The sequence below is a fragment of the Pseudomonas botevensis genome, from assembly GCF_019145475.1.
Lineage (GTDB): Bacteria > Pseudomonadota > Gammaproteobacteria > Pseudomonadales > Pseudomonadaceae > Aquipseudomonas > Aquipseudomonas botevensis.
The window spans coordinates 55,298-111,039 of the sequence record NZ_JAHTKI010000014.1; the positions used below are offsets into that span (position 1 = coordinate 55,298).

Annotated in this window: 57 protein-coding genes (2 of these 57 running past the window's edge); 3 read left to right on the forward strand and 54 right to left on the reverse strand. The window is 61.0% G+C overall.

What is annotated here, in order from left to right; genetic code table 11:
- The 31 genes from KVQ74_RS18335 to KVQ74_RS18485 all read right to left on the reverse strand — a co-directional run.
- Positions 1-456: the 5' portion of a phage tail protein gene (locus KVQ74_RS18335; protein WP_217832588.1), read on the reverse strand. Its footprint begins 60 nt before the window's first position; only the first 456 of its 516 coding nucleotides appear in the window; its start codon is at positions 454-456; its stop codon lies beyond the left edge, outside the window.
- Positions 453-1,610, reverse strand: a complete 1,158-nt coding sequence (locus tag KVQ74_RS18340) for a phage tail protein (RefSeq protein WP_217832589.1) — start codon at positions 1,608-1,610, stop codon at positions 453-455. Before KVQ74_RS18340 ends, KVQ74_RS18335 begins: the two co-directional genes overlap by 4 nt.
- 14 nt (positions 1,611-1,624) lie before the next feature.
- Positions 1,625-2,224 (reverse strand): YmfQ family protein, encoded by a 600-nt coding sequence (locus KVQ74_RS18345; RefSeq protein WP_217832590.1) that lies wholly within the window; start codon positions 2,222-2,224, stop codon positions 1,625-1,627.
- Positions 2,215-3,255: a baseplate J/gp47 family protein gene (locus tag KVQ74_RS18350; RefSeq protein WP_217832591.1), complete on the reverse strand. Its 1,041-nt coding sequence runs from the start codon at positions 3,253-3,255 to the stop codon at positions 2,215-2,217. Before KVQ74_RS18350 ends, KVQ74_RS18345 begins: the two co-directional genes overlap by 10 nt.
- Entirely contained in the window at positions 3,245-3,643 is a 399-nt protein-coding gene (locus KVQ74_RS18355) for a phage GP46 family protein (protein ID WP_150594499.1), read from the reverse strand. Before KVQ74_RS18355 ends, KVQ74_RS18350 begins: the two co-directional genes overlap by 11 nt.
- A complete protein-coding gene (locus tag KVQ74_RS18360; protein ID WP_217832592.1) occupies positions 3,643-4,152 on the reverse strand; it encodes a phage baseplate assembly protein V in 510 nt (169 codons plus the stop codon). The genes KVQ74_RS18355 and KVQ74_RS18360 overlap by 1 nt, the downstream gene beginning before the upstream one ends.
- 82 nt (positions 4,153-4,234) lie before the next feature.
- Complete coding sequence (locus KVQ74_RS18365) at positions 4,235-5,278, reverse strand: phage baseplate assembly protein (protein WP_217832593.1); 1,044 nt, start codon at positions 5,276-5,278, stop codon at positions 4,235-4,237.
- Positions 5,279-5,281: 3 nt separating this feature from the next.
- Complete coding sequence (locus KVQ74_RS18370; RefSeq protein ID WP_217832594.1) at positions 5,282-6,517, reverse strand: DNA circularization protein; 1,236 nt, start codon at positions 6,515-6,517, stop codon at positions 5,282-5,284.
- Complete coding sequence (locus KVQ74_RS18375; RefSeq protein ID WP_217832595.1) at positions 6,514-8,397, reverse strand: phage tail protein; 1,884 nt, start codon at positions 8,395-8,397, stop codon at positions 6,514-6,516. Before KVQ74_RS18375 ends, KVQ74_RS18370 begins: the two co-directional genes overlap by 4 nt.
- Positions 8,398-8,527: 130 nt before the next feature.
- Complete coding sequence (locus KVQ74_RS18380; protein WP_003222226.1) at positions 8,528-8,824, reverse strand: phage tail assembly protein; 297 nt, start codon at positions 8,822-8,824, stop codon at positions 8,528-8,530.
- Complete coding sequence (locus KVQ74_RS18385) at positions 8,821-9,168, reverse strand: phage tail tube protein (RefSeq protein WP_007908779.1); 348 nt, start codon at positions 9,166-9,168, stop codon at positions 8,821-8,823. Before KVQ74_RS18385 ends, KVQ74_RS18380 begins: the two co-directional genes overlap by 4 nt.
- Positions 9,169-9,235: 67 nt before the next feature.
- Positions 9,236-10,732, reverse strand: coding sequence for a phage tail sheath subtilisin-like domain-containing protein (locus KVQ74_RS18390; RefSeq protein WP_217832596.1), 1,497 nt, complete (start codon positions 10,730-10,732; stop codon positions 9,236-9,238).
- Positions 10,732-10,911, reverse strand: a complete 180-nt coding sequence (locus KVQ74_RS18395) for a DUF2635 domain-containing protein (RefSeq protein ID WP_217832597.1) — start codon at positions 10,909-10,911, stop codon at positions 10,732-10,734. The genes KVQ74_RS18390 and KVQ74_RS18395 overlap by 1 nt, the downstream gene beginning before the upstream one ends.
- Positions 10,908-11,492 (reverse strand): phage tail terminator protein, encoded by a 585-nt coding sequence (locus KVQ74_RS18400; protein ID WP_217832598.1) that lies wholly within the window; start codon positions 11,490-11,492, stop codon positions 10,908-10,910. The genes KVQ74_RS18395 and KVQ74_RS18400 overlap by 4 nt, the downstream gene beginning before the upstream one ends.
- A 138-nt stretch (positions 11,493-11,630) precedes the next feature.
- Positions 11,631-12,659: a phage late control D family protein gene (locus KVQ74_RS18405; RefSeq protein WP_217832599.1), complete on the reverse strand. Its 1,029-nt coding sequence runs from the start codon at positions 12,657-12,659 to the stop codon at positions 11,631-11,633.
- Positions 12,660-12,668: 9 nt separating this feature from the next.
- Positions 12,669-12,881, reverse strand: a complete 213-nt coding sequence (locus tag KVQ74_RS18410) for a tail protein X (protein ID WP_217832600.1) — start codon at positions 12,879-12,881, stop codon at positions 12,669-12,671.
- A complete protein-coding gene (locus tag KVQ74_RS18415) occupies positions 12,874-13,257 on the reverse strand; it encodes a phage tail protein (protein ID WP_217832601.1) in 384 nt (127 codons plus the stop codon). The genes KVQ74_RS18410 and KVQ74_RS18415 overlap by 8 nt, the downstream gene beginning before the upstream one ends.
- Positions 13,254-15,707: a phage tail tape measure protein gene (locus tag KVQ74_RS18420; RefSeq protein ID WP_217832602.1), complete on the reverse strand. Its 2,454-nt coding sequence runs from the start codon at positions 15,705-15,707 to the stop codon at positions 13,254-13,256. The genes KVQ74_RS18415 and KVQ74_RS18420 overlap by 4 nt, the downstream gene beginning before the upstream one ends.
- A 128-nt stretch (positions 15,708-15,835) precedes the next feature.
- Positions 15,836-16,417, reverse strand: a complete 582-nt coding sequence (locus tag KVQ74_RS18425; RefSeq protein ID WP_217832603.1) for a phage tail assembly protein — start codon at positions 16,415-16,417, stop codon at positions 15,836-15,838.
- A gap of 179 nt (positions 16,418-16,596) precedes the next feature.
- Entirely contained in the window at positions 16,597-17,103 is a 507-nt protein-coding gene (locus tag KVQ74_RS18430; protein WP_217832604.1) for a phage major tail tube protein, read from the reverse strand.
- Positions 17,103-18,269 carry a phage tail sheath protein gene (locus KVQ74_RS18435; RefSeq protein WP_217832605.1) on the reverse strand — a complete coding sequence of 389 codons (1,167 nt, stop codon included), beginning with the start codon at positions 18,267-18,269 and terminating at the stop codon, positions 17,103-17,105. Before KVQ74_RS18435 ends, KVQ74_RS18430 begins: the two co-directional genes overlap by 1 nt.
- A 2-nt stretch (positions 18,270-18,271) precedes the next feature.
- Positions 18,272-18,454 carry a hypothetical protein gene (locus tag KVQ74_RS18440; RefSeq protein WP_217832606.1) on the reverse strand — a complete coding sequence of 61 codons (183 nt, stop codon included), beginning with the start codon at positions 18,452-18,454 and terminating at the stop codon, positions 18,272-18,274.
- A gap of 103 nt (positions 18,455-18,557) precedes the next feature.
- Positions 18,558-19,106 carry a DUF4376 domain-containing protein gene (locus KVQ74_RS18445; RefSeq protein WP_217832607.1) on the reverse strand — a complete coding sequence of 183 codons (549 nt, stop codon included), beginning with the start codon at positions 19,104-19,106 and terminating at the stop codon, positions 18,558-18,560.
- 26 nt (positions 19,107-19,132) lie between these two features.
- A complete protein-coding gene (locus KVQ74_RS18450) occupies positions 19,133-21,034 on the reverse strand; it encodes a phage tail-collar fiber domain-containing protein (RefSeq protein ID WP_217832608.1) in 1,902 nt (633 codons plus the stop codon).
- Entirely contained in the window at positions 21,034-21,669 is a 636-nt protein-coding gene (locus KVQ74_RS18455; RefSeq protein ID WP_217832609.1) for a phage tail protein I, read from the reverse strand. Before KVQ74_RS18455 ends, KVQ74_RS18450 begins: the two co-directional genes overlap by 1 nt.
- Positions 21,666-22,661, reverse strand: coding sequence for a baseplate J/gp47 family protein (locus KVQ74_RS18460; protein WP_217832610.1), 996 nt, complete (start codon positions 22,659-22,661; stop codon positions 21,666-21,668). The genes KVQ74_RS18455 and KVQ74_RS18460 overlap by 4 nt, the downstream gene beginning before the upstream one ends.
- On the reverse strand, positions 22,658-22,990 hold the full coding sequence (locus KVQ74_RS18465) for a phage baseplate protein (protein WP_217832611.1): 333 nt from the start codon (positions 22,988-22,990) through the stop codon (positions 22,658-22,660). Before KVQ74_RS18465 ends, KVQ74_RS18460 begins: the two co-directional genes overlap by 4 nt.
- Before the next feature lie 15 nt (positions 22,991-23,005).
- Positions 23,006-23,614 carry a phage baseplate assembly protein V gene (locus tag KVQ74_RS18470; RefSeq protein ID WP_217832612.1) on the reverse strand — a complete coding sequence of 203 codons (609 nt, stop codon included), beginning with the start codon at positions 23,612-23,614 and terminating at the stop codon, positions 23,006-23,008.
- A 3-nt stretch (positions 23,615-23,617) separates the two neighbouring features.
- Entirely contained in the window at positions 23,618-24,139 is a 522-nt protein-coding gene (locus KVQ74_RS18475) for a hypothetical protein (RefSeq protein WP_217832613.1), read from the reverse strand.
- Between the two features lie 72 nt (positions 24,140-24,211).
- A complete protein-coding gene (locus KVQ74_RS18480) occupies positions 24,212-24,550 on the reverse strand; it encodes a phage holin family protein (protein WP_217832614.1) in 339 nt (112 codons plus the stop codon).
- Positions 24,551-25,075: 525 nt separating this feature from the next.
- Positions 25,076-25,810, reverse strand: a complete 735-nt coding sequence (locus KVQ74_RS18485) for a LexA family transcriptional regulator (RefSeq protein ID WP_217832657.1) — start codon at positions 25,808-25,810, stop codon at positions 25,076-25,078.
- A gap of 210 nt (positions 25,811-26,020) precedes the next feature.
- On the opposite strand from KVQ74_RS18485, the gene mutS reads away from it, so the two are divergent.
- Both mutS and fdxA read left to right on the forward strand, forming a co-directional pair.
- Positions 26,021-28,600, forward strand: a complete 2,580-nt coding sequence (mutS, locus tag KVQ74_RS18490) for a DNA mismatch repair protein MutS (RefSeq protein WP_217832615.1) — start codon at positions 26,021-26,023, stop codon at positions 28,598-28,600.
- A 141-nt stretch (positions 28,601-28,741) separates the two neighbouring features.
- Positions 28,742-29,065 (forward strand): ferredoxin FdxA, encoded by a 324-nt coding sequence (gene fdxA / locus KVQ74_RS18495; protein WP_007908827.1) that lies wholly within the window; start codon positions 28,742-28,744, stop codon positions 29,063-29,065.
- Positions 29,066-29,549: 484 nt separating this feature from the next.
- Here fdxA and rpoS read toward each other — a convergent pair whose 3' ends face one another.
- The 8 genes from rpoS to KVQ74_RS18535 form a co-directional block, all read right to left on the reverse strand.
- Positions 29,550-30,557, reverse strand: coding sequence for an RNA polymerase sigma factor RpoS (gene rpoS / locus KVQ74_RS18500; RefSeq protein ID WP_217832616.1), 1,008 nt, complete (start codon positions 30,555-30,557; stop codon positions 29,550-29,552).
- Between the two features lie 106 nt (positions 30,558-30,663).
- Positions 30,664-31,533: a peptidoglycan DD-metalloendopeptidase family protein gene (locus KVQ74_RS18505; RefSeq protein WP_217832617.1), complete on the reverse strand. Its 870-nt coding sequence runs from the start codon at positions 31,531-31,533 to the stop codon at positions 30,664-30,666.
- A 210-nt stretch (positions 31,534-31,743) separates the two neighbouring features.
- Complete coding sequence (locus KVQ74_RS18510) at positions 31,744-32,379, reverse strand: protein-L-isoaspartate(D-aspartate) O-methyltransferase (protein WP_177327338.1); 636 nt, start codon at positions 32,377-32,379, stop codon at positions 31,744-31,746.
- 41 nt (positions 32,380-32,420) lie between these two features.
- Complete coding sequence (gene surE, locus KVQ74_RS18515; RefSeq protein WP_217832618.1) at positions 32,421-33,170, reverse strand: 5'/3'-nucleotidase SurE; 750 nt, start codon at positions 33,168-33,170, stop codon at positions 32,421-32,423.
- Complete coding sequence (gene truD, locus KVQ74_RS18520) at positions 33,158-34,216, reverse strand: tRNA pseudouridine(13) synthase TruD (RefSeq protein ID WP_217832619.1); 1,059 nt, start codon at positions 34,214-34,216, stop codon at positions 33,158-33,160. Before truD ends, surE begins: the two co-directional genes overlap by 13 nt.
- The gene (gene ispF, locus KVQ74_RS18525) at positions 34,213-34,686 is read right to left on the reverse strand and encodes a 2-C-methyl-D-erythritol 2,4-cyclodiphosphate synthase (RefSeq protein WP_007954821.1); all 474 of its coding nucleotides are present in this window, start codon (positions 34,684-34,686) and stop codon (positions 34,213-34,215) included. The genes truD and ispF overlap by 4 nt, the downstream gene beginning before the upstream one ends.
- Positions 34,687-34,729: 43 nt before the next feature.
- A complete protein-coding gene (fghA, locus tag KVQ74_RS18530) occupies positions 34,730-35,575 on the reverse strand; it encodes an S-formylglutathione hydrolase (protein ID WP_217832620.1) in 846 nt (281 codons plus the stop codon).
- 65 nt (positions 35,576-35,640) lie between these two features.
- Positions 35,641-36,753: an S-(hydroxymethyl)glutathione dehydrogenase/class III alcohol dehydrogenase gene (locus KVQ74_RS18535; RefSeq protein ID WP_217832621.1), complete on the reverse strand. Its 1,113-nt coding sequence runs from the start codon at positions 36,751-36,753 to the stop codon at positions 35,641-35,643.
- Between the two features lie 116 nt (positions 36,754-36,869).
- Between KVQ74_RS18535 and KVQ74_RS18540 the strand changes: the two genes are divergently transcribed.
- The gene (locus KVQ74_RS18540) at positions 36,870-37,766 is read left to right on the forward strand and encodes a LysR substrate-binding domain-containing protein (protein WP_217832622.1); all 897 of its coding nucleotides are present in this window, start codon (positions 36,870-36,872) and stop codon (positions 37,764-37,766) included.
- Here the strand turns inward: KVQ74_RS18540 and ispD are convergent.
- The 15 genes from ispD to bamA all read right to left on the reverse strand — a co-directional run.
- Positions 37,763-38,470, reverse strand: a complete 708-nt coding sequence (gene ispD, locus KVQ74_RS18545; protein WP_217832623.1) for a 2-C-methyl-D-erythritol 4-phosphate cytidylyltransferase — start codon at positions 38,468-38,470, stop codon at positions 37,763-37,765. The genes KVQ74_RS18540 and ispD overlap by 4 nt on opposite strands.
- On the reverse strand, positions 38,467-38,745 hold the full coding sequence (gene ftsB, locus KVQ74_RS18550) for a cell division protein FtsB (RefSeq protein WP_003222158.1): 279 nt from the start codon (positions 38,743-38,745) through the stop codon (positions 38,467-38,469). Before ftsB ends, ispD begins: the two co-directional genes overlap by 4 nt.
- A gap of 170 nt (positions 38,746-38,915) precedes the next feature.
- Entirely contained in the window at positions 38,916-40,205 is a 1,290-nt protein-coding gene (gene eno / locus KVQ74_RS18555) for a phosphopyruvate hydratase (protein WP_007954808.1), read from the reverse strand.
- Between the two features lie 156 nt (positions 40,206-40,361).
- On the reverse strand, positions 40,362-41,207 hold the full coding sequence (gene kdsA / locus KVQ74_RS18560) for a 3-deoxy-8-phosphooctulonate synthase (protein WP_217832624.1): 846 nt from the start codon (positions 41,205-41,207) through the stop codon (positions 40,362-40,364).
- 4 nt (positions 41,208-41,211) lie between these two features.
- Positions 41,212-42,843 (reverse strand): CTP synthase, encoded by a 1,632-nt coding sequence (locus KVQ74_RS18565; RefSeq protein WP_217832625.1) that lies wholly within the window; start codon positions 42,841-42,843, stop codon positions 41,212-41,214.
- A 274-nt stretch (positions 42,844-43,117) separates the two neighbouring features.
- A complete protein-coding gene (gene tilS, locus KVQ74_RS18570; protein ID WP_217832626.1) occupies positions 43,118-44,446 on the reverse strand; it encodes a tRNA lysidine(34) synthetase TilS in 1,329 nt (442 codons plus the stop codon).
- Between the two features lie 133 nt (positions 44,447-44,579).
- Positions 44,580-45,527 (reverse strand): acetyl-CoA carboxylase carboxyltransferase subunit alpha, encoded by a 948-nt coding sequence (locus KVQ74_RS18575; protein WP_217832627.1) that lies wholly within the window; start codon positions 45,525-45,527, stop codon positions 44,580-44,582.
- 139 nt (positions 45,528-45,666) lie between these two features.
- Positions 45,667-49,188 carry a DNA polymerase III subunit alpha gene (gene dnaE / locus KVQ74_RS18580; protein ID WP_217832628.1) on the reverse strand — a complete coding sequence of 1,174 codons (3,522 nt, stop codon included), beginning with the start codon at positions 49,186-49,188 and terminating at the stop codon, positions 45,667-45,669.
- Positions 49,189-49,263: 75 nt separating this feature from the next.
- Positions 49,264-49,890: a ribonuclease HII gene (rnhB, locus tag KVQ74_RS18585; RefSeq protein WP_217832658.1), complete on the reverse strand. Its 627-nt coding sequence runs from the start codon at positions 49,888-49,890 to the stop codon at positions 49,264-49,266.
- An 11-nt stretch (positions 49,891-49,901) separates the two neighbouring features.
- Positions 49,902-51,032, reverse strand: coding sequence for a lipid-A-disaccharide synthase (gene lpxB / locus KVQ74_RS18590; RefSeq protein WP_217832629.1), 1,131 nt, complete (start codon positions 51,030-51,032; stop codon positions 49,902-49,904).
- A 2-nt stretch (positions 51,033-51,034) separates the two neighbouring features.
- Complete coding sequence (gene lpxA / locus KVQ74_RS18595; protein WP_217832630.1) at positions 51,035-51,811, reverse strand: acyl-ACP--UDP-N-acetylglucosamine O-acyltransferase; 777 nt, start codon at positions 51,809-51,811, stop codon at positions 51,035-51,037.
- Positions 51,808-52,248 carry a 3-hydroxyacyl-ACP dehydratase FabZ gene (fabZ, locus tag KVQ74_RS18600; RefSeq protein ID WP_003222142.1) on the reverse strand — a complete coding sequence of 147 codons (441 nt, stop codon included), beginning with the start codon at positions 52,246-52,248 and terminating at the stop codon, positions 51,808-51,810. The genes lpxA and fabZ overlap by 4 nt, the downstream gene beginning before the upstream one ends.
- 106 nt (positions 52,249-52,354) lie before the next feature.
- Positions 52,355-53,410 carry a UDP-3-O-(3-hydroxymyristoyl)glucosamine N-acyltransferase gene (lpxD, locus tag KVQ74_RS18605; protein ID WP_217832631.1) on the reverse strand — a complete coding sequence of 352 codons (1,056 nt, stop codon included), beginning with the start codon at positions 53,408-53,410 and terminating at the stop codon, positions 52,355-52,357.
- Positions 53,411-53,413: 3 nt separating this feature from the next.
- Positions 53,414-53,917, reverse strand: coding sequence for an OmpH family outer membrane protein (locus KVQ74_RS18610; protein ID WP_007990260.1), 504 nt, complete (start codon positions 53,915-53,917; stop codon positions 53,414-53,416).
- 45 nt (positions 53,918-53,962) lie between these two features.
- A protein-coding gene (gene bamA, locus KVQ74_RS18615) for an outer membrane protein assembly factor BamA (RefSeq protein ID WP_217832632.1) crosses the window boundary here: on the reverse strand, positions 53,963-55,742 show its 3' portion. 611 nt of this gene lie beyond the right edge of the window; the window shows 1,780 of its 2,391 coding nt (coding positions 612-2,391); its start codon lies off the right edge, out of view — the gene reads right to left on this strand; the stop codon is at positions 53,963-53,965.

Here is a 55,742-nt window from a genome sequence, read left to right on the forward strand (position 1 = left end):
GCGCGCCAGATCCATATTGCCCTTGGCGGCCTGAGCGCGGATCTGCGTCTTGGTCTTCAGGCGCAGGGTGCGCAAGGTCAGCAGGTGGTCGGTGAGCTGTTCGGCTTTGGCGAGAATCTGCTCGGCCGCCTGTTTGGCCGTGCGGCCCTTGGCGACCCACGCAGCCACCGACAGCGGCACCTCTTTCTTCGGATAACCGGCGTCCTGATAGGCCTGGGCGTCAGCAGCGGCCTGGGCGTATTCCATGGCCTTGAGCGGATCGCCGGCCAGCGTGTTGCGGGCGCTGTCAGCGGCCACGTCGACTTGGGCGCAAAGGCTTTCGGCTTCCTGCTGTTGCAGCAAGACGACCTTGTCTTCGTTCACAAACCACTGCTCGCCGTCCCAGTCATGGGCGGCCGAGGGTTGTGGAAGGCGCAGCTCACCATCGATCTGATGGAGTTCCTGAATGACGATCATCGAATCAGCTCCCATGTCAGCTGGACGTTCACGGCGTCCGCAAAGTTGATCGCAATACCGACGCTGTAGTCCGTCACCGGATGGCTCTTGATCCCCATGCTGAGCAACAGCTCATCGCTGTCGGCAACGGTCTGCGCCAGATTGTGCTCGGCCTGGTAGGACTGCCAGAGCGAACGCAATTGGGTGTGATCAAAACTGGCCATCAACGTGGAGACCGTGACGTCATTGACGATGTTGTTAGTGAAGATGGTGCATGGGTACGGTGTTGCCGGGTTCCAGCCGGCGGCATGGCTTGCAATCCCGGTCGAAATCGGATTCATCAAGCTGTAGTTGCCCCCCGCCCAACCGGTCGATGGAAACGCGACACTGGTCACCGCCGTCGGTGAAGGCGTCGGGTTACCCGCCACCAATCGTGCGGCCCGGGCATGGGGATCGAGCGGCAGAAACACCGCGCCAGTGCCATTGACGGTTTGCGTCCAGACCAGACGTGCGCGGTTATAGATCGAACGCACGACCGGCACCGAACCCGGCGCCCCGGTCACGACCCAGGCCAGGCACATGTCCAGCACCGAAGACTGGAATCCACCGCCGGATGCGCCGTTGGCGGTGCCCTTCAGCGACTCGGGCGCAACGTCGTAAATCGTGCCGCGCTGCATGTAAAACGTCAGCACGCCACCGATCACCTGCGCCCGCAAAAAGTACGCGGAGCTGGGCAGCAGGTCGGCACTGCTCCAGGCACTCGTCTGGAACGTACGCGAGCGACCCAACTGCCCGGCCAGCACTTCCTGGCCGATGCTGACATACACGCCTGCCGGCACCGACACGCGCCCGCCACTGGTGGAAACGCCTGCCGGTGTGATCGGCAGACGCCCGTCAGCCGTTGCCACCGTGGGCAGCGGCAGCGCCGTCAGTGGCAAGGCCAGATCCTGGTTCCAGCCCTTGGCCGTCACCGATTGAATCGCCTGCAACAACTGATCGTATTTCTTCTCATCCGGGGTGAGATCCCCGGCCTTGATGACACTGAGAATCTCCTGCGTGACACCGTTGCCCCAGTCCGCCGGAATCAGCGACCCCGGGGTCCCGGTCAAGGGGTTCTCATCGACAAACTTCCCGTTCACCAGACCGGCGCTGGGTACACTTTTTGGATAATCCATCCCGTCACTCCTCCCTAGTCATAGTTGATGTGCACCTTGGTGTGCGCCGGTGCGCTGCGGTGGATCAGGCATTCCAGCGCCGAGCCCGGGTTGACGCCGAAACGCTCACCCCAATAGCTGGCGCCGTAACGTCGACCGAGCAGCAGGCGGCCGCCGGTGTTGAGTGTCCACATGAACTGCGCTTCCCAGGTGCCGAAGTGCGCCGCGCCGAATCGCGCGCGGCCCATGCGCGGAGCTTCGTATTCGGTGATGGTCGCGTTGGGGTAGCCCTGGCTCTTGGCGATGTCGAGGTAGTAGCCGATGGCCTGGCTGCCGACCGCCAGCAGACGCCGACGCACCGCGAGGCGGCGGTCGTCGAACAGCGGCGTGGCGCCCAGGCACGGGTCAGGCAGGTTCATCACCCGCTCCCAGTCCGGCACCAGTTCGCTGACGCCGGTCGGGTCCATCTCGTTCAGCAGGTCAGCAGCGCGGGCGTCGAGACGGGCCAGTTCGACGGCGACGCCTTGCAGCACTTCCTCGAGTTCCGGCACCCGCTCCGGGTCCCATGCCGGGCCGCTGGGCAGCAGTGCGCGCAATTGCGCCTGGTATTGCGCGGCGGTTCGTATCACCCCCATACGCAACCTCCAAAGGTCAGCAGTTGATTGGCCGCTGCGCTGACATCGGCCACCGGCGCCGTCAGCACATGGTCGTTCTCGCCGCTGGTGCTGCTGATCGCTTCGCGGATATGGCTGATCAACAGCTTCTCGCCGAGGTCGGCTTCGCGGTTGTGCAAGTCACGCAACTGCGCTTCGACGGCGGCGCGCACGGCGGTGGTGTCCGGGGTCAGTTTCAGTTGATAGACCACCGGAACCTGCACCGGCGCTTGCACATGCACTTCGGCGGTCACCGGGCGCAACGGATCGATGTAGGCCTGGACCTCGGCCAGTTGATCGGCGTTGGGCACCGGTTGCGGATCGTCGTCGCGCATGATGTACACGCCGACCGTGCCTGGCCCGAGGAAGCCGCCACGGCACCAGGCACGAGTCACGCCCGGCACTTCCAGTGCCCAGGTCTCGTAGTCGCTGGCCGAACCGCCATGGGGGATGACGCGGTAGGAACGAATCACCCGCGAGCGCAGCGATTCAAGGCTTTCCCGGGCCACGCCACCGCTGAGCCCCGGCGCCAGCACCACAAAGCTGTTGCCGACGATCCCGGTGATCGGCTGCACCGGCGTCAGCGTCAGGCCCGCATCGGCGTTGCCCAGGCTGCCGGCCTCAAGCGCGGCGATGCTGGTGCTGTTGACGCCGTTCACGCTCGTGCGCGCGGCGGTGACTTTGTAAGTGCGGCCATCGTTGGATTGCAGCAGCGTGTCGACATCCAGCACCGCACCGGCGGTCGCGCTGTAGCTGACGCTGCCGGTGGCGACTTGCGCCGGTTTGCGCGGCTGGTTCAGGCGCAAGGCGGCGATCCGCTCCAGGGTCGACTCGTCGGCGGTGTCGGGCAGGATCTGCTCGGCAATCCAGTCAAGGTAACCGTACAGACCATAAGCGGCACCGCCGAGGGTGCGGGCCAGGACTTGCGCATCGGACTGGCGCAGCGAATCGCCGGCCAGGTCGCTTTGGGTGCGCTTGATCAGCACCGGCAGCGAAGGGGTTTCAAACGGCATAGATCACCTGCCAACTGTTATCGGGATTGATGTCCAGGCGTTCGCCGTCGGCCAGGGTCAGGACCGTGCGCAGGTTCAGGCGCTGGGCGTCGAGGCGTTCGCTGATGATGTCGATGGCGCTGCAATGGCCGTCGTCGATCAGCCATTGCAGGGCTTCGCGGGCATAGAACTCGGCGTCCATCTGGGTCTGGCGCGTCAGCTTGACCCGACGCAGCAGCCACAGTCGCGAGCCGATGCGGTCGTCGGCCACCGTGGGGAACGTGTCGCCCCACCAGCCGTAGCGCTCCTCGTCGTCGAGGGCATCGTCATCGGCGGCGCGGCGCCAGGTGAACAGGCTGATCAGCACCGCGCGGGTCAGCGCGGCGTGGAGGTTCTGGCTGATAAACATCAGGCGCCTCCCACTGGCGCGGCGGTCTGTCCGCTGCCGCCCTGAACGCCGCCATGCACATGCTTGATCTGGCTGATGGCGCCCGCGACCTGATCGCCCTTGGAGACAATCTTTCCGGTCTGGTTGATCACCGGCGTGTCGAAGTTGACGGCGGTGCTGGCGCGGATGTTCAGCGTGGCGGTTTCGATGTCGATGACCCGTCCGCGCTTGAAGTGGATCTTGTCGCCCTCGTCGGTGTAGATCGCCACCTCGCCAGCCGCCAGCGACTGCAAACGGTAGCGGCGGTCGGCGACCACCAGGGCGATGGCATGGGAGCGGTCACCGCCGAGAAACGTGACGACGCCCTCGGCGCCGGCCAGCGGATGACTGGTGAAACCGTAGGGTTCGAAGTGCTCCATGTCATCGTTCACTTCGCCGGCGGTGAGGCGCATTTGCAGCGATTGCAGCTTGGATGCCGAACTGGCGAGCACGACAGTGCCGCGCGCCAGAAGGCGTGTCAGTAGGCTCATGGGGTGTCCTCAGAGGTCGGAATCCTGTGGGCGCGGGCAAGCCCATGTCCACAGGGTGAAGGGTGTGCCGCTGAAGCCGGGCTCAGGTTTTCTTCGCAGGCGCGGGACTGGCGTCGAAGGTGTGCGTCGGCGCGACTTGCAGGGTGGTGACCGAGCCTTGCGCCGACAGCGAGTACGTCACCTTGGAAATCAGCATGTCCTCATCGAAACCGAGGACCGGATCCTTGACCTTCACCAGCGTGTTGTGGCGCCACAGATCACCGTTGGACTGGCGCCAGCCCTGCACCTGATAGATGGTGGTCAGCGCACGGCCCATGCGGGTCGCGCTTTCCCATTGGGCACGTTGTTGCGCCAGCTCGAAGGTCAGTTGCGTGCCTTCGTTGATCACCGTGGTGCGCCGACGCTTGAAGGTCAGGTCGGCAGACACCGACTCGACCTCGCTGGCCGCCGCCCCGCTCTGCTTGTCCGTGCCCTTCTGCTGGCCGATCACCCGGTATTCGGAAAACACCTGGCTGTAATCCATCGGTGCATTGGCCGACAAAATATTCTTGCCCAGCTCCAGCGCATCACTGGCGCGACCGCCGCTGCCCGGTTTGGCCAGCACCAGCCGGCCCTCAGCGTCATCGGTGGAAAACACCCGCAGCAACGACAGCAGCCGATCAATCGACTGGAACACCGTTTCCCCCGGCACGATCGTGTGTTTGGTCAGCCGTGCGGTTTCGGGAATTTCGTTGACCACCATTTGCGAATATTCCATCGCCAGTGCCTGGACGATGGTCAGCAGCGGCTGCTCCTGCCATTGCCCAGGGCGATTGGTGGCAGCGCAATCGACCAGGTCCTGGGTCTTCGAACTGCCCTCGACGGTCAGGCTGATCTGCCGCCCGTCATAACGGATCGGCGCCTTGAACACGTAGCCGGTGAGTACCAGATCCTTGCCGATCCGCACCTCGCACGGATCACCGGGCTTGATGCGTTGATCGGTGGTCTGGCCCGGCCATTGCCAGGTGATATCCAGTTTGAAGGTGCGGAACTGGCGCTCCAGGTCAGCGCTGATTTCCACGCTTTTCCAGCCGCCGTATTCCAGATTGTTGACGGTCAGCGTGACACGGTTGTCCTGCTCATCCATGGCTCACTCCCTTGAGACTTTCACATCATTGGGCGAGAACCCGGGATGGTTGATGCCGTTGCGCTGCGTCACTTCATTGACCCGCGTGGCATCGGCAAACTGTTTGTACGCCACCACCACGGCCGGAAAACTCTCCTGAAACGACTTGCTGATCAGCCGCACACCGGACGAGGCAACCGCCTTGAGGTGCGCGCCAATCGCGTCCTTCACATCGGCAATGGCTTGATAGTGCGCGGGATCGGCCTTGTATTCCGCCCCCTGGAGCACCTCTTCCACCTGTTTGAGCAAATGGGTGATGTCATCGTTGACCGGCACCTCTGCGCGCACAACGGGTTTATCCGCCTGCTGGGCGACAGTGGTGGTCGATGTCAGCTTGACCGGTCTGGTCGCCACCGGCATCGAGCCGACCCACTGCGCCACTTTGACGATCAGGGTGTCCTGCACCAGATTGGCCACCGCCTGCGCCGCCGCGTTGGTGTCGGTGCCGGTGGTGATCTTCGGTGCATCGGCCTTGCGGATCGCTTCGAGTTGTTGGGACACGTCGGCAATCACGCCACGGTAACCCTCCTTCGCGAAGGCCTTGAGCTCCTTGATATCACCAAGCAAACCCTTGAACTCCGCCGCCACTTCCTTGGGCAGTTCCTTGACCGCTTTGACCAGTTCGGTGATTTCCCGGTACTGGTCGATCAGCGGCTGCAACTGCTCCTTGATCACCTCATAAACCCCGGTGAGGCTGTTGCGCAGATTGGCGATGCCAATGCGCGCAGCCTTGATCAGGGTCATCGCCTGCTCGAAACGCGCCACCGCCGACCCAAGCAAGGTATCAGCCTTGGCCAGCAGCACTTTCTGGGTGCTGACAGTGGCGGTCGGGAACGGCAACGGCAGGTCGGGGTAGAACTTCAGCGTGAACGTGACCAGCCCGCCGTCCTGGCGAGTGTGGGTCATGTCGCACTCGCCGACCTTGACCTGCAAGCGTCCGAGCCACGGATGCGCCAGCTCGCCGCTGCCCTGCTCCAGTGCCTTGAGCAGCTTGTCGCGCTGCTCCAGGCAATCGGGGCCGACGATAAACGCCGTCAGGTCGTGGGTCTTGGCCTGCTGGCCGAGATCCTCGAAAAACGGCAGGTCGCGTTGCGGATACTCATGCAACTGACCTTTGCGGCCGACCGGGGTTTTCGCCTGATCGACCCAAAAACCGACACCGCGAAACGATGCCGGCACCAAACGATCACGCCAGCTCATTGAGCACCTCCCATGGACAGCGAGCGATAGCCGATGCGCGACGACACGGCCAGGCCCGGCTGGTTGGTTTGCGGTTGTTCGGTACGCAGCCCGGCCGGCGCATTTTCGAAGCGCACGGTCAGGCCGCCTTCGAGTTGCGTCCGGTTGTTGGCGGCGCTTTGCTGGATCAGGTTACTGGAGGTCTGCGGCAGGGAGCCGCCCTGCAACGTGCCATTCGCCGCCGGTGCCTGGCTTGCACCAAAGAACGCTGGCGCCAGTTCACCCTTGCCTTCGGCATTGGTCTGGCGCTGCGCCTGGGTCAACGTTTCGACCTTCCCGGTGACCTTGGCGATCAGCCCGGCGAAACCACCGTCGAACAGTTCCTTGATCGGCGCAATCACGGTTTGCAGCTTCTGCCACAACTCGCCGAACCACTCGGTAATCGGCCCCCAGTTCTTGATGATCTGCCCCAACGGTGTCCACTCGAACATGTTGTGCAGGAACTCCAGCACCGGCGCGGCCAGTGCCTGCACCACGCCCCACAGCGCCGAAAACACTTCGCTGATCGGCTGCCAGTACATCGCGATCTGTTCCAGCGGCGACCATTCGAACAGACTCTGAAAGAAGCTTTTGACCTGCTGCGCCGAGGTTTGCAGCGCGGCCCAGATCGGCTCGAAGAACGTGACGATGCTGCCCCAGTTGTTGACGATCATCCCCAGCGGAGAGTAGTCGAACAGCGTGCCGAAGAAGTCTTTGACCACTTGCCCCGCTGCTTGCAACTGCACCCACATCGGCTCGAAAAACGTGACCACCGCGCCCCAGGCACTGACGATCATCTGCATCGGCGAGAAGTCGAACAGATTGGCCAGGAAGCCCTTGATGGCCTGCGCCGCCGGTTGCAGGGTGGCCCAGATCGACGCGAAGAAGCCGCTGATCGCGCCCCAGTTCTTGATGACCATACCCAGTGGCGTCCAGTCGAACAGCCCTTTGAGGAACGACATCAGCGGCACGCTCAACGCCTTGAGCAATTCCCAGATCGCCGAGAACAACCCGGTCAGGGGCGCCCAGTTCTCCAGGATCATGCCGGCCGGTGTCCACGAGAACACCGATTTGAAGAAATCGATCACCGGTGCGGTGACCGCTTTGACCTTGTCCCAGATACCCGAGAAGAACCCGGCGACCGGTTGCCACAGTGCCGCCAGCGCTTGCAGCGGGCGCCAATCGAGCACCGAGCGCAGCCTCGCCATGGCGTCGGCCGCTGCATCTTTCACGCCTTGCCACAGGCCCGTGAAGAATGCGGAAATCGGTGTCCAGTTGGCGATGATCAGACCGGCCGCCACGGCAATGCCCATGGCGATCAGCATGATCGGGTTGGTCTTGAGCACCATGCTCATCACGTCCATGACTTGTGTCGCGCCGGTGATGGCGGTCTGCATGGCCGAGAACACAATGGCGCCAGCCGCCAGTCCCTCAACCAGTTTCGGGTTGTCGGCGAGCAGACTGCCGACCTGAGTCAGCATGGGCTCCAGACCCACCACCAGCGCCCCGACGGCAGGCACCAGTGCCGCGTCCACCGCCGTCGAGACTTTCGCCATGGCGTCACTGAACACGTTAAGGTTTTGCGCGGCGGCTTTCGGTGTTTCGGGCAGGTCGACGGCTTTTGCCGACTCACTGACCTCGGCCAGCTTGCCCTGAAACGCCGCCGCCGACTTGATCCCCTCCACGAACGGCGTGACCACGCTGCCGCCCTTGAACAGGCCACTGATGTCGATCTTGCCCAGACCGGCCTGTTCGAGGTTTTTCTTGAAACTCTCGACCTTCTTCGAAAGAGCGCCGAGCTTGGGTGACAGTTCATCGATGCCCGTGATCAGCACCGGTTTTGCTTTGTCTTCGTCTGCCATCACTGCACCTGCTGCATCGCATTGATCCGTTGCGCGTGCTCCAGCGATTCGCGGAGCACATCCAGTGGCCTGGCCATCATCTGTTCGGGGTCAACCTTCCAGAACCAGGCCAGGTCATAGGCGACTGCGATCAGGTCGGTGATGGCTCCGACGCCGCACTCATGAAAAAACTCGCAACGGCCCAGCTCAGCGCGTTGAGGTCAGCCAGATCCAGCTGGTTGACCGACGACGGCGGAATGCCGGCGCACACGGCGATGTACTTGGCCGCGACGTCCATGTCGAGGCTGACCTCTTCGCTCTTGTCGATCTTGTACGGCAGCGCCTTGATCGCTCGCACTTCCTGCACCGTCGGACGGCGCAGGACGAGTTCGGTCAGGGGCTCGCCGTGAGCTTCGATCGCAACCTGAAGCTTCACGGCGCCGCTCATTGCCAGGTCCCCTTGATGCCTTCGAATTTCAGTTCGATGGTGGCGTCATCGCCCTTGGAAACCGGCTCTTCGACCAGGTAGGCACCGGCCAGCACGTAGACCTTGCCGTTGCTGAATTCGCAGGTGACGGTGATGTCGGTGCCTTCGATCAGCTTCTTCAGCGGGAAGTCGGCGGTGTGCAGCGCGGTCACCTTGAACGATGGCGCGATGTCGGTTTCCTTGTAGAAACCCGGTACGACGGTTTCTCGTTTGACGGCCATCAGCGGCGCTTCGCAGCCGCCGTTGATGGTCAGTTGCGCGCCGTCCACTTTGACGTAGCAGGTGCCTGCAATCAGTTGACCCATGGTGTTACTCCCTTCAAATAAAAAGCCCACGCTAGGTGGGCTGGAATCAAGCAGTCAGAAGCAGCTTTCAGGCTGCGTCGTCGTACTGCAGACGGAACTGGTTGAGCAGTGCGAACACGCGCAGACCGTTGATGTAATCCGGCGGGAACAGCACGTTCACGCGGCTCGGATCCTGCACGTCGCGCTCGACGATCAGGTGCTCGGCGAACAGCTCGGCGTTCTCCACATGACCTTCCAGTTCGAGCTTGGCGTACTGGGCGATCAGCTCACCGCGAATGGTGGCCGGGGTGACGATCGGCTGGCCGGCGCCGAAACGGGTGCCGTCGGAGGCCAGTTTGTGCCGGCCGTACTTGCTGGTGATCACGCTTTGCAGGCGACGCACGATGTACGCCGACTGGTGCATGGTTTCGCTGTCCAGGTAGGAGTTGTCAGCCTGGCCATAAGCATTCTTCTGATAGGAGGTGATCGAACGCTGGATGCGCACGTAGCCGCCTTCGTAGTACGCGGTGGCGATGCCGTAGTTGAGCAGCGACTGACGCTCGGTCAGGGTGAAACGCTCGCTCGCCGGCGCCGGATCGACACCTGGCAGGCTGCCGCTCTGGGTCGGACGGCTGGCGTCGGCGGAGATGAACACCGACGTGCGCGCCGCCAGTGCGGCAGTCTGTACCCACACTGGTTGCGGAACGCCCGGCTCCAGCGCCTGGATGGTCATGTGCTGGTCGTTGCGCGCCTGACCGGCCGCCACCAGCGTGCCGACGGTGCCGCGCTTGGCGCTGTAGACGTGACCGAACAGTTGCTTGGCCCACGACCAGCGACCGGTGCTGTCGTCCATCACCGCTTGCCAGGTGTTGAGGGTGCTCAGATCCGACCACGGCAGTGCGATGAACTCGAACGGCTCGTCACCCAGCGCAGCGACGGCTGCGACCTGATCCGGCACGCCCACGCCGCCCGTCATGGCAGTGATTGCAGTGGTCAGGCCGGCCGGGGTTTCTTCGCCGTTGCTCTTGCCCAGGCGGTTGAATTGCAGGCTGATGTCGTTGCCGCTGTCGCCGGTCCATTTGGCGTTCAGAGTAACCACACCTTCGGCGGCCGCAGCGCTCACCGGCAGGTCGGCGCTGGCGTTGATTTTCTGCGCCAGGGCAGTCGCCGCCTGGGCAGCGGTGGCACCGTTGACCACGGTGGCCTGTACGCGGACACCGCCGACATACAGGTTCAGCAGGCCGGCCTGAGTGGCGGTGCCGGTCAGGGTCAGCACGCCTTTGGCGACGCTGCCTTCAGCGTTGTGCAGCGGCAGGCACCAGATCTCACCGATCGGGTCGGCCTTGCGGAAGGTTTCGTACATCGAGGCGAGCATCGAGCCCTGACCACCGATGCTTTTTGCCAGTGCGACGCTGGAAACCAGCACCAGTTTGCCGACTTCAGTCGGGGCGATGTTGTCGTTGACCTGAGCCACGATCAGCCGACGCATGCTCGACGTCGCGCTATTGGCGGCCGAGTTGTCCATTTCGGCATAGAACAGCGGTACACGAATGTCCGCGGGGATGTTGCTGAATCCGATAGCCATTATTTGGCTCCCTGTGCTTTGACTTTTGCGGTTTTGAGGGTGATATCGCCGTCGACCAGACGCCGGCGCCACCAGGCGCTGTCCAGCACTTCGCGACCTTCGAGAGGCAGCAGATCGCCCGCCTCCGGGTCCGGCACGGCACGGCCTGCGGCCGGCACTACGGTGATGCGGTTGCTCATGGGGTTACGTCTCCAGAGAAAGTCATTTCCAGGCGCCCGTCGGGGCCTGGGCGTTTGAGGTTGGGGTCGGCCGGATCGATCGCATCGACCCGCACGGTGACCCCGGTAAAGGACGACAAACCGTCCAGTTCACGTTCGTGCCAACTCTCCGCAGGCTGACTTGGCAGATTGCGGCCGAGCTGGAACTCGGCAAAAAAGCGCAGCCGGTACAGGACGCGGCTGCTGTTGATCGAGACCATTTCGCCGCCGTCATAGACGACCGCGCTGTAGTCGCTGCCCGGCTTGAAACCCACCAGCGCACGCCACAGTTCAGCGCGCAGGTCGTGCAACAGATCCAGCGCTTTTGTGGCATCCGTGGCGTCGAGCACCAGGATGATGTCGAAGCGGTCGCGGATCGGTTGGCGGGTGAGGTTTTGGGCGGTGCTGGTGCTGGCCTGATCGGCCAGCGGGATGACATGGGCCGAGGGCATCGGCAGATCCGGGTTGCCTTGCAACAGCGCCAGATCGACCCCCACGGCAATGTGGTTGGCCAGGCTTTGGCATTGCGCACGCAACTGCGTGAGGATCGGGGTGATCTTCATGGGGGCGTTCCAGAAAATAAGAGAAACAGGCGTAGCCCTGTGGGAGCAGGCCGCCCGCGGGGGGTCGACACACCCGACGTGTTGGCAAGCCGACATGTCGAATTCGCGGGCAAGCCCGCTCTTACAAAGGGCTGTGAGTCAGTCCTTGGAGGCTGCCTTGGGGTCCAGGCCGCTCGCTTCGATCAGGCAGCGATAGCTTTCCTCGCGCTTGCCGCTGGCGGTGACCTTTTCGATCGACCAGCGACCGCGCATGAAATCCGGCCAGCTGTCATCGAGCACCAGCAGACCTTCGGCAACCAGCAACGGATCGCCCGGGCAGGTGATCTTCAGCTTGTATTTCTCGCGCAGCATCTTGCGCACTTCGGCTTCACCGATGGCTTTGGCTTCCTCTTCGCTTGCCTGCCTCTGACGAATGACCTTGTACGGCTCGGAGCCGGTAATCACTTCCTTGAGCAACCCGGCGGCAGCGTCCCAGAAGCAGGTTTTGCAACCCTGATTCTGTGTGCGGGCGGTTTCCTCCAGGGTGGCGCTGATGAAGGCGTGATCGCCCGGTCGATTGTTGCGGGTGACCGACAACCTGACGTCCGGCAGCACCTGACCCGACAGCGATTTGACCTGCGCCGGCTTCGCCAGCACATACAGTTCGTTGAACGGTTTGGCGACCGCGTCGTACTTGCTCGCCAGTCGTGTGATAAAGCCCATGTCGGTTTCATTCGACTGATCGACATGGGCAATTCTGATCAGCGCCAGCTCGGGGTCGACGCGTGGCGAAAATCCATGCCGCGACACCAGCTCGCGAAACAGCCCGCCGAGCGTGGTCGGGCCATGGCTGGCCGTGCGCCGCTGCTTGAATCCGGTCTCGTCCTTGGCGCTGAAAGGCGCTGCGGTGGCGACCAGCGTGAGGCTCAAAGGGAACAGCGTCGGTGTCAGACGCGTCACCTTGAACTGGCCCTTGTCGACCAGTCTGGACTCCAGATAGCCGACCCGCAGACCGATCATCCCGCCCAGGGTCGGCAACCCCTCAAGACCCTCCAGATCAATCACCAGCGTCAGTTGATCGGATTCCAGCCCGGCGGCATCGATGTGACTCCAACTGATCAGACGCTGATTGAGCAGGGTCGCATTGGCCCCGTAAATCTCGATGGCCGGCGTGTATCCCTGTGCCATGCTGCCTCCTTAATCCCAGGCCCTGACCGGGGTGATCGCGGCGGGTTTGCTGTCGAGTTCCGGCAGCGTCACCCAGACACCCGCCGGCAGGACCGGGCCGTGTTCGGCCAGGGTCGGATTGAGTTTCCACAACGCCTCTTCGACCTGATCGTCGCTGCGACCCGACTCGCGGTAGAGCAGCAGATTGACCGAATCACCGGCCAGGCTTCGTACCTTACGCATTGTTGAACTCCGCCAGTTCGAGGGTCCAGTCGATCACCATCGCCGTGCCATCGTCGATGACCTGGCTCTGGGTTTCCTGGATGTTGTTGATCCGCCACAGGCCCCAGTTGCGACCAATGCCGTCAATTAATGGCAGCGGTGCGCGCTGGGCCTGCAACGCGCGCAACTCATCGAGCCGGGCCATTGCTACGGCGTACATCGACTTGCCGGTGATGGTCAGGGTTTCCGCTTTCTGGCCGAGTTGGTGGGACTTGGGTTTGCTGTTGAGTATCTGCAATTCGATCCAGCCGCCCTCGGACTTGCGCCCCAGCGTGCTGTAGGCGAAATCCCGGGACAGGCCGAAGATGAAACTGCCCAGTGCCATTTGTTGTTTCATGTGGCGACTCCGTCGGTGAGGGCTGCGTCGCGGCGGGTGGCGAGGGCGTTGGTTGGCATGACCTGCCCCAATTGCGCCATCGTCGTTTGTACGACCAGATTCGCCAGGGCCTGGGCACTCGCCAGATCCTGCCCCTGGATCTGAATCGTCGAGTTGAACGTGACCGGCTGGCTGTTGGCTTGCGAGGAAACAGGCGTCGGGCTTGAGGTGGCGATCAGGTCTTTGCTGACCTGTGCAGGCGAGCTGAGTCGGTCAACCTGATTTCCCAGTTTGTCGCCCAGTGATGCACCGATCTCCCCTCCGGCCATGCTCCCGAGCCAGCCACCGATCATGGTGCCCACACCCGGCAGAATTAAGGTGCCCAACGCGGCCCCGATAGCGGCACCGGCGGAGGATCCGGCTAGCGAAGCGCCGGATGACACAACCGAGCGGGTATCGCCCTGCATGACGCCAGTGACCATTTCATAACCGGCGCTGAGCAGGCGCAGCGGCGGCGCCTTTTTGGCCAGCAACGCGCCAGCCTTGGCGACGGAGCCGGACAACGGTGCTGCGGGCGGCGAACTGACGCGCGATGATCCGGCAAATGCCGTCATGGTCGCGGGCCACTCGAACGGCTCGCTGACAACTGGGCTCTGCGCGACGACATCAGCACGATCACTCCGGGGCAGACGGGCACGCCTGCGTCTGGACCCGGACTTGATATCGACCCAACGCGGTTTCAGCCTTGTCCCCTTCTGTTCGGAAGACGGTTTCTGGCCGGACGTCTTCCTGGAAGGTTTGGCAGGCGTCGGATCTTCAGGAGTCGTGCCAGCATCGCTTTTTGGAGGGTCATCCTCTGTGATCCACTTGCCGAGTCCCCTCGGCAATTTAGCCGCTGCCGACTTCACCAGCCTGCCAGCGAAGTTATCGAATGCCTTGCCAAGCACGGCCGTCACGATCGCCATGAGCCCAGCCGCCGCAACGGCCAGGCCCGCTGATGTTTTGGGGTTGGACTCGGCCATATCGGCCATTCCATTGACAGCCCCGGCCAGCGAATCCACAGCGCCGGTCGGATCCGGCATCAGTGCGGTTATCAGCCGATTGATGCTTGCGTCGAGCACATTCCAGCTTCGCTGAGGATCATTGGCTGCAGTGTTGGCGGCGCGATCAATCGACCCGCTGTAGGCGGGTGTCAACGGGTCCATTGCTGCCGAAGGCTTGAGCAGCGACAACGGTTTCTGTGGATCTTCGGCCTTCTCCAGCCACTGTCTTCCCCCGCCATCACCGCTGGCCAGCGACTTGAGGTTACGCCGTGCTGATTCTCCGGGTACCGGCGTCGACGAGCCCTCGAGCTTGCCGACGCCCACCAGCGAAAACGCTTTCTTCAGATCGTCGGGCTTGTCCAGCAGCTTGCGTACACCCTCATCACCGTTGAACAGTGTCTTGATGAGGGCGGACTGTCGTTCTACCGGTTGCTGCTTGAGTGCCTCCAACGCCTTGACCAGGTTGTCCGGCACGTTTTCAGTCAACTTGCCGGGTTCAAGTCCCAGCGACTTCCAGGCCGACTGCTCGGCAGTCGAGCCATTTGTGCCTTTGGCCAGTGCCCCGCTGATATTCTTTACCGTGGCACCGGCACCGGACTTGTCCATGTCGGCATTGAGTAATGCGGCCGAAAGGGCTGCGGTCTGCTCGGGTGCAATACCAGCTGCCTTCGCAGACTCGCCGGATTGCTGAACCACGGAGCCGATATCCGCAGCCGTCGCTTTAAGACCGCTGTTGCCCAGAAGATAAGTAGCGTCCGCCAGGTGCTGGCCCTGGTTGCGGTCCAGCTTCAGCGAAGTTCGCCAGCCGGTCAGCATTTCCGCCGAAGCCTTCAGGCCAATCCCGAAGGCCGAGGCATTGATGGCCGCGTCACGGGCAAAATCCAGCAGCGCCTGTTGCTGGTCTTTCCCCTTGAGACCAGCACCGATACCGGATCTGGCCGCCGAATATTCGACTTGCGCCAGATCCACGGCCGTTGCCCCACTCTTGGCGACTCGCTTGTCAGTGGCCATTTGCAGGTTGGCGACCGACATGGCGTTGAGATCGCTGCCCAGACCCGGGATTTGCCGCAACTGCGACATCGCCGAGTCCAGCGCCATGCGTGACTGTAAGTAACCGGGAGGGGGCCGTTGCTCGACTTCGGCCGTGAGTTTTGACTTCGGCTCACTGACCGGTGCGGCGACGGAGGCCGGTACCGGTGCGCCGGGCCTGAAAAGCGACTGCTGGGATGCCAATACCTCGCGAAGCTTGACCTGTTCCTTGATCAGCAGACGGATGTCCTGGCTAGTGGTCACCAGCGTCAGCGCCAACTCCGCCAGCGGCTTTGCGAGTACGTCGGCCCCTGACAGTCCACCGACCAGGCCAGTGTCGCTGAATCCGGCGCTGCCGCTCATGGTGCTCAGCATGAGCCCATACTTTGTCTCTGCCATGCCGCTCTACTCCTTTTTCACGCCAAGGCGAGTGATCGCTATGTCGTAGCGGCGCAACGCCTTTTCGGCGTCCCATTCCAGAATTTCCGCCTCACTTACCGGGTAAATGAGCGGCACGATATCGAGGATTACTTCGATGTCGCGTTCCGAAAGTAGGCCGCCGGCTGGTTTAAAAAATCGTCGATGCGCACCTGTAGCTGGGTCCAGTCCGGGACGCTCAACAGGGCCAGATCGGGGATCATCAGGCCGGTGCAGTGGGCGGTGATGAACTCGGCGCGTTCCTTGGCCGTTTTCAGTTTCTTCATCACTTTGGTGGCACGAAGCACCGGCATTTCCAGGCTCAGCGAAGTGAGCGTGCGACCGGTGACGGCGAGCGGCTGCAGCAGTTGCACCTGATCGGGATCGTCCGAACGCTCTGCGTCTTCAACCTGCTCGAGAAAGTAAGACGCCGGACGGGTCGACATTTCGTGTACGTATTGAGCGATGCTCACGTAGTCCGGGCGTTTGAGCTGGTCGAGTTCCTTGACCGACAGCCCGGTGGCGAGCAGCGCCAGTTCGAAGAACTGATCGTCCTCGTCATCGCCCGCGCGATCCAGCGCGTCTTTCTGGGCGGCGTAGAACAGCGGCTTGAGCTGGATCTGTTCGATCTGCGAACCGTCGTCACCGGTGATCGGCGACAACAGATCATGCTTGGGTGGCATCCACGACATGAATGAATTCCTTGGTGATTCCTGGGGGGTGTTGCTAAACATCGGCCAGTCACACTGGCCCGATGTGAGAGCGGACTTGCTCGCGAAGGCGGCATGTCAGATGGATGAGTTTCGACTGCTACACCGCTTTTGCGGGCAGCCCGCTCCCACAGGGTCAGGTGTCTGACTTGCCTGCAGCGTTACGGCATCAGCACCGCGCGGCGGGCATCGCCGAGGATATCGACGCCGTTGAGGACGAACTTCTGGGTACGCACATCGATGTCAATCACTGGCACGCCGTTTTCCAGCCGGTTGTAGGTGCGGCAGGACAGTTCCAGGTTGGTCTTGGGTTTCTCACCCATTTTCAACGCGGTTTCTTCCAGGGATTTCAGCTTGCCGCCGACGGTGTGATAGGTGAACCAGGTGTTGCCGTCCTGATCCTGACCGGCTTCACGCACGTTCAGCAGAATGTCGTCGCCGAGCTTCACACCCAGTGCGAGCATGACTTCTGCGCCCAGACCTTGCAGGGTCAGCTTGGCGCCGAGGGCTTTGCCGCCCTTGGCCATCTCTTCGACGATGAAACGGCCACCACGCATCTCTTCCATATCGAATTCGATTTTCGGCGGAGTGAATTCTTCCACGGTCGCCGACAACGGCAGGCCTTGCAGGGTGGCCGCGATGGCCTGTCTTACGCGGTTGGTAAACATTAGAGAACGTCCTCCAGGAACTGCTCGATGATTTCATCGCGGGCGTTGAGTTGATAAACCATGTGTTCGTTCGGCGCGTAGCGGCCGTAGTCGATGACCACGTACCAGGTGCCGTTCTTGTACTTCTCGACGCTGTTCAGTTCCGGGTGCAGGTACACGCTGCCGCCAGGAATGGTTTCGTCGGCGACCAGGGTTTGCAGCCAGTCGTTGATGCGCTTGACCTCCTGATCCATGAAGGACTTGGTCAGGTTTTTGGCCATGGCTTTCTGGCCGGCCTTGACCAGCTTGCGGCTGATCGCGTCTTCGAGGCCGACGTAGCTGATGAACTTGCCGGTGATCGAGCGGTTACCCAGCAGCGAGAAGCCGCCCAGCACGGTGCGGGCGTAATAGCTGACGCCGTAGCGGTTGAGCAGATCGCCCTCGGTGGAGGTGTCGAGAATGTTGTATTCAACGACCCGCGAGACGTCCTCGGCGTAGGTCACCTGGTTGCCCGGGCTCTCCCATTGCTTGACCTTGGCCAGCGCGGCAATCGCCAGGCTGGACGGCGACAGGAAGACGTTTTTCTTCGCCGCTTTGGAGTACACGGCCGGCATGTTGTGCACCACCAGGCAACGGTCAAAACCGAGGTCGGCACCGCCCAGTTCCTGGCTGTAGGTCACTTGATCGGCGACCGAGGCGTCCTTGCCGTCCAGCACCACACGGGCCTTGATGCGTTTGCCGAACGAAGCGAATTCGCTGGCGACCGCTTTAGTGCCGGTGAAGCCCGGCGCGCCGATGATGGTCAGGTCTTCCGGGACGCTGCCCAGTGCAGCCAGACCGAGCTTGCGACCAGTGGCCGGCTCAATGCCGCCGATCACGTTGTTGACGGTATCGGCCGGGGTAGCGCCCGCCTCGACGATCACCACGTACACCGGCACCTTGACCACTTTGAGGATCTGGTAGACCGCGTGATACAGGGTGCCTTCCTCGGCGCCGGTCGGATCCAGCAGCGCGTGGGTGGTGAAGCTGTTGATGCGGAACGGTGCGTTGCGCGGAATCAGCGGATCGGCTTTCGGCGCGGTGCCGACCAGCCCGATGACGTTGTCACCCAGGCCACCCATGGCCTCGGGGGATTCGGTGGCATTGACGGTAATGCCGTTGTGCTCGAAGTTCAGAACCTCAGCCATGTTCAGTCAGCCTTCTTGGCAGCGGCCTTTTTGGCCTGGGTGGATGTTTTCAGTTCAAGTCGACCGGCGCTGTGCAAGGCACTGGCCTCGACATCGAGCAGATCGAGTTCCTGGCCGACGCTCGACCAGTGACCACCCCCGGTGGGGAATGGGACGAGCACGGTGTAGGTTTGGCGGGTTGCCATTTTTCGTTTCTCCATAAACGGACAAGCCCCACAGGGGAGGGGCTTGGTGGGTGTTGAAGGTTTTTTTGGGGGGGGAAAGAAAACGCCCCGGGGTTCGGGGCGTCTATTGAAGGTTTGCGGTTGAAGCTTTAAGCGCGGAATCGGGCCAGCCTTCGTTGAGCATTTCGTCCTTGTAGGTACCGGTCTCAAGTGCTTTCAGCAAAGTCGATTCCCGGTCAAAGCATGCCTGTACGTGGCCCCGGATAGCTTTCGCAATCACCAGGATTTGTGCTGCATCGATCTCAACGAACCCTCCAAGAGTTTTGAAGTTGCAGCGATACTCTGGATCGAGCATGGCCGACAAGCCGGTGCTGGAAATCAACGCCTGACTGTCGCGCGTTGTCTCGATAGCCAGCCCATCAACCGTTATTCCGCACGCCTCACGAGCAAAGCGCTGTGCTGCAAACAGGCCCGGATAATCGGGGGCCTCGACCGGGAAAGGTCGTTTGGCAACAACACCATCCTCCAATGTCCAGACACCGTCTCTTTCCGTTCGGGTCGCGAGAAAAACCGCATCGCTGAGTTCTATCGCCTGCTGCGGAATGACCGCATGAATATCGGAGTCGTAACGCCCGGACAAAACACCGAGTTCATCAAATGTAGCGAATTTCATAGATAGTCCTTTTGACCCTCGTGGCCTTAACGACCAATTGCCAGGTAATAAAACTGTGCGGGGGTCTGCCCTAAATTGCGAAGAATGACGTTGGCTTTGCTGATCGCTTTGACTTGTCCGATGTAGGTTGTACCGACACTCGCGTCTACAGCTGTATTGGGGTAACTCGTGAAGACCGAAGGGTTCACCAGAGGATAGGCAACCGGGAACACTTGCAGGTAGTTGCTTCCCGATGCAATCGCATTTGTCATACCCCACTGGATGATCAAACCACCCAACCACGTCGGGAACACAACGTAACTGCCACTCATATCCCCCGAGACGCTGATCGAGAAACCCCAGCGAAGCTTCTTCGGCGTCACTATGGTGACGTCACTGACACCAGCATCTGTCTGAACCTGACTGGCGACTTTCGCCGTACCTTGGTTCAGTTCAGTCGCTTGCTGCGCCAGAACCGCTAAAGCGGCTATATCGATGTTTCCCTGATTGACCGATGCGTTCCAGGCTTTGATGCACCACATCACTGCCACGTTACGTGGACGGGTCTCGGTCGAAGTGCGTGCGACTCGAGACGCATCAAAATTCAAGCCGTGGTAACCACTACTTGCTGACGAAGGCAATGCAACACCCGAAACGTTCAAGGACGTAAAAGCACCGCCTGCTGTCTTGACGTCGATGTACCCATCAAAACCGCCTTGAATATTTTGCAAGGCATCGAGTTGATAGGTGCCGAGTTCTCGACCGATATCAATCCCACGCCCATGATCCCAACCACGCAAGAATTCCCCACGAGCTTCCGGCAAGCGGAAGTTGCCCGCACCCTCATCCCCTTTGTTGAACTTGCCAGCCAAATAGGCGCTCAAGTCCGGGTAGGTCGCGCTGCTCTTGACGCTGTTATCCAGCTCGAGAAAACCCGGCGGCAGCGTGTCGACAGGGAAAGCGACAATCGACCCCACCGGCAACGCCGAAGCCTTGACGATCAGCGCCTCGACTTCAGCCTTGGTGTAGGAATCCTTGATGCCGAAACCGGCCAGGGTGTCGGGATTCGCCCCCGCCGTGGCCCGGCCATATTCGTCAACGGTCAGGCTCTTGTAAGAACCGGCGGCAATCCCGGTACGCCCGGCCAGCATCTTGAACGTCAGCGCAGTGGTGCCGAGGGTGATCGGCGCATTGGTGGTCAGGTGCCAGAGCGAATCACCGTTCGCCGTACCCTCCTCCACCATCACCGTCAGGCCCGGGGTGACCTTGGCGCTGACGTTGGCATCGTTGGCACGCAGCCAGCCGCCATTGGCAACGACCCACAGGCCGTTGTCCTTGGCCAGGGTCTGGTTCGGCAGCAGGACGCGGTCGCCGGCAATCACTGCCACACCGTCGATCTGCTGGGCACCGTTCAATACGACGTTGCTGGTAGCAGCAACGCGAACCGATTGCTTGCCATCGAGTTTGCCGAGCTCTTCGGCGAGGTAACTCATGACCCAGGCGCGGGTGGCTTTCACGACGCTGTCATCAATCAACAACGTCACCAACGAAGCATTGCTGGTCTCGAAAATCGAGCGAATATAAAACTCTTTGCCCGACCCCGACGTCGCCAGAACCGGCTTGAACGACTCCGGGTATTTGACGATGGCGTAGAGAATCCCGGTGTCGGTCCACAGCCCCGCTTCACGCACATACCAGCCGCCGACATCCGGCGGAATGGTCACTTCAGCGAGCAGCCAGCTCGGGTTTTTCTCGTCCTGGAACAGTGCATTGAGCGGGCCGCGCCAGACTTCGCGCTTGAGCGCGGTGGCGGTGGCCGCCGGGTTGTAGACTGCGTCGTCGCCATCGCCGACGGAAATCTGCGTCAGCTTGATCGGCACGCCCGCCGCCTTGCAGGCGGTTTCGTAGGCAATCCCTGCGTTGGTGAGCAGGGTGTAGTAGTCAGCCATTAGGCCCCCTGAGGATAAATAGTGGATGTTTCGACGGTGTACAGACCGGCCGCCATGAACGCTTCGCCCGAGGCTTCGAGCCCTTCGATGACCACCGGATAAATCGTGGTCAGCTCACCGCAGACTGTCGCGGCGCCGATGACGTGACTGCCGAAAGCGCTGAGGCCGACCGACACCGAGAGAATGTCGCGCTCGCTTTTGGCGTCGGCCAGGCGACGGTCGAGACGGGCATCGATGAGTTCGCTGTAGGGCAGATCGGTGAACGCGCGCACGGAAAAGCTGTAAGGCGCGCCGGGCGGTGTCTGTTCGTACCAGGCACGGATTTCCGGGCGCAGTTGCAAACCCTTGGCCGCGTTTTCCAGTGCCTTGCGAGTGCCGGCCTGGCGCGCGGTGGGCCAGGCCAGTTCGACGGTCAGGCGTTTTTCCGTTTCCGGCGCGTCGCTGCTCCATTCGGCAACGCCGCGATCCGCCGCGAGATACGGCAGAAACGCGACCGGAGTTTGCTGCGGGTTCATCAGCTCGGGAAACGGCGGCGCGATGCGATCGAGCAACGCGCCGAAACCCAGATCGAGTCCTCGCTCCAGTGCCGAGCTGTTGGCCGGCAATAAGGTCGGACGCTGTGCCTGATCACTCATAGCGTCTGCACCTCGACCTCGACCGCCGTGCAATACGGCGCCTGGAACGCGCTGGTGACGATCGGCTCCAACGGCTCGAGAATCTGCAATTGCACGGCGCCGGCGCTGTGCAGGGTGTAATCGATCCAGCTCGGGTCGACCCGCCCTTCCAGGCGATGGCAACTGTCGGCGTAGGCCTGCAAATGCTGCTGCGCGGCGACTTTGGTCAGGCCCGAATCGGGGCCGGAATTGATCTTCGCCACCACGCGGATCTTGTAGCGCTGAATCTCCGCGCCCTGCACGGTGACCAGATCGGTTTCCGGTCGCACATCCGGTCGAGCAAAGTGCTGACGGACGCCGTCGAGCAGCGCGGCGGACGGCGTACCGTCGGCCTCTCGCGAGAGCACGGTGACCCGCACTTCGCCGGGCGCCGTGCGGCGACCGTTGCCGTCCTTGACCTGCGCGGCGAGGCCGTCCGGGTCAAAGGTGTAGGTGACATTCACCACGCCGGCGTCGGTGGATTCGACTTTCACCGTCGGACGTTCGCCAAGGGTGAAGATCTCGCGGCGATACTGCATACGCGAACCCGCCGCCGGTGCGTGGGGTGCCAGGTAATAGCGCAGCCGCGCGTCATCGTCGCTTTCGTAGATGGCGGGTACAGGCGGGAACGCGGCCGGATCACCGGGATCGAGCAACTGCCGTTCCAGGCCCATGTCCGCCAGCCGCGCATCAAGATTGCTGCCGGTCGCCCACCACGCCAGCATCTGCTTGATCCGGGCGTTGTATTTGCGTTCGTGGGTTTGCAGCCGCACACAGAAAGCCTCGAGCGCCAGCGTCAGCAGTTCGCTCTCGTTTTCCAGGCTGGTCTGCAATTTCGCCGCGTTTTGCGGTGAACGGGCACCGACGTATTCGACGACGAAGGTCTTGAATTCGGCGAGCAGGTCTTCGAACGCTTCGACGGTAATCAGCGCAGGCTCAGCCAACTGATTCTGGCCGGGGATCAACATGCTCATGTCACTACCTCGAAAGTCTGTTGACGGTTTTTCCAGGTGCCGGCGAAACGCAGCAGCAGACCGGCGCCCTGGCGGGTGGCGACGATCACCTGCGGCAGGAAATCGTCGATGCCGTTTTGCGGGTTGTAGAACGCCTGCGCCGCATGGCTTTGAGCCAGGATCAGCAGGTCATCGCCCAGGTTCTGCCCCAACAGCGTAGGGATCAGCGAGCCATACAAGGGGCGTTTCTGCCGGGTGCCCAGCGGTGTGGTCAGGGCGTGGGTCGCGCGCTGCACGAACTGCAGCCAGTCGTCGACCGTGGCCCCGGTGTCTCTATCGATTCCGATCATGGGAAGGCTCTTGAATCAGGGGCTGATGACGCGGCCCTGGTGATCGACCAACGGGCCGCTGAAGTGGACGCCCGAGGCGTCGATCGTCAGGCCAACCGCGCCCAGTTGCAGGCTGATCGCCTGCGGGGTCATTGCCAGTCGCGCCGGGCCGATGCTCAGTTCCAGCGCCTGGCGCGAACCGCTGAACGCCGCCGGACCGTTCTGCCAGTGCAGAATGTGCGTGGCGTCGTCGTAGCCGCTTTCGCTGCCGTCCTGATGAACCCGACGGGTCAGCGTCGGTATCGTTGAAGCCGGAGGAAAACGGTCGCTGTTCAAACCGAACAGCGCCACGCTCTGTGCGCCGCTTTCGCCGCTGCCGTAGTTGAGCAGCAGGCATTGCTCACCCGCCGTCGGGATTCGCGACTCGCTCTGGGCACCGGCGCTCGGGTTGAAGAACTTGATGGACGGCGTGAGCAATCCACCATGGCTGACCTTGCAGGTGTTGCTCGCGGGGTCGACCTCCTGACAAATGCCGATGCGACAGAAACTCTCGGCGCGGCGGTGCAGGTCCTCGATCTCCGCTTCCATCTCGGCGAGCCGCTCGATGATCGGCCCCAGTTGCAGCTGGATAAGCGAATCGAACACGGTTCAACCCTCCAGCGGGGTGTATTGATCGGGATCGTCGATGTCGCTGACCTCCCAGGTACGGGCGAATTTCGGGATGCCGAGCGGGTCGTCGAGCAAGGTCGGGCCAAGATAGAGGGTCTGGTCGAACGTCAGGGTCCAGGCCTTGTACGACTGGTCTGCGCGCAGAAATACTGATGGCAGACCGTCAAGGTTCATCGGCAAATCGCATTGGTCGCCGGCCAGCCCCCAGCGGTTGTCGGTGACCAGATTCTTCAGGGCCGCAATCAGGTCGCAGGCCGCGAACGCCGTGGCAGCAACCGCCGGAATCACTTGCAGTGACACCGTCAGCACATGGGCAATTCGTCCATCGGCGGCGCGTGCGCCCTGGGCATTACGATCAAAGTCGATCAACACCCAGGCCTGATTGCCGGGTGCCGAAAAGTCATCGTGGTTGCCAACCTGTACGTTCAGGGCGGCGGTGTTGCGCAAGGTTGTCGCCATCGCCGTGAACAGCTGCGAAGGCTGCTGGATCGGTGCGGGCATGCTTGACCTCCTTTTCAGATGTCCACGCACAGCCCCGCTGCCGAGGTTGCAGCGAGGCTGGAAAATGTCGGGTTAGGGTTGATCGTGGGGTGGCAGTTCGCTAACGCCGATGCGCTTGGCAGCCCAGCGTTCGTATAGGCCGATGGCCACGTCGGCGCCGGCCATCGCGGTCAGGCAGCCGAAGGCGCCGGCCGCCCAGATCGACATGCCGGCGGCGTACAACAGCATGATGGCCGAGACGCCGCAGATCATGCAGGCGCCGGAGCGCAGCGCCAGACGCCGCAACAGTGGCCAGCCCCGGGCGCCTTCCTTGTCGGCGCGCCACATTTCGCCGGACACCCCGCCCACTACCGCGAGGAGGATGACCAACCAGATCGGCATGTCCGCCAACGCTTGTTGCTCGTTTGTCATGTCACGCCTCCTGGGGGTGATTGATGAGTGATGGATGATGGGTTCAATCGGTTTCTCGTGAGGTAGGCATTCCAAAAAGCCCGGCTGAAAAACCGGGCTTTTCAGTAATGCGCTCCTTCGCCTTCCTTTCATCCTTTAAACCGAAAGGAAGCTGACTTTTCGGCGCTACTGGCGCGGTACGAGTCCATTCAAATTGTTTTTCCGACCGCGGTCCCTGCCCGCCGGATAACTGCTCTCGGTGCTTTACGCTGCACACCCGGGTCAGTTGCCAACCCTCTGAACCGTTGAGGCCGGTTCATCGCTGCCTGTTCTTGTGGAACTAAAGAGCTTTCTTGCCAGCCGCTTTGTCGAGCGGCTTGGTGGCAAGAATATGCATGGATGCATATACAGTCAATGCATAAATGCATTTATTTATGCACAACAAATGCACGAGCGCATGGAAGGCCCGCCAATCAAGGCGTCGAGGATTTTCGCCAGGCGAAAAAAAACCCGCCGGTGGGCGGGTTTTGTCTGAAAACGGTGGGGTTATCGGGCGTACATGCCCCACCAGAAGACGTGACCGAGGATGACGATCTGCTCTTCCTGGATTTCCTGGAAGCTGTAGTCCTCGTCCGGATGTTCATCGCGATTGAAACTGCGCAGGCGAATGCCGGTGGGCAGGCGATAGAGTTGCTTCACCCGCAGCTGACCGTTGTGGTTGATCGCATAAAGGTCGCCATCGACGATGTCGCCAATCCCGCACTTGCCGGCATTGACGCCAACCGTGGCACCGTCACGCAGGACCGGCAACATGCTGTTGCCGCGCACGGTGACGCATTTGGCCTGGTCGAACTGCACCCCGTTGTGGCGCAGGCTGCGCTTGCCAAAGCGCAGGCTAGAGCGTTCGCTCTCTTCGATAACGAATCTTCCTGATCCAGCAGCCAATTCAACCTCACGAAGAAAGGGCACCGACACCTCGTCGTCATCGACAGGCGTGTCGTCGTCCCACAGGCTTATGTCCTTGAGTTCTGCATGCACATCATCACGCCCGGAACCGGCCGCTTGCGCGACATCCGCGCGCCCGCGCAACTGATCGGTGCTCACGGCGAAGTACTCGGCGATCTTCGAGATGTGCTTGTCCGAAGGATCGACGATCTTCCCGCTGAGAATCCGCGAAAGTGTGGATTGAGGCACGCCGGTGCGACGGTGAAGCTCCGTAGGGGAGATCCCGTGCTGGTCGAGCAGCGCTCTTAATACGGTAGATACGTTGCGTTTTTGCATAACGCGCATAGTGCTTGAAGTTTTTTCGGAAGACAAATGCTGATTTGCATAAAGCGTGCATAAATACGCATTTTGCAGCAGAAACATGTCAACCGACCACGATGCCTGCGTCCAACAGACCGCCCATGGTAATCTTGCGCCCATCGCGGAAATGCCCGGCCACTGCCGCGCTTTTGCCCCACACCTTTCAACGAGTTTCCTGACAAGCCGATGAATAAAGCCGTCTCCGATCTGTCCTCCCACACTCCGATGATGCAGCAATACTGGCGCCTGAAGAATCAGCACCCGGATCAGCTGATGTTCTACCGCATGGGCGACTTCTACGAGATCTTCTATGAAGACGCGAAGAAAGCGGCCAAGTTGCTGGACATCACCCTGACCGCTCGCGGGCAGTCGGCGGGGCAGGCGATTCCAATGTGCGGGATTCCGTATCACGCGGCGGAAGGTTATCTGGCGAAGCTGGTCAAGCTTGGCGAGTCGGTGGTGATCTGCGAGCAGGTCGGCGACCCGGCCACCAGCAAAGGGCCGGTGGAACGTCAGGTGGTGCGGATCATCACCCCGGGCACGGTCAGCGACGAGGCACTGCTCGACGAGCGTCGCGACAACCTGATCGCGGCGGTGCTGGGCGATGAGCGTCTGTTCGGTCTGGCGGTGCTGGACATCACCAGCGGCAACTTCATCGTGCTGGAGATCAAGGGCTGGGAGAACCTGCTGGCGGAACTGGAGCGGGTCAACCCGGTGGAACTGTTGATCCCGGATGACTGGCCAAAGGATCTGCCGGCGGAAAAACGCCGTGGGGTACGTCGTCGTGCGCCGTGGGATTTCGAGCGCGACTCGGCGCTGAAAAGTCTCTGCCAGCAGTTTTCCACCCAGGACCTGAAAGGTTTCGGCTGCGAGACCCTGACCCTGGCCATCGGCGCCGCCGGTTGCCTGCTGGCCTACGCCAAGGAAACCCAGCGCACCGCCCTGCCCCATTTGCGCAGCCTGCGCCACGAGCGCCTGGACGACACCGTGGTGCTGGACGGCGCGAGCCGCCGCAACCTGGAACTCGATACCAACCTGGCGGGCGGTCGCGACAACACCCTGCAATCGGTGGTCGATCGCTGCCAGACCGCCATGGGCAGCCGTTTGCTGACCCGCTGGCTGAACCGTCCGCTGCGTGACCTGACCGTTTTGCTGGCACGCCAGACATCGATCAGTTGCCTGCTTGACCGCTATCGCTTCGAAAGTCTGCAGCCGCAGCTCAAGGAAATCGGCGATATCGAACGGATCCTCGCGCGAATCGGCCTGCGCAATGCCCGCCCGCGCGACCTCGCTCGCCTGCGTGACGCACTGGGCGCCCTGCCTGAACTGCAAGTGGTAATGGCCGACCTGGAAGCGCCGCACCTGACCCGACTGGCGACGACCACCAGCACCTACCCGGAACTGGCTGCGCTCCTGGAAAAAGCCATCATCGACAACCCGCCAGCGGTGATCCGCGACGGCGGCGTGCTGAAGACCGGTTACGACAGCGAGCTCGACGAGCTGCAATCGCTGAGCGAAAACGCCGGCCAGTTCCTCATCGACCTGGAAGCCCGGGAAAAGGCCCGCACCGGCCTTGCCAACCTGAAGGTCGGCTACAACCGAATTCACGGCTACTTCATTGAACTGCCGAGCAAGCAGGCCGAGTCGGCTCCGGCCGACTACATTCGGCGCCAGACCCTCAAGGGCGCGGAGCGCTTCATCACGCCGGAACTCAAAGAGTTCGAAGACAAGGCGCTGTCGGCCAAGAGCCGCGCGCTGGCCCGCGAGAAGATGCTGTACGAGGCGCTGCTGGAAGATCTGATCAGCCAGTTGCCACCGCTGCAGGACACCGCCTCGGCGCTGGCCGAGCTGGACGTGCTGAGCAACCTGGCCGAGCGTGCGCTGAATCTCGACCTGAACTGCCCGACGTTCGTCAGCGAGCCGTGCATGCGCATCACCCAGGGTCGCCACCCGGTGGTCGAGCAGGTGCTGACCACGCCGTTCGTGGCCAACGACCTGAGCCTCGACGACAACACGCGAATGCTGGTGATCACCGGTCCGAACATGGGTGGTAAATCCACTTACATGCGGCAAACCGCGCTGATCGTGTTGCTGGCCCATATTGGCAGCTTCGTACCGGCGGCCAGTTGCGAACTGTCGCTGGTGGACCGGATCTTCACCCGTATCGGTTCCAGCGACGACCTGGCCGGCGGACGTTCGACCTTCATGGTGGAAATGAGCGAAACCGCCAACATTCTGCACAACGCCACCGAACGCAGCCTGGTGCTGATGGACGAAGTCGGGCGCGGCACCAGCACCTTCGACGGTCTGTCGCTGGCCTGGGCGGCGGCCGAGCGCCTGGCGCATCTGCGCGCCTATACGCTGTTTGCCACTCACTATTTCGAGCTGACCGTGCTGCCCGAAGCCGAGCCGCTGGTAGCCAACGTGCATCTCAATGCAACCGAGCACAACGAGCGCATTGTGTTCCTGCACCATGTACTGCCGGGGCCTGCGAGCCAGAGCTATGGCCTGGCGGTGGCGCAGTTGGCCGGCGTGCCGAGCGAAGTGATTGTGCGTGCCCGCGAGCATCTGAGTCGTCTGGAAGACACCGCCCTGCCCCACGAGGCGCCGAAACCGGTCAAGGGCAAACCGGCCGCACCACAGCAGAGCGACATGTTCGCCAGCCTGCCGCATCCGGTACTGGATGAACTGGCCAAGCTCGATCTGGATGACATGACCCCACGTCGTGCGCTCGAAATGCTCTATACACTAAAGACACGGATCTAACGCATACGGCTTCAAGCTGTTAGAATCTCGCGCGGTTTGGGTGCTGCAGGCTAATAGCCTGGCCTGCAGACATCACTCCCGAACCTGGCGACCCCAACCGTGAAGGGGCTCCGCTGCCGCCGCCTGAGGAGAAAATTAGAAATGACCTTCGTCGTCACCGACAACTGCATCAAGTGCAAGTACACCGACTGCGTAGAAGTCTGTCCGGTGGACTGCTTTTACGAAGGCCCGAACTTCCTGGTGATTCACCCGGATGAGTGCATTGACTGCGCCCTGTGCGAGCCAGAATGCCCGGCCGTTGCAATTTTCTCCGAGGACGAAGTCCCGGAAGAGATGCAGGAGTTCATCCAGCTGAACGTCGAGCTGGCCGAGATCTGGCCGAACATCACCGAGAAGAAAGAATCGTTGCCCGATGCCGAAGAGTGGGATGGCGTCAAAGGCAAGATCAAAGACCTCGAACGCTGATTCGTCCGCCGTTCTCGAAAAGGCCCTTTGCGGGCCTTTTTGCTTTTCTGCAGGCAAAAAAAAGGGGCGGTTTGACCCGCCCACATTTTTCCCTATTCCCTGTGTTCCTTTTCATCGTCCTGATGAATCGCCTCCTGCGATGTCCATTCCCCTCATCCTTGAAGGGCGTGTCTGTCCGTCGACACAACCCAGATACTAAAGAGTTCCCTGACGGGAGCAACGGGCCGAATCCACCGAAGCGCACCGTCACAAGGGCTTAACATTAAAAAATAATCATATAAATCAAATAATTATAAAGAAGCACACGCTTCAATGGACGTCTGCCGCAGTGTAAAAATAGCGAACACTTACGAAAGAGTAAGCCAGGGCTTACAACGCGAGACTACAACGCGGCGACCGTAAAAAATCCGCTTGCCACCCATCCAGGCGCAACAAAAAAGCCCCGAACCAGTCGGGGCTTTTTGTGGGCGGTCATTTGAGGCGCTTACTGGAACAGCGACTCGCTCGACAGGCCATTCTTCTCGAGAATTTCCCGAAGGCGCTTGAGGCCTTCCACCTGGATCTGTCTCACCCGTTCCCGGGTCAGGCCAATCTCCAGACCTACATCCTCCAGCGTGCTGCTCTCGTGGCCGCGCAGGCCGAAGCGGCGCACCACCACCTCGCGCTGCTTGTCGGTCAGCTCCGACAGCCATTGATCGATGCTCTGCGACAGATCGTCATCCTGAAGCAGTTCGCACGGATCGGTAGGACGATCATCCGTGAGGGTGTCCAGCAGGGTTTTATCCGAGTCCGGACCCAGCGAGACGTCGACCGAAGAAACCCGCTCGTTCAGGCCCAGCATGCGCTTGACCTCGCCTACCGGTTTTTCCAGCAGGTTGGCGATTTCTTCGGGTGAAGGTTCGTGATCGAGCTTTTGTGTCAGCTCCCGCGCAGCCCGCAGGTACACGTTGAGCTCCTTGACCACATGGATCGGCAGCCGGATGGTCCGGGTCTGATTCATGATCGCGCGCTCGATGGTCTGACGAATCCACCAGGTCGCGTAGGTCGAGAAGCGGAAACCGCGCTCGGGATCGAACTTTTCCACCGCCCGGATCAGTCCGAGGTTGCCCTCTTCGATCAGATCCAGCAGCGACAGCCCCCGATTGACGTAACGCCGGGCGATTTTGACCACCAGCCGCAGGTTACTTTCAATCATGCGCTTGCGCCCGGCGGGATCGCCACTTTGCGACAGACGCGCAAAATGAACTTCTTCCTCCGGGGAGAGCAATGGGGAAAAGCCGATTTCGTTGAGATACAACTGCGTGGCATCGAGTGCCCGCGTGTAGTCGATGTACTTGTGTTGTTTAAGTGAAGCGGAGTGTTTGGATTTGGAACGAACGGAAGGTGAAGGAACCCCTTCATCATTCGACATCGAATCCGAAGCGAAGTCGGTCTCCATAAGGAGAACCTCATCGTCGATGTCAAACTCCGGCACTTCTTTACTGAGAGCCATTGTTATAGTCCTTTGGTGAGTTCGACCCCAAGCTCAAGCGACGCCTTTATCCTTGGCAACGCTGGAGCCTGTCCCCTCTACGCGACGGAACAGGCTGGCCTTCAAATCAACGTCTTGGCAGGAACTGCAGCGGATCTACAGGTTTACCTTGTCGGCGAATCTCAAAATGCAGTTTCACCCGGTCTGTACCCGTTGACCCCATTTCGGCAATTGTCTGTCCGACCTTGACCTGCTGCCCCTCCCGTACCAACAGCCGACGGTTGTGTCCGTAAGCACTGACGTAGGTTTCGCTGTGTTTGATGATGACCAATTCGCCGTAGCCCCTTAAGCCACTCCCGGCGTAAACCACCGTCCCATCAGACGCAGCTAAAACAGGCTGTCCCAAATCTCCGGCGATATCAATTCCTTTATTCAAACTACCGTTTGAAGAGAATTTACCAATCAGAATGCCATTAGATGGCCATCCCCAGCCGGTCGGGGCCGGGCCTGGTGGAGGCAATGGAGCGGGTGCCGGCTTGTTGGCGACGGACGGTACAACCGCCGCAGAACCGGTGGTTGTGGTGGTTGTCGTGCCATTCGCCTGGCGCCGGATTACCGTGGTTTTACTGGACGAAGACGGCGAGGAACTGGTGCTACTCACCACGGCAGCCGGCGTTGAATCGGTGCGACCGTCGAAGCGAATTGTCTGACCCGGATGGATCGTATACGGCGTAGGAATATTGTTCCGGGCAGCGAGGGCTTTGTAGTCCCAGCCGTAGCGAAACGCGATCGAAAACAACGTATCGCCCTTACGGACTACATACTGCCCGGTCGTCACCGTAGGACGCTGGGCCACCGCGTTGTTGCGATCGACCACGCGCACGTTGCTCGATTTGGTGCTGGAGCAACCGACCAGCAAGGTGCTCAAGACAAGGCCAGTCACCAGGCGCTGAAAGCTCGTGTTACCCATACGCTGCGCAATGACTGTGAGACTCACCCGCCGCTCCCTTTGTGGTGGCTGAAAATTGTGAAATGCCGCAATCGGGCATGCAGTGTTGCAAGTATAACCGGCCAGACCAGCTTCACCTTTAATGAAGCCTTTTCCTTCGCCGCACACGTTTGCTCTATATAGATGAACTGTTTAAGCAAACTTCGCCGCTGTAAGACAAAGGCACTCGAAAGGAATTCAGCGCCCTTGAATAAATGCTCAGGCCAGCGGCCCGTTGAGCAATGGAACGAAGCGCACCGCTCCCAGAACGTGTCGGGAAAAACCGTGCTCTTCGCGCACGATCAGCATCAACTGTTGCACTTCACCGGAGCCCACCGGAATCACCAGGCGCCCGCCCGGTGCCAACTGGTCAAGCAAGGCCTGAGGCACATCGGTAGCCACTGCGGTCACGATGATGCCGTTGTACGGCGCCAGCGCCGGCCAGCCTTCCCAGCCATCGCCCCAACGGAAGACCACATTGCGCAGGTTCAGCTCGACCAGGCGCTCCTTGGCGCGATCCTGCAGCACCTTGATCCGCTCCACCGAAAACACCCGCTCGACCAACTGCGACAACACGGCAGTCTGGTAACCGGAGCCAGTGCCGATTTCCAGCACCTTGTCCAGCGGCCCGGCCTCGAGCAACAACTCGCTCATGCGCGCGACCATATAAGGCTGGGAGATGGTCTGGTTATGGCCGATCGGCAAGGCCGTGTCTTCATAGGCACGGTGCGCCAGCGCTTCATCGACGAACAGATGACGCGGCGTGCGACGAATCACCTCCAGCACCTTGGCGTTGGACAGGCCTTCTTCATACAGACGCTGGATCAGGCGCTCGCGCGTACGCTGGGAGGTCATCCCGATGCCGCTGCGCAGCCTGTCGTCTTGTTCACGAGCCATTAGTTGAGGCCCTCCAGCCAGCCGTCGAGCGTTCTGAAGGCATCATTGAAGGTGCGATCGAGCTGCAACGGAGTGATGGAAACGTAGCCCTGCATCACCGCGTGGAAGTCTGTGCCCGGACCACCATCCTCGGCATCGCCGGCGGCAGCAATCCAGTAACCGGCCTTGCCGCGCGGATCGACCACTTTCATCGGCGCTGCCGCGCGGGCGCGGTGACCGAGACGCGTCAGGGCAATGCCGCGAATGTGATCGATCGGCAGATTGGGAATGTTCACGTTCAGCACCGTGCGCGGTGGCAGATCGAGCCCGGCGTGGGCCTCGACCAGTTTGCGCGCAAAGTGGGCGGCGGTGGGCAGATTGTCGACCTGACGCGAGACCAGCGAGAAGGCAAACGAAGGGCGCTCGAGAAAGCGTCCTTCAAGGGCGGCGGCCACGGTCCCGGAATACAGCACGTCGTCGCCCAGATTGGCGCCGAGGTTGATCCCGGAAACCACCATGTCCGGTTCGCGCTCCAGCAAACCGTTGAGCCCCAGATGCACACAATCGGTCGGCGTGCCATTGAGGCTGATGAAGCCGTTGGCCAGGTATTGCGGGTGCAACGGACGATCGAGCGTCAGCGAACTGCTGGCACCGCTCTTGTCCTGTTCCGGGGCGATAACCACGCACTCGGTGTAATCCGCCAGCGCAGCATAAAGCGCGGCAAGACCGGGTGCGGTTACCCCATCGTCGTTAGAAATCAGAATACGCATGGGCTGTCCGTCTGCCCCACCGGCACCAGATCAACGAGTTCGCGCACCAGTACGGTGGCGAAGCATCCAGCCGGGAGGACGAATTCCAGTTGCAGAATGTCAGGCTCGGGATAATGCCACGTCAACCCGCCAATGGGCAGACGCAGGATGCGACGTTCGTGGCTCATACCGGCATTAATCAACCAATCGCGCAGATCCGCCTCGCGTGCGGCAATTTCCTGCTCCAGATCATGGACAACCCCGGTCGCCGGCGAGTCACCTTCGCCCCACTGAGGACCGGTCGGATGCAGGTCGAGAATCGCCAGGCGCGGGTCGCTGCACTCGGCTTCACCGGCAGGAAAAAAGCTGCGGCTGTCAGTGAATGCCAATAGATCGCCAACCTGCGCACGTTGCCAGGTGCCATCGGCGACACGCGCGGCCAGCACCTGGTTGAACAGAAAACTGCGCGCCGTCGACAGCAGGCGCGAGCGCACATTGCGCTGCTCCGGCAACGCTTTGCGCGCCGCCCACGAACGGGCGTCGACCACGTTGCCGCCGTCATGACCAAAACGCTGGGCGCCGAAATAATTCGGGATGCCTTGTTTGCGGATCAGTTGCAGACGCTCTTCGATCGCGGCCTTGTCGCCCGCGAACTGGGTCAGACGCAAAGTGAAGCCGTTGGCCGAGTGCGCACCGCGTTGCAGTTTGCGCTTGTGGCGAGTGGTCTTGAGGATCTTCAGCGTGTCGTTTTCCGCCGCCGACAGGTCCGGATCCGCCTTGCCCGGCAGTTGCACGCTGAACCATTGGCGGGTCAGCGCCTGGCGATCCTTGAGCCCGGCGTAACTGACCGTGCGCAGCGGCACGCCGGCAGCCTTGGCAATCCGGCGCGCGGCCTCTTCAGTATTCAGGCCGCGTTTTTCCACCCAGATCCACAGATGCTCGCCATCGCCGCTGAACGGGATATCAAGCACTTCATCGACCTGGAAATCTTCGGCGATGGCTTTCAGTACCGCTGTGCCGAGCGCGTCACCATAGGCCCGGGGGCCAAGCAATTGCAGTTCATTCATGCGCGTAGCAACAAGGCAACGGAATGTACGGCGATGCCTTCTTCGCGACCGACGAAACCGAGTTTTTCGGTGGTGGTGGCTTTGACGTTCACTTGATCCAGCTCAACTTGCAGATCGGCGGCGATCAGCGCGCGCATCGATTCGATATGCGGGGCCATTTTCGGCGCCTGGGCAACGATGGTGTTGTCGACATTGCCGACTTTCCAGCCCTTGGCGTGAATCAGGCTGACGACGTGGCGCAACAGCACACGACTGTCGGCGCCCTTGAATTGCGGGTCGGTGTCCGGGAAGTGCTTGCCGATATCACCCAGCGCCGCCGCGCCGAGCAAGGCATCGCTCAAGGCGTGCAGCAGGACGTCACCGTCGGAGTGAGCGAGCAGCCCGAAGCCGTGTGCGATACGCACACCACCCAGAGTAATGAAATCGCCTTCAGCGAAACGGTGCACATCATAGCCGTGGCCAATACGCATAAAAAAACGCCCCGATTTTTGTCAGGGCGTGATTCTACCTGCATTAGCCCCGAAGGGCTTGTGCGTGATGCTGCAAGTGGTCGTCAATGAAGCTCGATATGAAGAAATAGCTATGGTCGTAGCCCGGTTGCAGGCGCAACGTCAGCGGATGACCCGCCTGTTTGGCCGCCTGTTGCAGGGCTTCGGGCTTGAGCTGGGTGGCGAGGAAATCGTCGCGATCACCCTGATCGACCAGCAATGGCAACTTTTCGTTCGCCTCGGCGATCAACGCGCAGGCATCCCATTCGCGCCACTTCGAACGGTCTTCGCCCAGGTAGCGGGAGAATGCCTTTTGGCCCCACGGGCAATCCATCGGGTTGTTGATCGGCGAAAACGCCGATACCGACTGGTAACGCCCCGGATTGCGCAAGGCGCAGACCAGTGCACCGTGCCCACCCATGGAGTGGCCGCTGATGCTGCGTTTGTCCGATGCGGGAAAATGCGCCTCAACCAGTGAAGGCAATTCCTGCACGACATAGTCATGCATCCGATAGTGCCGCGACCAAGGCTCCTGCGTGGCGTTCAAATAGAAGCCGGCACCCAGGCCAAAGTCCCAGGCACCGTCCGGATCACCCGGCACGTCGGCGCCGCGCGGGCTGGTGTCGGGCGCCACGATCATCAGTCCAAGCTCAGCAGCCATGCGCATGGCGCCGGCCTTCTGCATGAAGTTTTCGTCAGTGCAGGTCAGGCCCGACAGCCAGTACAACACCGGCAGCTTGCCACCCTGCTCCGCCTGCGGCGGCAGGTACACGGCGAAAACCATGTCACAACCCAGCACGTCGGAACGATGACGATAACGCTTGTGCCAGCCGCCGAAACTCTTCTGACAGGAGATGTTCTCCAGACTCATGTAAAGACTCCTACGCGACCACGGCAACAGACCTACAAAGCCTGCCGCCATGGAGACGCGATTGATCAGAAATGAATGACGGTACGGATGCTCTTGCCTTCGTGCATCAGGTCGAATGCCTTGTTGATATCTTCCAGACCCATGGTGTGGGTGATGAAAGTATCCAGCGGGATTTCGCCGCTCTGGGCCATGTCGACGTAGCTTGGCAATTCGCTGCGACCCCGCACGCCGCCGAATGCCGAACCGCGCCAGACGCGACCGGTCACCAACTGGAATGGACGGGTGGCGATTTCCTGGCCGGCACCGGCCACACCGATGATGACCGACTCACCCCAACCCTTGTGGCAGCATTCGAGGGCGGCGCGCATCAATTGCACATTGCCGATGCACTCGAAAGAGAAGTCGACGCCGCCGTCAGTCATGTCCACGATCACTTCCTGGATCGGACGATCGAAGTCTTTCGGGTTTACACAATCGGTGGCACCCAATTGCCTGGCGATCTCGAACTTGGCCGGGTTGATGTCGATGGCGATGATCCGCGCAGCCTTGGCTTTTACCGCGCCGATCACTGCCGACAGACCGATGCCGCCCAGACCGAAGATGGCTACGGTATCACCCGGCTTGACCTTGGCCGTGTTGATCACCGCACCGATGCCGGTGGTCACGCCGCAACCGAGCAGGCAGACCTTTTCCAGCGGTGCGTCCTTGGAAATCTTCGCCACGGAGATTTCCGGCAGTACGGTGTACTCGGAGAAGGTCGAAGTCCCCATGTAGTGGAAAATCGTTTCGCCCTTGTAGGAAAAGCGCGAAGTACCGTCCGGCATCAAACCTTTGCCCTGAGTCGCGCGAATCGCCTGACACAGGTTGGTCTTGCCCGATTTACAGAATTTGCATTGGCCGCATTCCGGGGTGTACAGCGGGATAACATGATCACCGACAGCTACCGAGGTCACGCCTTCGCCAATGGCTTCGACGATTGCACCGCCCTCATGGCCGAGGATTGACGGAAAAATCCCTTCCGGATCTGCGCCGGACAGGGTGTAGGCGTCAGTGTGGCAAACCCCGGAAGCCACCACACGCAGCAACACTTCACCGGCCTTGGGCATGGCGACATCGACTTCTACGATTTCCAGCGGCTTCTTGGCCTCGAAGGCAACGGCGGCGCGCGACTTGATCATGCTGACTCTCCAGTGAATCCATTGAATAAAAAACCAGACAGGGAGTGTAGTCCAGCGCTGCCTGGTGAATAATCCGGACAAAAGCAAAACATTATTGCCATACAGGGATAATCTCGATGTCCGAAAATCGCTGGGAAGGCATCGACGAATTCGTCGCCGTCGCCGAATGCAGCCAGTTCACCGCCGCCGCCGAACGACTTGGGGTTTCTTCCTCGCACATCAGTCGCCAAATCGTACGACTGGAAGAGCGCTTGCAGACACGACTCCTGTATCGCAGCACCCGGCGAGTCACGCTGACCGAGGCCGGCCAAACGTTTCTGCAACATTGCCAGCGCTTGCAGGATGGCCGTGAAGAAGCGTTGCGCGCGGTCGGCGACCTGACCAGCGAACCGAAAGGCATGCTGCGCATGACCTGCGCCGTGGCCTATGGCGAACGTTTCATCGTGCCGCTGGTGACCCGGTTCATGGGGCATTACCCGCAACTGCGCATTGATATCGAGCTGACCAACCGGCAACTGGATCTGGTGCATGAAGGCCTGGATCTGGCGATTCGCCTGGGACGATTGCAGGACTCACGGCTGGTGGCGACCCGTTTGGCACCGCGACGGATGTACTTGTGTGCGTCGCCTTCCTACCTTGAACGGTACGGGCGCCCACACAGTTTGTCGGAGCTGAGTCGGCACAACTGCCTCATCGGCAGTTCGGACCTCTGGCAACTGGAACAGAACGGGCGGGAATTTTCCCAGCGCGTCCAGGGAAACTGGCGCTGCAACAGTGGGCAAGCGGTGCTCGACGCGGCGTTGCAAGGCGTCGGGTTGTGCCAGTTGCCGGACTATTACGTGCTGGAGCATTTGCACAGCGGTGCGTTGATTTCCTTGCTTGAGGCGCATCAACCGCCGAACACGGCGGTGTGGGCGCTGTATCCGCAACAACGCCATCTGTCACCGAAGGTGCGCAAACTGGTGGATTTCTTGAAGGAAGGATTGGCTGAGCGGCCGGAATACCGGATCTAGCGGCGATTCGCCCAGCGCTGGCGCAACCACTCCAGATCCTCAGGACGGGTGACCTTGAGGTTATCCGCCCGCCCCTCGATCAGACGCGGCGCCATGCCGGCCCACTCCATCGCCGAGGCTTCATCGGTGATCACGGCATCGGCCACCAGACTGTCCGCCAGCGCCCGGTGCAACGCACCGAGGCGGAACATCTGCGGGGTATAGGCCTGCCAGATCACACTGCGGTCAACGGTTTCGACCACTCGACCGTGCTTGTCGACCCGTTTCAGGGTGTCTCGCGCCGGCACGGCCAGCAGGCCTCCGACCGGATCGTCGGCGAGTTCGGCCAGCAGCCTGTCGAGATCATCGCGGCTCAGGTTGGGACGGGCCGCATCGTGCACCAGCACCCAATCGTCATCGTCGGCACCTTGGGCATGCAGATGCAGCAAGGCGTTGAGCACCGAGGCAGAACGTTCGGCACCACCTTCGACCCGCTGAATACGCGGATCGCTGACGCAAGCCAGGTTCGGCCAGTAGGGATCGTCAGCAGCAAGACTGACCACCAGGCCCTTGAGGCTCGGGTGATCGAGGAAACAGCCGAGGCTGTGTTCAAGAATTGTGCGCCCGCCCAGTTGCAGATATTGCTTGGGACGGTCCGCGGCCATACGGGCACCGACGCCCGCGGCAGGAATCACGGCCCAGAAGGCCGGCAGGGAATCGATCATTGGGCCAACTGGTAAAGGGTTTCACCGTCCTTGACCATGCCCAGCTCATGGCGAGCCCGTTCTTCGACGGTCTCCATGCCCTTCTTCAACTCGCTGACTTCAGCGTCCATCACCCGGTTGCGCTCCAGCAGGGCTTCGTTCTCGGCGTGCTGATCGGCGATCTGCTGATTCAGCTCGGCGACTTGCGCCAGACTGCCATTGCCCACCCACAGGCGGTATTGCAGACCGGCCAGCAGCAAGAGCAAAACGAGAAACAACCAGTAAGGACTGCGCATCGAATATCAGGTATCCAGTGAAAAAAGACAGCCACGCAAAACTTTGAAACGTCTGATAGCACGAAGCCTGGAAGATCCAGGCTTGTGCATATAAGGCATCAGATTAGTGGCAAATCCATCGCTGTCACGACTTTTCCGACACAATCCGGTGTCTTTTTACCATTTACAACTTAGCCGCGGAACTCGCTGCGACCGTTGTACTTGGCCTTGCCATTCAACTGCTCTTCGATACGCAGCAGTTGGTTGTACTTGGAAACGCGGTCGGAACGGCACAGCGAACCGGTCTTGATCTGGCCAGCCGAGGTGCCCACGGCCAGGTCGGCAATGGTCGAATCTTCGGTTTCGCCGGAACGGTGCGAGATCACGGCGGTGTAACCGGCAGCCTTGGCCATCTGGATGGCTTCCAGGGTTTCGGTCAGGGTGCCGATCTGGTTGAACTTGATCAGGATCGAGTTGGCGATCTTCTTGTCGATGCCTTCTTTCAGGATCTTGGTGTTGGTCACGAACAGGTCGTCGCCCACCAGTTGGGTCTTCTCGCCGATCTTGTCGGTGAGGATCTTCCAGCCAGCCCAGTCGGACTCGTCCAGACCGTCTTCGATGGAGATGATCGGGTAACGCTCGGTCAGGCCTTTGAGGTAGTCGGCGAAACCTTCAGCGGTGAACACCTGGCCTTCGCCGGACAGGTTGTACTTGCCGTCTTCGAAGAACTCGCTGGCTGCGCAGTCCAGCGCCAGGGTCACGTCGGTGCCCAGCTTGTAACCGGCGTTGGCCACCGCTTCGGAGATCACTTTCAGCGCGTCTTCGTTGGAAGCCAGGTTCGGTGCGAAACCACCTTCGTCACCGACGGCAGTGCTCAGGCCACGGGCCTTCAGCACGGCTTTGAGGTGATGGAAAATCTCGGTGCCCATGCGCAGACCTTCCGAGAAAGACTTGGCGCCCACCGGCTGAACCATGAACTCCTGGATGTCGACGTTGTTATCGGCGTGCTCGCCACCGTTGATGATGTTCATCATCGGAACCGGCATCGAGTAGACACCCGGGGTGCCGTTCAGGTTGGCGATGTGTGCGTACAGCGGCAGGTCCTGGTCCTGTGCGGCAGCCTTGGCGGCAGCCAGGGACACGGCGAGGATGGCGTTGGCACCCAGGGTCGCCTTGTTTTCAGTACCGTCGAGCTTGATCATCGCGTGATCCAGGGCTTTCTGGTCGCTTGGGTCGGTGCCCAGCAGCAGATCGCGGATCGGACCGTTGATGTTGGCTACCGCCTTGAGCACGCCCTTGCCCAGGTAACGGCTCTTGTCGCCATCACGCAGCTCCAGCGCTTCGCGCGAGCCAGTGGAAGCACCGGACGGCGCGCAAGCGCTGCCGATGATGCCGTTATCGAGAAGCACGTCCGCTTCCACGGTGGGATTGCCACGGGAGTCGAGGACTTCACGACCTTTGATGTCGACGATTTTTGCCATTGTTGTAAACACTCCAAAGTTGACGAAAACGACGCAGCTAGAGGAAATCTTTTTGCCGTCGGCAAGAGGTGTGCAGCGGGCAGCTTGCAGACGACAACGCTCATGCCCGAGGGCATGAGCGACAAATCGTGCGGTACTTTACCGGAGAAATGAGGTTTACGCGGTCTCTACCGTCGGAAAACTCTTCACCAGTTCGTCCAAAGCCTTGAGCTGGGCCAGGAATGGCTCCAGTTTGTCCAGACGCAAGGCGCAAGGGCCGTCGCATTTGGCGTTGTCCGGATCCGGATGCGCTTCGAGGAACAGACCTGCCAACGACTGGCTCATGCCAGCCTTGGCCAGATCGGTGACCTGGGCGCGACGGCCGCCGGCGGAGTCAGAACGACCGCCTGGCATCTGCAGCGAGTGGGTCACGTCGAAGAACACCGGGTATTCGAACTGCTTCATGATGCCGAAGCCGAGCATGTCGACCACGAGGTTGTTGTAGCCGAAGCTCGAACCACGCTCGCAGAGGATCAACTGATCGTTACCCGCTTCCACGCACTTGCTCAGGATGTGTTTCATTTCCTGAGGCGCGAGGAACTGGGCTTTCTTGATATTGATCACCGCGCCGGTCTTCGCCATCGCCACGACCAGATCGGTCTGACGCGACAGGAAAGCCGGCAACTGGATGATGTCGCAGACTTCAGCGACGGGCTGAGCCTGTTCCGGCTCGTGGACGTCGGTGATGATCGGCACGCCGAAGGCTTGTTTGATGTCCTGGAAGATGCGCAGGCCCTCTTCCAGGCCAGGACCGCGATAGGAGGTCACAGAAGAACGGTTGGCCTTGTCGAAACTGGCCTTGAACACGTAAGGGATACCGAGTTTCTCGGTGACCTTCACGTACTCTTCGCAAACCTGCATGGCCATGTCGCGGCTTTCCAGCACGTTCATGCCGCCGAACAGCACCATGGGTTTGTCGTTGGCAATCTCGATGTCGCCGACGCGGATGATCTTCTGTGCCATCGGGTTACGCCTTCTTCTGGTGTTGAGCCAATGCTGCCTTGACGAAACCGCTGAACAGCGGATGGCCGTCACGCGGAGTCGAGGTGAACTCTGGGTGGAACTGGCAAGCGACGAACCATGGATGATCCGCAGCCTCGACCACTTCAACCAGTGCGGCGTCAGCCGAGCGACCGGAGATTTTCAGGCCGGCTTCGATCAGTTGTGGCAGCAGGTTGTTGTTCACTTCGTAACGGTGACGGTGACGCTCGACAATCACGTCCTTGGCGTAGCAGTCATGCACCTTGGAACCGGCTTCAAGCAGGCATTCCTGAGCGCCGAGACGCATGGTGCCGCCCAGATCGGAGGCTTCGGTACGGGTTTCGACGGCACCGGTGGCATCTGCCCATTCGGTGATCAGGCCCACGACCGGGTGGCCGCTGGCGCGGTCGAACTCGGTGGAGTTCGCGTCTTTCCAGCCCATCACGTTACGGGCGAATTCGATAACCGCCACTTGCATGCCGAGGCAGATACCCAGGTAGGGAACCTTGTTCTCGCGAGCGTATTGAACGGCAGTGATCTTGCCTTCCACGCCACGCAGACCGAAGCCGCCCGGCACCAGAATCGCGTCGACACCTTCCAGCAGAGCGGTGCCCTGGTTTTCGATGTCTTCGGAGTCGATGTAGCGCAGGTTGACCTTGGTGCGGTTGGTGATGCCGGCGTGACTCATCGCTTCGATCAGCGACTTGTAGGCGTCCAGCAGCTCCATGTACTTGCCGACCATCGCGATGGTGACTTCGTGCTCCGGGTTCAGCTTGGCATCGACGACCTTTTCCCACTCGGACAGGTCGGCGCCATTGCATTGCAGGCCGAAACGCTCGACGACGAAATCGTCCAGACCCTGGGCGTGCAGCACGGCCGGGATCTTGTAGATGGTGTCGACGTCTTCCAGAGAGATCACCGCACGCTCTTCAACGTTGGTGAACAGGGCGATCTTGCGACGCGAGGACACATCCACCGGATGGTCGGAGCGGCAGATCAGCACGTCTGGCTGCAGGCCGATCGAACGCAGCTCTTTAACCGAGTGCTGGGTCGGCTTGGTCTTGGTCTCGCCAGCGGTGGCGATGTACGGAACCAGGGTCAGGTGCATCAGCATCGCGCGCTTGGAACCGACTTCCGCGCGCAGTTGGCGGATGGCTTCGAGGAACGGTTGCGATTCGATGTCGCCGACCGTACCGCCGATTTCCACCAGGGCCACGTCGGCATCGCCGGCGCCCTTGATGATGCGACGCTTGATTTCGTCGGTGATGTGCGGGATCACCTGGATGGTTGCGCCCAGGTAGTCACCACGGCGCTCTTTGCGCAGCACGTGCTCGTAGACACGGCCGGTGGTGAAGTTGTTGTTCTGGGTCATGGTCGTGCGGATGAACCGCTCGTAGTGGCCCAGGTCCAGGTCGGTCTCGGCGCCGTCGTGGGTGACGAACACTTCACCGTGCTGGAACGGGCTCATGGTGCCCGGGTCGACGTTGATGTACGGATCCAGCTTGAGCATGGTGACCTTAAGCCCCCGCGCCTCCAGGATGGCCGCCAATGAAGCCGAGGCAATGCCTTTCCCCAATGAAGAAACAACACCGCCCGTGACGAATATGTAGCGCGTCATGAAAAACCCTAGAAGTCTGCGTTAAAGCGGTCAGTGCCGCCGGGGAAAGCGAAGGAAGGCCGAAGCCCCCGATCACCTGCATTAATCACAGTGCACCTTTCAAAAAAACCGCCGCGTTGGGACAGACCGGAAGTGAAAACACCGGTACGTTGCTCGCTACACATTTTTTGGAATCGCCCAGCAAAGACTGCTTGGTAATCGGCAACTCCTGCAATTCAGGCGAATCCACAGAAGTTGTATCAAGAAGGGAGCGTAGTCTACCGGAATGCCCCTTTCATCTCAAACCTTGATCTTCACCTGTTGGCTGCCAATGCAATTTCCAGCCGTCCTGCGCAGAGCCGTCGAGCCCCGGCAGGTTCGCCACGGCAAGCAATTCCTCGCCACGAAACAGCAGCGGCAATCTGCCACGGACAAACGCCGGCACCGCGCGCTCATTGAGCAGGCGCTTGAGGTCACGATGACCACGACCCGCCAACTCCAGCACTTCACCGCCCTGTCGATAGCCGATGTGCAGCGGCCCGGCAGGAGTCTGACCGCTGAACATGACATGTCCGTTATCCGGCAGATGCAACGGCTGTGAAGGATCGCGCCATTCGTCGTGAATCTGCGGTGTCCGCAACCAGTGACCGCTGAGCCACCACACCCGACCGGCGCCTCGGTGCAACTCGCCATCGGCCAGCCGCCACACCGGTGCGGCATCGCTCGCGGCAGCGACGAGACCAGTCCAGCCCGACCAGTGGTCGGTGTCCGGCAAGCGGGTCAGCGGTTCCAGCCAGTGACTCAGCGCGTTGCGTTGACGGGCAGCGGACAATCCGGCGAGCGCCGCAAGGTCCAGGGAGGGCACCCCGAGCCAGGCGAACCCACTCGGCGTGACGCAGCGGGCCAGGTCGATCTGCGCCAGCTCATCGAGCAGCTCTTGCGCCTCCCGCAGATGCGCGGCGCTACGGGCCATGCTCGCCTGCGCCTGCGGCCAGCGCCCCGTCAGCGATGGCATCACCTGATGGCGCAGATAATTGCGGGAAAACTGCCGATCCTGGTTCGACGGGTCCTCGATCCAGTGCAATCGATGGAACTGCGCATACGCTGCCAGCTCGGCGCGGCTGACGTCGAGCAAGGGCCGAACCAGACTGCCCTGCCCCAGCGCGCGCTGCGCCGGCATGCCGGACAATCCCCGCACCCCGGCACCGCGCAACAGGCGAAACAGCAGGGTTTCAGCCTGATCGTCGCGATGCTGGCCGGTCAGCAGCACGTCATCGGCTTGCGTCAGCGAACTGAACGCGGCGTACCGGGCGTCCCGTGCGGCCCGCTCCAGACTGGCCCCCGCCTGCACCTGCACACGCACAACGTGCAGCGGCACTCGCAGCGCATCGCACACAACCTGGCAATGCGCCGGCCACGCGTCGGCCGCCGCCTGGAGGCCATGATGGACATGGATGGCACTCAGCGCCGGCAGGGCGTGTGTTTGGGCGAGGTGGGCGAGCAGATGCAGCAGGACGGTGGAATCGAGCCCCCCAGAGAAGGCGACACGCCAATGCGTGGCGTTGCGCCAGGGCTTGAGATTCAGCAAGAGCCGGGAAGGCAGATCAATCGGGGACTGAGCCATATCTATCTCTTTGCCCAAATCAAATGTGGGAGCGGGTCTGCTCGCGAAGGCGTTTCAACATTCGACACATCGGTCGACTGTTATACCGCTTTCGCGAGCAAACCCGCTCCCACATTGGGTGTTGCGTGTTCGATCAGAGACCGTAGCTCATCAGACGCTCGTAACGACGGGCCAGCAGCGCGTCATTGTCGAACTTCTTCAGCATCGCCAGTTGCGCGCTCAGCTCGGCGCGGATCAGTGCGGCAGCGGCCGCCGGGTCGCGGTGAGCGCCGCCCAGTGGCTCGTCGATCACTTTGTCGACGATGCCCAGGCCTTTCAGGCGCTCGGCGGTGATGCCCATGGCTTCAGCGGCATCCGGCGCTTTTTCTGCGGTTTTCCACAGAATCGACGCGCAACCTTCCGGCGAGATCACCGCGTAGGTCGAATACTGCAGCATGTTCAACTGATCGCACACGCCGATGGCCAGTGCACCGCCGGAACCACCTTCACCGATCACGGTGGCGATGATCGGGGTTTTCAGACGCGCCATGACACGCAGGTTCCAGGCGATCGCTTCGCTCTGGTTGCGCTCTTCAGCGTCGATGCCCGGGTAGGCGCCCGGGGTGTCGATGAAGGTCAGGATCGGCATCTTGAACCGCTCGGCCATCTCCATCAGACGGCAGGCCTTGCGGTAGCCTTCCGGACGCGGCATGCCGAAGTTGCGGCGTACCTTCTCACGCACTTCACGGCCCTTCTGGTGACCGATCACCATCACCGGCTGGTCGTCGAGACGGGCGATGCCGCCAACGATCGCAGCATCGTCGGAGAAGTGACGATCACCGTGCAGTTCGTCGAACTCGGTGAAGATGTGGTCGATGTAGTCCAGGGTGTAGGGACGTTTCGGGTGACGTGCCAGACGTGCGATCTGCCAGCTGGTCAGCTTGCCGAAGATGTCTTCGGTCAGCGTCTTGCTCTTGTCCTGCAGGCGGGAAATCTCATCGCCGATATTCAGCGAATTGTCATTACCGACCAAGCGCAACTCTTCGATCTTGGATTGCAGGTCGGCGATCGGCTGTTCGAAATCTAGAAAATTCGGGTTCATAGGCGTCCGTCTTGGGTCGTGTCCCAAGTGAGCTTGGGCCGGCCGGTTGTCTATTCGCGCCCTACCTTAAGGGAGAGGCGCGCTGAGGTCGAGATTAAAAATTCAGGTTGCGGGCAGGCGAATTGATATCACCTCCCGGTCAACGGTATTGGAGGAAGACGTTGTCTCTCCCGAACTGGTCACGCAAGGCTTGAATCAAGGTATCCGCCGGGTCTATCCGCCAGCCCTCGCCAAACTGCAGCAAGGTCTTGGCGTCCGGGCTGGTGTATTCCATGGTGACCGGGCATGCCCCGCGATGACGCTTGAGCAAATCACCCAACCAGCGTAGCTGATCGCCTCTCAGATCCTGGGTCTGCAACTTCAGACGCAGGCTCTCGGCCAGATTGGTGCGCGCATCTTCCATGCTCATCACCCGCTTGACCCGCAGGCGCAGGCCGCCGGAGAAGTCATCGTTGCTGACTTCGCCCTCGACCACCACCATCGCATCGGTCTGCAACAGCGATTGCGCGGAATGGAACGCATCGGCGAACAGCGACGCCTCGATCCGTCCGGAGCGGTCGTCGAGGGTGATGAACCCCATCTTGTCGCCCTTTTTGTTCTTCATTACCCGCAGGGCGATGATCATCCCCGCCACGGTCTGGGTATCCCGGGCCGGTTTCAGGTCGATGATGCGCTGGCGGGCGAAACGGCGGATTTCACCCTCGTATTCGTCAATCGGGTGACCGGTCAGGTACAGGCCCAGGGTGTCTTTTTCACCCTTGAGACGCTCCTTGAGGGTCATCTCCTTGGCCTTGCGGTGCGTGGCATAAACGTCGGCGTCTTCCTCGACAAACAATCCGCCGAACAGGTCGGCATGGCCGCTGTCGTGGGTGCGGGCAGTCTGTTCCGCCGACTTGATCGCCTCCTCCATCGCTGCCAGCAGCACGGCGCGGTTGCGGTCGATATTGGCCTGATAGGCTTTTTGCTCGTCATGGAAATACGGGCCGAGACGATCCAGCGCACCGCTGCGAATCAGACCGTCGAGCGTACGCTTGTTGATCCGCTTGAGGTCGACACGCGCGCAGAAGTCGAAAAGATCCTTGAACGGACCGTCCTGACGGGCCTCGGTGATCGCTTCCACCGGGCCTTCGCCGACGCCTTTGATCGCGCCCAGGCCATAAACGATGCGGCCTTCGTCGTTCACCGTGAACTTGAACTCCGAAGTGTTTACGTCCGGCGCGTCGAGGCGCAGCTTCATGGTGCGCACTTCCTCGATCAAGGTCACGACCTTGTCGGTGTTGTGCATATCCGCCGACAGTACCGCCGCCATGAACGGCGCCGGGTAATGGGCTTTCAGCCAGGCGGTCTGGTACGAGACCAGGCCATAGGCGGCGGAGTGGGATTTGTTGAAGCCGTAACCGGCGAACTTTTCCACCAGGTCGAAAATGTTACCGGCGAGGTCCGCATCGATATTGTTCGACGCACACCCCTCGATGAAACCGCCGCGCTGCTTGGCCATTTCCTCGGGTTTTTTCTTACCCATCGCCCGGCGCAGCATGTCCGCGCCGCCGAGGGTGTAACCGGCCATGACCTGGGCGATCTGCATCACCTGTTCCTGATACAGGATGATGCCGTAGGTCGGTGCCAGTACCGGCTGCAGGCCATCGTACTGGTAGTCCGGATGCGGATACGCCAGCTCGGCGCGCCCGTGCTTGCGGTTGATGAAGTCATCCACCATGCCCGATTGCAACGGGCCAGGACGGAACAGCGCCACCAGTGCGATAAGGTCCTCGAGGCAGTCGGGCTTGAGCTTTTTGATCAGCTCTTTCATGCCCCGGGATTCAAGCTGGAACACCGCCGTGGTTTCAGCCTTTTGCAGCAGGCTGTAGGTCGGCTTGTCGTCGAGCGGGATCAGCGCGATGTCCAGCGGCGCCTCGTTGACCTTGGCGCGATCGCGGTTGATCGTTTTCAGCGCCCAGTCGATGATCGTCAGGGTTCGCAGACCGAGGAAGTCGAACTTCACCAGGCCGGCGGCTTCAACGTCGTCCTTGTCGAACTGGGTCACCAGGCCATCGCCGGCCTCGTCGCAATAGATCGGCGAGAAGTCGGTCAGCTTGGTCGGCGCGATCACCACACCACCGGCGTGTTTACCGACGTTACGCACCACGCCCTCGAGCTTGCGCGCCATCTCCCAGATTTCCGCAGCCTCTTCATCGACCTTGATGAAGTCGCGCAGGATTTCTTCCTGCTCGTAGGCCTTTTCCAGGGTCATGCCGACTTCGAACGGGATCATCTTCGACAGACGATCCGCCAGCCCGAACGACTTGCCCTGCGCCCGCGCCACGTCACGCACCACAGCCTTCGCGGCCATGGAACCGAACGTGATGATCTGGCTCACCGCATTGCGGCCGTACTTGTCGGCCACGTAGTCGATCACCCGGTCGCGACCGTCCATGCAGAAGTCGACGTCGAAGTCGGGCATGGAAACCCGTTCCGGGTTGAGGAAACGTTCGAACAGCAGGTCGTATTCCAGCGGATCGAGGTCGGTGATCTTCTGCACATAGGCCACCAGCGACCCGGCACCCGACCCCCGGCCAGGGCCGACCGGCACGCCGTTGCTCTTGGCCCACTGGATAAAGTCCATCACGATCAGGAAGTAACCGGGGAACCCCATCTGGATGATGATATCCAGCTCGAAATTCAGCCGGTCGATATAGACCTGACGCTTGGCGTCGTAATCCTCGGTGGTGTCCTTGGGCAGCAATATCTCAAGGCGCTCGTCGAGGCCATCGAACGACACCTTGCGAAAATATTCGTCGATGGTCATGCCATCGGGGATCGGATAGTCGGGCAGGAAGTGCTTGCCCAGCTTCACATCGATGTTGCAACGCTTGGCGATTTCGACGGTGTTTTCCAGCGCGTCCGGCAGATCACTGAACAGCTCAGCCATTTCTTCGGCGCTTTTCAGGTACTGCTGATCGCTGTAATTCTTCGAACGGCGCGGATCGTCCAGCGCCCGGCCTTCACCGATGCACACGCGGGTTTCGTGGGCTTCGAAATCTTCCTGCTTGATGAAGCGCACATCGTTGGTCGCCACCAGCGGCGCGCCGAGTTTGTCGGCCAGGGCCACGGCACCGTGCAATTGCTCTTCGTCATTGACGCGGCTGGTGCGCTGGATTTCCAGATAAAAACGATCCGGGAACACTGCCATCCATTCGCGCGTCAGGGTCTCGGCCTCGCCGGGGTTACCGGCGATCAGGGCCATGCCGATCTCGCCTTCTTTGGCGGCGGACAGCATGATCAGGCCTTCGCTGGCCTCGGCCACCCATTCGCGCTCGATGATGATCATGCCGTTGCGCTGACCATCCATGAAACCGCGAGAGATCAGCTCGGTGAGGTTGCGATAACCCAGGGCATTCATCACCAGCAGGCTGATCCGGCTCAGCGGCGCATCCGGATCCTTGTTCGACAGCCACAGGTCGGCGCCGCAGATCGGCTTGATCCCCGCACCCATGCTGGTTTTATAGAATTTGACCAGGGAACACATGTTGTTCTGGTCGGTGACCGCGACGGCCGGCATGTTCATACCGGCCAGCGCCTTGACCAGCGGCTTGATCCGCACCAGCCCGTCGACCAGGGAGTATTCAGTGTGCAGGCGTAGATGAACGAATGAAGCCGGCATAGTGATCCTGTCCAGTTACATAGAGACAACAAGGCCCGGATTGTACCGGGCCTCGAACAAAACATCAGCCTGCCGCTAAACCGGCGTCAGACCTTCCAGCGCTTCGTAAGCCTGACGCACCGGGGCGAACGAACGCCGGTGAATCGGCGTCGGGCCAAGTCGCGTCAGGGCTTCCAGATGAACGGGGGTCGGATAGCCTTTGTGGCCGCCGATGCCGTAACCCGGATAGATCAATTCGAACGCGGCCATCTCGCGATCACGGCTGACCTTGGCCAGAATCGATGCCGCAGCGATCGCCGGCACCTTGCTGTCGCCCTTGACCACCGCTTCGGAACGCATCGGCAGTTTCGGGCAGCGGTTGCCGTCGATCATCGCCAGCTTCGGCTGGATGTGCAGGCCGGCCACCGCGCGCTGCATCGCCAGCATGGTCGCGTGCAGGATATTCAGCTCGTCGATTTCTTCGACCTCTGCGCGGGCGATGCACCAGCTCAGGGCTTTTTCGCAGATTTCGTCGTAGAGTTTTTCGCGCCGGGCTTCGGTGAGTTTCTTCGAATCGTTGAGGCCGAGGATCGGCCGGTTCGGATCGAGGATCACCGCCGCCGTTACCACCGCACCGCACAACGGGCCGCGACCGACTTCATCGACGCCGGCCACCAGCTCTTCGACTTCGGCGACCAGGGTGAAATCCAGGCCCATCTGCATGCTTGTTTTGCTCATCGTGTTTGACCGATCAGGTTCAGGACGGCATCCGCCGCCTGATTGGAGGCGTCGAGGCGCAAGGTGCGGTGAATCTCGTCGAAGCCACGAGTCTGCTCCTCGCCCCCCTCGATCAGCGGCGAAAGCGTCTGGGCCAGCGCTTCGACCGTCGCATCATCCTGCAACAATTCCGGCACCAGCAGACGCTGGGCCAGCAGGTTCGGCAGGGACACGTACGGACTCTTGACCATGCGTTTGAGAATCCAGAACGTCAACGGTGCCAGACGGTACGCCACCACCATCGGCCGCTTGTACAGCAGCGCTTCGAGGGTGGCCGTCCCGGAGGCAATGAGCACCGCATTACAGGCCGCGAGGGCCAGATGGGATTTGCCGTCGAGCAGGGTCACCGGCAGATCGCGACCGGCCAGCAACGCTTCCAGTTGCACACGACGCTCAGGATTGGCGCAAGGCATCACGAAACGCACACCGGGACGCATGGCCCGCAGGCGCTGGGCGGTATCGAGGAACAAAGCACCGAGACGACCGACTTCACCGCCACGGCTACCCGGCATCAGTGCCACCAGCGGCCCGTCGGAAAGACCCAGCTCGGCGCGTGCCGCACTGCGATCGGCTTCCAGCGGAATGGTATCGGCCAGCGAATGCCCGACGAACCGCACCGGCACGCCCTTTTCTTCGTAGAATTTTGCTTCGAACGGGAACAGCGTCAGCATCAGATCGCAGCCTTCGCGGATCTTCAGCACACGCTTCTGCCGCCAGGCCCAGACCGACGGACTGACGTAATGCACCGTCTTGATCCCGGCCTGACGCAGCTTGAGTTCGATATTGAGGTTGAAATCCGGGGCATCGATGCCGATGAACGCGTCCGGCTTCTCGGCAATCAGCGTGGCGATCAGCTCTTTGCGTCGCTTGAGCAACTCGCGCAGCCGCCCGAGCACCTCCACCAGGCCCATGACCGACAGGCGCTCCATGGGAAAGTAGGAGGTCAGGCCTTCGGCCTGCATCAGCGGGCCACCGACACCAATGAACTCGACCGCCGGGTGCTGTGCCTTGAGCGCCCGCATGAGGCCGGCGCCCAGGATGTCGCCGGAAGCTTCACCCGCCACCAGCGCAATACGCAGATTGGCCATGATCAGCGGGTGATGCCGCGAGTCGACGACTGGATGGAGTCACGGAACACCGCGACTTCCGGGAACTGCGCGGCAGGTTCGGCCAGTTCCGCCAATGCCTGCTCCACCGTCAGACCCTGACGGTAAACAGTTTTGTAGGCGCGACGCAGGGCGTGGATCGCATCTTCGCTGAAACCGCGACGGCGCATGCCTTCGAAGTTCATGCTGCGCGCCTCGGCCGGGTTGCCGAACACGGTGACGAATGCCGGAACGTCCTTGCCGATCGCCGTGCCCATGCCGGAAAAGCTGTGGGCGCCGATATGGCAATACTGGTGAACCAGGGTGAAACCGGACAGGATCGCCCAGTCTTCAACGTGTACATGCCCGGCCAGCGCCGTGTTGTTGACCAGGATGCAGTGGTTGCCAATCACGCTGTCGTGACCGATGTGGGCGTAGGCCATGATCAGGTTGTGGTCGCCCAGGGTGGTTTCCGAGCGGTCCTGAATCGTGCCACGGTGAATCGTCACACCTTCGCGGATCACGTTGTGATCGCCGATCACCAGGCGGGTTTCTTCGCCCTTGTACTTCAGATCGGGGGTGTCTTCGCCTACCGAGGAAAACTGATAGATACGGTTGTGCTTGCCAATGCGGGTCGGGCCTTTGAGGACCACATGCGGCCCGATCACGGTTCCCTCGCCGATTTCCACACCTGCGCCGATGATCGACCACGGGCCGACCTCGACACCCTCTGCCAGGACGGCCGACGGGTCGATGATTGCGCGAGGGTCAATCAAACTCATAGCTTGCGTTCCGCACAGATGATTTCAGCGGAGCAGACCGGCTTGCCATCGACCGAAGCCTGGCATTCGAATTTCCAGATCTGACGCTTGCAGCTGATGAACTTGGCTTCAAGGATCAATTGGTCGCCCGGCAATACCGGCTGGCGGAAGCGCAGCTTGTCGGAGCCGACGAAGTAATACAGGGTGCCGTCGGCCGGCTTCACGTCGAGCATTTTGAAACCGAGGATCCCGGCAGCCTGAGCCATCGCCTCGATGATCAGCACGCCCGGCATGATTGGATGCGCCGGGAAGTGACCATTGAAGAACGGTTCGTTGATGCTGACATTCTTGTAGGCGCGAATGCGCTTGCCTTCGGTGTCCAGCTCCACTACCCGGTCCACCAGCAGGAACGGGTAACGGTGAGGCAGGTATTCGCGAATCTCGTTGATGTCCATCATTTCGGGGGGAAGCCTATGTAAAGATTGGGAGCGCGACTGACGCGCACTCCTCTAGCAAATCAAGGAGGCAGTCCAGAGGCTGTGCACACTTGATATGGAAATGGTATCAGCCATCAGATGAAGCATTACCGCCAGGGGTCACTTCCCCTGCCTGCTTTTCCAGCTGTCGCAGACGTCGCGCGATGTCATCGAGCTGACGGATGCGTGCCGCGCTTTTGCGCCACTCGGCAGCCGGTTGCATGGCTGTGCCGGAGGAATAGGCGCCCGGCTCGGTAATCGAGTGGGTCACCATGGTCATCCCGGTCAGGAAAACGTTGTCGCAAATATCGATGTGCCCTACCAGGCCGACACCACCGGCGAGCATGCAGTGCTTGCCGATTTTGGTGCTGCCGGAAATCCCCACGCACGCGGCCATGGCGGTGTGGTCACCGACCTGGACGTTGTGGGCGATCTGGATCTGGTTGTCGAGCTTCACGCCATTGCCGATCACGGTATCCGCCAGGGCGCCGCGGTCGATGGCGGTGTTCACGCCGATCTCGACATCGTCGCCGATGGTCACGCCGCCAATCTGGGCGATCTTCTGCCAGACACCCTTCTCGTTGGCGAAGCCGAAGCCTTCCCCACCAAGCACGGCGCCGGACTGGATCACCACACGCTTGCCGATGCGAACGTCGTGATACAGCGTCACTCGGGGAGCCAGCCAGCCACCCTCGCCGACTTCACTGCGGGCACCGATAACGCAATGTGCACCGAGCGTCACGCCCGCACCAATGCGGGCACCGGCCTCGATCACCACGAAGGGACCAATGCTGGCAGTCGGATCGACCACCGCGTCCGCTGCAATCACCGCGCTCGGATGGATACCGGCAGCGGATTTCGGTTTCGGATCGAACAGGTGGGAAATGCGTGCATAAGCCAGATAAGGATCCGGCACCACCAGCGCATTACCGGCATAGCCTTCGGCATCCGCAGCCTTGAGCAGCAGCGCTGCCGCCTGCGAGCCCGCCAGGTATTTACGGTATTGAGGGTTTGCCAGAAAGCTCAACTGAGCTGGGCCAGCCTCCTGCAAGGTGGCCAGCCCAGTGATTTGCTGCTCGGGATCGCCACTCAGGGTGGCGCCGAGGAACTCGGCCAACTGGCCGAGCTTGATAGTCACGGTCATGGGTTACTTCAGCTGATTCATGCGCTCGATAACCTGGCGCGTGATGTCGTACTGAGGTTTGACATCGATCACTGCGCCACGCTCGAACACCAGGTCAAAAGCACCTTTCTTGATGACTTCTTCCACTGCGCTATCCAGTTTCGGCTTCAGTTGCTTGAGCATTTCGCGGTCGGCAACGGCTTTGGCTTCGTTCAGTTCCTTGGACTGGAACTGGAAGTCACGGGCCTTTTGCTTGAATTCCAGCTCCAGACGCTCACGCTCGCCTTGCTGCATCTTGTCGCCGCCCGCCATCAGACGGTCCTGAATGCCCTTGGCGCTGCTTTCCAGCGTCTTGAGCTTGGTCAGTTGCGGGCCGAACTTCTTCTCGGCATCCACGGCGTATTTCTTGGCCGCGTCGGACTCCAGCAGTGCCATCTGATAGTTCAGGACAGCGATTTTCATGTCGGCAAATGCCGGGCCTGCCACCAGTACGGAGGCCAGGAGAACCAATTGAGTCAACTTACGCACGATGTACTCCTACAAAATCCATTGTCGTTATCTTGGGTCCGACGCTTAGAACGTCTGACCGAGGGAGAATTGGAACACTTGAGTCTCAGCGTTATCCGGTTTCTTGATCGGTGTAGCCAACGCGAAGCTCAAAGGACCCAGTGCGGTGACCCAGGTCACGCCGACACCGACGGAGCTGGCCATGTTGCTGAAGCTGACGTCGTTGCACTGCGTATTGGACTTGGTGACACCGTTGGTGTTGAGAGTCTGTTCGCACTTGGAGTCAAACACGTTACCGACGTCCCAGAACACGGAGGTGCGCAGCGAGCGCTGATCCTTGACGAACGGCAGTGGGAACAACAGCTCCGCACCACCTTGAATCAGTACGTTGCCACCAAACGGCAGTGCGTCCTGATCCGGGTCGTTGATCGTACCGGCGTTGCCTGTCTTGTCCTGGCCACGGCTAGGTGTACTGCGCGGACCCAGGGTGCTGTCCTTGAAGCCACGAACCGAGTTGAAACCACCAGCATAGTAGTTTTCATAGAACGGCAAGCCATCGGTCGAACCGAAGCCGTCGCCATAACCCAGTTCGGTATGCAGACGCAGGGTGTAGTTTTCGCTCAAAGGCGCGAACAACTGACCACGGTAGTCGACCTTGTAGAACGACAGGTCGCTGCCCGGAATGGTGGTTTCCAGAGTCAGGCTCTGGGAACGGCCACGGGTCGGCAGTACGCCTTTGTTCAGGGTCGACTCGGACCAGCCGGCCGAAGCCTTGAAGTTCAGGTACTGATCGCCTTCGCGGTTCACGAAGTCGAAGATCTCGTCGACGGTGTACTGACCGGTCTTGATCTTGTCCTGCTGAGCGGACAGACCGAAGGTCAGACGCGAAGTCTCGCTGATCGGGTAGCCCACGTTCACGCCAGCACCCAGGCTGTCCACCGCATAGCTTGCTACGTCGACGTCGAGGTCTTTGTAGTCGGTGGTGCGATAGAACGCGTTGTAACCCAGGCTCACGCCATCGGCGGTCCAGTAGGGGTCAACGTAGCCGAAGTTGTAGCGGCTCTGGTATTCACTGCGGGTCAGACCGACGCTGACGCGGTTACCGGTACCCAGGAAGTTGTTCTGGGTGATCGAACCACCGAGGATCAGACCGGCGCTCTGGGCAAAACCGACGCTGGCGGTGATCGAACCGGACGCTTGTTCTTCAACGGCGTAGTTCACATCGACCTGGTCGTCGACACCCGGTACAGCCGGCGTCTCGACGTTGACTTCCTTGAAGAAGCCCAGACGCTCAAGACGGGTCTTGGACTGGTCGATCAGGTAGGTCGAAGCCCAGCCGCCTTCCATCTGACGCATTTCGCGACGCAGCACTTCGTCCTCGGACTTGGTGTTGCCACGGAAGTTGATACGGTTGACGTAGGCGCGCTTGCCCGGATCGACAGCAAACAGGATGTCGACGGTGTGATCGTCATCGTGTGGCTGAGGCACGCCGTTGACGTTGGCGAAGGTGTAGCCTTCGTTACCCAGTCGACGGGTGATCAGCTCGGAAGTGGTGGTCATCAGCTTGCGCGAGAACACCTGGCCTTTTTCTACCAGCAGCAGGGACTTGACCTGATCCTCAGGAACCTTCAGGTCGCCGCTGAGCTTGACGTCACGAACGGTGTACTTCTCGCCTTCGTTGACGTTGACGGTGATGTAGACGTGCTTCTTGTCCGGGGTGATGGACACCTGGGTCGAAGCGATATCCATGTTGATATAGCCGCGGTCCAGATAATAGGAACGCAGACGCTCCAGGTCACCGGAAAGCTTTTCACGGGCGTACTTGTCATCGTTCTTGAAGAACGAC

Excerpts from the sequence above, each read along its gene's own strand:
- KVQ74_RS18340 (WP_217832589.1), bottom strand. The coding sequence starts at position 1,610 with ATGGATTATCCAAAAAGTGTACCCAGCGCCGGTCTGGTGAACGGGAAG.
- KVQ74_RS18345 (WP_217832590.1), bottom strand. The coding sequence starts at position 2,224 with ATGGGGGTGATACGAACCGCCGCGCAATACCAGGCGCAATTGCGCGCA.
- KVQ74_RS18350 (WP_217832591.1), bottom strand. The coding sequence starts at position 3,255 with ATGCCGTTTGAAACCCCTTCGCTGCCGGTGCTGATCAAGCGCACCCAA.
- KVQ74_RS18355 (WP_150594499.1), bottom strand. The coding sequence starts at position 3,643 with ATGTTTATCAGCCAGAACCTCCACGCCGCGCTGACCCGCGCGGTGCTG.
- KVQ74_RS18360 (WP_217832592.1), bottom strand. The coding sequence starts at position 4,152 with ATGAGCCTACTGACACGCCTTCTGGCGCGCGGCACTGTCGTGCTCGCC.
- KVQ74_RS18365 (WP_217832593.1), bottom strand. The coding sequence starts at position 5,278 with ATGGATGAGCAGGACAACCGTGTCACGCTGACCGTCAACAATCTGGAA.
- KVQ74_RS18370 (WP_217832594.1), bottom strand. The coding sequence starts at position 6,517 with ATGAGCTGGCGTGATCGTTTGGTGCCGGCATCGTTTCGCGGTGTCGGT.
- KVQ74_RS18375 (WP_217832595.1), bottom strand. The coding sequence starts at position 8,397 with ATGGCAGACGAAGACAAAGCAAAACCGGTGCTGATCACGGGCATCGAT.
- KVQ74_RS18380 (WP_003222226.1), bottom strand. The coding sequence starts at position 8,824 with ATGAGCGGCGCCGTGAAGCTTCAGGTTGCGATCGAAGCTCACGGCGAG.
- KVQ74_RS18385 (WP_007908779.1), bottom strand. The coding sequence starts at position 9,168 with ATGGGTCAACTGATTGCAGGCACCTGCTACGTCAAAGTGGACGGCGCG.
- KVQ74_RS18390 (WP_217832596.1), bottom strand. The coding sequence starts at position 10,732 with ATGGCTATCGGATTCAGCAACATCCCCGCGGACATTCGTGTACCGCTG.
- KVQ74_RS18395 (WP_217832597.1), bottom strand. The coding sequence starts at position 10,911 with ATGAGCAACCGCATCACCGTAGTGCCGGCCGCAGGCCGTGCCGTGCCG.
- KVQ74_RS18400 (WP_217832598.1), bottom strand. The coding sequence starts at position 11,492 with ATGAAGATCACCCCGATCCTCACGCAGTTGCGTGCGCAATGCCAAAGC.
- KVQ74_RS18405 (WP_217832599.1), bottom strand. The coding sequence starts at position 12,659 with ATGGCACAGGGATACACGCCGGCCATCGAGATTTACGGGGCCAATGCG.
- KVQ74_RS18410 (WP_217832600.1), bottom strand. The coding sequence starts at position 12,881 with ATGCGTAAGGTACGAAGCCTGGCCGGTGATTCGGTCAATCTGCTGCTC.
- KVQ74_RS18415 (WP_217832601.1), bottom strand. The coding sequence starts at position 13,257 with ATGAAACAACAAATGGCACTGGGCAGTTTCATCTTCGGCCTGTCCCGG.
- KVQ74_RS18420 (WP_217832602.1), bottom strand. The coding sequence starts at position 15,707 with ATGGCAGAGACAAAGTATGGGCTCATGCTGAGCACCATGAGCGGCAGC.
- KVQ74_RS18425 (WP_217832603.1), bottom strand. The coding sequence starts at position 16,417 with ATGTCGTGGATGCCACCCAAGCATGATCTGTTGTCGCCGATCACCGGT.
- KVQ74_RS18430 (WP_217832604.1), bottom strand. The coding sequence starts at position 17,103 with ATGTTTACCAACCGCGTAAGACAGGCCATCGCGGCCACCCTGCAAGGC.
- KVQ74_RS18435 (WP_217832605.1), bottom strand. The coding sequence starts at position 18,269 with ATGGCTGAGGTTCTGAACTTCGAGCACAACGGCATTACCGTCAATGCC.
- KVQ74_RS18440 (WP_217832606.1), bottom strand. The coding sequence starts at position 18,454 with ATGGCAACCCGCCAAACCTACACCGTGCTCGTCCCATTCCCCACCGGG.
- KVQ74_RS18445 (WP_217832607.1), bottom strand. The coding sequence starts at position 19,106 with ATGAAATTCGCTACATTTGATGAACTCGGTGTTTTGTCCGGGCGTTAC.
- KVQ74_RS18450 (WP_217832608.1), bottom strand. The coding sequence starts at position 21,034 with ATGGCTGACTACTACACCCTGCTCACCAACGCAGGGATTGCCTACGAA.
- KVQ74_RS18455 (WP_217832609.1), bottom strand. The coding sequence starts at position 21,669 with ATGAGTGATCAGGCACAGCGTCCGACCTTATTGCCGGCCAACAGCTCG.
- KVQ74_RS18460 (WP_217832610.1), bottom strand. The coding sequence starts at position 22,661 with ATGAGCATGTTGATCCCCGGCCAGAATCAGTTGGCTGAGCCTGCGCTG.
- KVQ74_RS18465 (WP_217832611.1), bottom strand. The coding sequence starts at position 22,990 with ATGATCGGAATCGATAGAGACACCGGGGCCACGGTCGACGACTGGCTG.
- KVQ74_RS18475 (WP_217832613.1), bottom strand. The coding sequence starts at position 24,139 with ATGCCCGCACCGATCCAGCAGCCTTCGCAGCTGTTCACGGCGATGGCG.
- KVQ74_RS18480 (WP_217832614.1), bottom strand. The coding sequence starts at position 24,550 with ATGACAAACGAGCAACAAGCGTTGGCGGACATGCCGATCTGGTTGGTC.
- KVQ74_RS18485 (WP_217832657.1), bottom strand. The coding sequence starts at position 25,810 with ATGCAAAAACGCAACGTATCTACCGTATTAAGAGCGCTGCTCGACCAG.
- mutS (WP_217832615.1), top strand. The coding sequence starts at position 26,021 with ATGAATAAAGCCGTCTCCGATCTGTCCTCCCACACTCCGATGATGCAG.
- fdxA (WP_007908827.1), top strand. The coding sequence starts at position 28,742 with ATGACCTTCGTCGTCACCGACAACTGCATCAAGTGCAAGTACACCGAC.
- rpoS (WP_217832616.1), bottom strand. The coding sequence starts at position 30,557 with ATGGCTCTCAGTAAAGAAGTGCCGGAGTTTGACATCGACGATGAGGTT.
- KVQ74_RS18510 (WP_177327338.1), bottom strand. The coding sequence starts at position 32,379 with ATGACCTCCCAGCGTACGCGCGAGCGCCTGATCCAGCGTCTGTATGAA.
- surE (WP_217832618.1), bottom strand. The coding sequence starts at position 33,170 with ATGCGTATTCTGATTTCTAACGACGATGGGGTAACCGCACCCGGTCTT.
- truD (WP_217832619.1), bottom strand. The coding sequence starts at position 34,216 with ATGAATGAACTGCAATTGCTTGGCCCCCGGGCCTATGGTGACGCGCTC.
- ispF (WP_007954821.1), bottom strand. The coding sequence starts at position 34,686 with ATGCGTATTGGCCACGGCTATGATGTGCACCGTTTCGCTGAAGGCGAT.
- fghA (WP_217832620.1), bottom strand. The coding sequence starts at position 35,575 with ATGAGTCTGGAGAACATCTCCTGTCAGAAGAGTTTCGGCGGCTGGCAC.
- KVQ74_RS18535 (WP_217832621.1), bottom strand. The coding sequence starts at position 36,753 with ATGATCAAGTCGCGCGCCGCCGTTGCCTTCGAGGCCAAGAAGCCGCTG.
- KVQ74_RS18540 (WP_217832622.1), top strand. The coding sequence starts at position 36,870 with ATGTCCGAAAATCGCTGGGAAGGCATCGACGAATTCGTCGCCGTCGCC.
- ispD (WP_217832623.1), bottom strand. The coding sequence starts at position 38,470 with ATGATCGATTCCCTGCCGGCCTTCTGGGCCGTGATTCCTGCCGCGGGC.
- ftsB (WP_003222158.1), bottom strand. The coding sequence starts at position 38,745 with ATGCGCAGTCCTTACTGGTTGTTTCTCGTTTTGCTCTTGCTGCTGGCC.
- eno (WP_007954808.1), bottom strand. The coding sequence starts at position 40,205 with ATGGCAAAAATCGTCGACATCAAAGGTCGTGAAGTCCTCGACTCCCGT.
- kdsA (WP_217832624.1), bottom strand. The coding sequence starts at position 41,207 with ATGGCACAGAAGATCATCCGCGTCGGCGACATCGAGATTGCCAACGAC.
- KVQ74_RS18565 (WP_217832625.1), bottom strand. The coding sequence starts at position 42,843 with ATGACGCGCTACATATTCGTCACGGGCGGTGTTGTTTCTTCATTGGGG.
- tilS (WP_217832626.1), bottom strand. The coding sequence starts at position 44,446 with ATGGCTCAGTCCCCGATTGATCTGCCTTCCCGGCTCTTGCTGAATCTC.
- KVQ74_RS18575 (WP_217832627.1), bottom strand. The coding sequence starts at position 45,527 with ATGAACCCGAATTTTCTAGATTTCGAACAGCCGATCGCCGACCTGCAA.
- dnaE (WP_217832628.1), bottom strand. The coding sequence starts at position 49,188 with ATGCCGGCTTCATTCGTTCATCTACGCCTGCACACTGAATACTCCCTG.
- rnhB (WP_217832658.1), bottom strand. The coding sequence starts at position 49,890 with ATGCAGATGGGCCTGGATTTCACCCTGGTCGCCGAAGTCGAAGAGCTG.
- lpxB (WP_217832629.1), bottom strand. The coding sequence starts at position 51,032 with ATGGCCAATCTGCGTATTGCGCTGGTGGCGGGTGAAGCTTCCGGCGAC.
- lpxA (WP_217832630.1), bottom strand. The coding sequence starts at position 51,811 with ATGAGTTTGATTGACCCTCGCGCAATCATCGACCCGTCGGCCGTCCTG.
- fabZ (WP_003222142.1), bottom strand. The coding sequence starts at position 52,248 with ATGATGGACATCAACGAGATTCGCGAATACCTGCCTCACCGTTACCCG.
- lpxD (WP_217832631.1), bottom strand. The coding sequence starts at position 53,410 with ATGACCGTGACTATCAAGCTCGGCCAGTTGGCCGAGTTCCTCGGCGCC.